The following is a 56534-nucleotide window of genomic DNA, read 5'->3' as shown; positions in this document are numbered from 1 at the left end:
GGACTTTTCCACGCGCTGATGTACGTGGTCGCCGCGGCGGGGCTTTGGCTGCTGTGGCGGTCGAGACACTCTTTTGCTGCCCGCGGAGCAGACAGACTCCTCTTCGCAAGCGCGTTGATCGGCTTCGGCGTCTGGCACATTCTCGACAGCGTTCTTTCCCACTGGATACTCGGAATCCACCGGATCCGTATGGACGTGGAAAACCGCATGTTCTGGGATCTCCTTTGGTTCGTCGTTTTCGGCCTAGTGCCTCTCGCCCTGGGCGCCTACTTGCGCCGGAACGGCATGAGAGGCGACGGGCGCCGGATTTCGAAAGGGCCGGTCGGACTGGCCTTGGCAGTTCTGATCGCCGGGCCTCTCGCCGCGCTACCCGCGCCAAATGAGGGACCTATCATGATCGTATTCGGCCCTGGCTCCACCGCCGCACGGGCGATGCAAGGGCTCGAAGCAAGCGGCGGGCGCCTCCTGTGGTCCGATGCGTCCGACATGGTCTGGGCCGTCGACATGTCTGCTGGAGGCGATGTGAAGCTGTTCTACAAACATGGTGCGATCCTGATCAGCAACTCCATCTTCCCAGCCGGGTGCTTCAACTGGACGCGCGTCTGAGGCGGTCAGATTGGGAAGGAGGCTCTCGCGACGAACCATGTACCGCCTCTCTCAAACGTCAGGTTGCCGCCGAGACGATCGAGCGCCATCTGGACGATCGACAATCCGAGGCCGCTTCCATGACCAGAGGCCTTCGACCCTCTGAAAAAGCGTTCCGTCACCCGCGCCTCGTCGGCAACAGGAATCCCCGGCCCCTGGTCCAGGATCTCGACAACGACCTCGCTTTGACTTTCGCTGACCCGGCACCTGACCACTGCACCCTTCGGCGAGTGCTGAATTGCGTTCTCGAGCAGGTTTCGGATCGCCAGACGCAGGAGGATTCTGTCGGCCTCAAGAACTGCCGGCTGCGGGGTTCGATCTGCGTGCTCCATCGCGACGTGAACCTCGTTGGCCGCTAGCTGCGTCTCCAGTTCCGAAGCGATCTCGCCAACAAGTACTGCAACGTCGACTGGCTCATCCTTGGCGGCGCCCTGCGACGCATCGACGGCGGCAAGATCGATAAGCTGACGGACCATCCGGCTGGTTCGGTCGACACTTGTGGAGATGCGGGAGAGGGCCTCGCGCTGGATCGTGGAATCGTCGGTCCTGAGAGCGATCTGCGCCTGGGTCTTGAGACCAGCAAGCGGCGTCTTCAGTTCATGCGCAGCATAGGCGGTAAAGCTCTGCTCCCGGTCACGCGCTTCGGCCACCCGGCCGAACAGGCTGTTCAGCGCTCGAATGACCGGCCGCACTTCCCGCGGCACGGTTCCGTCATCGATCGGATGGAGTTCAGTTGCGGAACGCCCGGCAAGTCCCTCGGCAATGCGCGTCAGTGGGGCAAGACCGCGGCCGACGCTGACCCAGATCAACACCGCCAAGACGGGGAGGATGACGATGCCGGGAACAAGAAGCCCCTTGATGACGTCGCCGATGAGTCGGTCCCGTATCTCAAGGCTGTCGCCGACCAGAACACGAACGCCGAGCGTCGGGTTGACGACCGCGTAGACACGCCACCGTTCTCCGTCGATCTCAGTTTCTTCGAAGCCATCCGTGTGGCTGGCAAGCGAAGTTTCGGGCGCACTCTCGGAGCGGCTGACGAGGCTGCCCTGAAGCGACCAGATCTGGCAGGAGAGCTGGCGGCTGTAGCTGCCGTCAGCTTGCTTGAACGGTGGAGGCGGAGCATTCGCGATTGCAGCGTCTACCGCCGCAGACGGCTCGATCCGGTGATCCGTGATGAGCGAGCTCACCATGCGTGCCGCTTCCATCAAACGGGCGTCCAGCACCCGCTCGACTTCGGCTTGTGTGCTTGCGTAGATCCAGGCCGCGGCGAGAAGCCAGACGGCGCCGGTCGTGGCCAGCAGGATCACAAACAGTCTGATCCGTATCGAATTCATTGCGATGTCCTCAACCGGTAGCCCGCGCCCCGCACGGTCTCGATGAACGACGCACCGAGCTTGGATCGCAGCTTGTGGATGTGAACCTCGACGGTATTGCTCTCGATTTCCTCCTGCCACCCATAAAGCTTCTCCTCGAGGTTCGACCGCGACAGGATGACGCCCGGCGTCTCCATCAACGCCTGGAGGATCACGAACTCCCGTCGGGAAAGGGAGATCGTGATCTCGTCACGCGATGCGGACATGCGTGCTGGGTCGAGGCTGACGTCCTTCCACTCGAGAAGCCCGGCCGCACGGCCGTGTCCACGGCGGACGATGGCGCGCAGACGGGCCGCAACCTCGTCGAGATCGAATGGCTTGCCGAGATAGTCGTCTGCCCCCGAATCCAGTCCAGTGATGCGATCCGCGACCTCGTCCTTTGCCGTCAGGAGGAGAACCGGCGTGCGATCGCCGGAGCGGCGCATCCGCGACAGCACATCGAGGCCTGATCCGTCAGGGAGCATGAGGTCGAGTATGATCGCGTCGAAGCGGTCGGCCTCGATGGCCGCGTCGGCGTCGGCAACCGATGTCACGGCGTCCACCGTAAAGCCGCACATCTGCAGCCCGACCTTCAAGCCGTCCAGCAGGATCTCGTCATCTTCCAGCACAAGTAGCCGCATCACATCCTCGTCTAGCTTCGCATCCTCCCTGCGCCCGCCACCTTAAGGCTGCCTTAAGGTTGGGAGGAGAGACCGCCGCTCCAACCCAACCAACGGAGCAGCCCTTTGCGTTTCTTCCTGTCGGCGTCATGTTTCCTCGCGACCATAGCTGTGTCGGCCGTGGCGTTAGCCATCGAACCGCCGCTCCCCATGGATCAGGCTTTCCGCATGGAGGCCGGCCGCGATGGTTCCGACATCGCAATAAGATGGCAGCTCGAGGACGGCTACTACCTCTACCGGGAATACCTGAGTGTGACCGGCGTCGGCGGCAAGCCACTCGAAATGGCAACTCCACCGGGTGTCATCAAGGAGGATCCAGGATACGGAAGCACCGAAGTCTACTACGGCACTGCCACGGCCACGGTCGCCGGGCCGGTCACGGGCTCTTTGAACGTGACCTACCAAGGCTGCCAGGATGGCGGACTCTGCTACCCGCCGACGACCGTCGAGATCGACGCCGCGACGCTTGAACCCAAGTCGGACACAGGAAAATCTGGTCTCCAGACTGCGCTTCGATCGCAGGCAGCCTTTCCTCTCGTGTCCAAAGGGCCGAAAGCCGCCGACAGCTCCAGCATCCGGATCTCGGATCCGTCAACCAACGGTGTGGTCAGTTCTCTCCTCGACCGCGGCGGCGTCCTCTTCCTGATTGTCGGCTTCCTTGGTCTTGGCGTCCTGCTGGCCTTTACGCCATGCGTGTTTCCCATGTACCCGATCCTGGCAGCGACACTGACGAGGGAAGGCGAGAGCCTGTCGACCGGACGTGGATTCGCCCTGTCATCGACTTACGTCCTCGCTCTTGCAGCGGCCTTCAGTCTCTTCGGCGTGGTCGCTGCATGGTGGGGTCAGAGCTTCCAGATCGCGTTGCAGTCTCCCGCTGCCACACTCATCGTTGCCGCCATCTTCGTAGCGCTGGCACTCTCCAGTTTCGGGCTGTTCGAACTGCAGCTTCCGTCCTTTCTCAGGAACCGGCTTACCGCGCGCCGCGGTTCAGGAGGTTCACTGGCGTCGTCGGCAGCACTCGGGTTTTCATCCGCTCTGGTCATTGGACCCTGCGTCACGGCTCCGTTGGCGGGCGCGCTTCTCTACATTGCGCAGACAGGAGACGTCGTCCTCGGCGCGACGGCCCTGTTTGCGCTCGGCGTCGGCAAGGGCATCCCGCTGATCCTGATGGGAACCTTCGGGTCGGGCCTCCTTCCCCGTGCAGGACAATGGATGGAACGCGTCCGGCAGGTCTTCGGCTTCCTCTTCTTCGCCACCGCCGTCTGGCTCGTGGACCGTCTGCTGCCTGCCGGAACTGGTCTTCTGTTGTGGTCCGTTCTGGCGATCACCTTCGCAGTCTTCATAGGAGCTTTCGATCAGATGCGACCCGAGGTCGGTGGCGCTGCACGGCTTGCCAAATCCGCGGGCATACTGGTCGGTCTCTACGGCGTCATCCTGGGGATTGGCGGCCTCTCCGGCGCGACGGACCCTTTGAAGCCTCTCGCGACGATTGCTGCCGCAAGCTCCGGAGACGCGACACCCGCGAGAGTGATCGGCAAGGACTCGTTCCAGTCCATCGCCTCGGCAGCCGATCTGTCCTCGTTGCTGAGAGCCGATGGGCCCGCCGCCCCCACGCTTGTCTACTTCACGGCCGACTGGTGCGTCACTTGCCGGGTGATCGAGCGGTCCGTTCTTCCGGACGCGACCGTGGCAGACGCGCTCGACGGCATCCGTCTGGTCTCGGTCGATCTCAGCGAGATCACCGAGGCAAACCAGTCGTTGATGAAGGAGCTGCAGGTCGTCGGGCCGCCGACGATGCTGTTTCTGGACCGGGACAACCAAGAAGTCCAAGACACTCGACTTGTGGGCGAGATCACTGCGGACACCGTTACGGTCTCGGCGTCGAGCGCGAAGGGGCAGCTCCGATGAACGCGGTGTCGCTTGGTCCATTTGCGTTCGATGCCGAGCGTTTCGCAGCAATCATCGGCATGGTCGCGTTCGTTGCCGTGGCCTCCGTTCTCGCACATCGAGTCGACGACAGGCTCGGCCGCTGGTCGTCGTGGACGGCGGTCGTCGCGCTTGCGGCGGCGCGCCTAGGGCATGTTCTGCAGCATGCATGGAGTTTTGCTCCAGAGCCTTGGCGGATCCTTTCTGTTTGGCAAGGCGGCTTCTCCTGGAGCGGAGGTGCCGCAGGCGTCGCCGTGATGCTGGTCGTCCTGTTCCTGAGGAGCCGAAAGCTTGTCGGATGGGCTGCGGCAAGCGTCGCGGCGGGAGCCGTCGCGACAACGGCGACGCTGGCATTCACCTATTCCGATACGCAGCTTCCGGCTGTTACCTCAACCTTCCGGACCCTTGACGGTGCAGAAAGCAGGATCGGTGACAACGGTCGCCCGACGGTTCTGAACCTATGGGCGACGTGGTGCCCACCTTGTCGCCGCGAGCTGCCGATGATGGCGGAACTTGCTGCAAGCACTGCCGATGTCGACTTTGTCTTCGCGAACCAGGGAGAGCCCTCGGCAAAGATCGCTGACTACCTCCGGAGCGAGAACCTCAACCTGGCGCAGGCGCTGCTCGATCCGCAACTTCTGCTCAGCCGCCATTACTCGGCAGTCGGCCTTCCCGCGACGCTCTTTCTCGCAGCCGACGGCACGCTTGCCGGCTCCCATCTTGGCGAGATCTCCCGCGAGGTACTCGCGCAGAAGATTCAGGAACTCAAATCTGAAGAAGGAATATCCGAATGACACCTTCCCGAGCGGCCGCTCTGTGGCGACCGTTGACCGCCTCGATTTTCGTCATGGGCCTGTCCGCCTGCGCGCAGACGGCCCCAGAGCCACCAAAGATCGAAGATCCGAAGGTGGATACGTCACTGGCCAGCATGTACGCCCCGATCAAGGATGGAGATGAGACCATCCCCGGCGTCGATGTCTCCAAGATGGACCCGAAGAACGTCCGCCAGGTCGTCGACTACAAGACCGGCTATTCGGCGGGCACGATCGTGGTCGATCCCCATTCCCGTTTTCTTTACCTCGTCATGGAGGGTGGCAAGGCGATGCGCTACGGCGTCGGCGTGGCCAAGGCGGGTATGGAGTTCGAGGGCGAAGCCGACATCTCGCGCAAGGCGCAATGGCCGGGCTGGGTGCCGACCCAGAACATGATCCAGCGCGATCCGGAGCGCTACGGCCCTTTAGCATCGGGCCTGGAGGGTGGCATCAAAAACCCTCTGGGAGCACGTGCCCTGTACCTCTACCAGGGGGGCAAGGACACGCTCTATCGCATCCACGGGACCAATGAACCCTGGAGCATCGGCAAGTCGGTCTCGTCCGGCTGCATCAGGCTGTTGAACCACGACATCATCGACCTCCACCGACGCGTGCCGAAGGGGTCGAAGGTCGTCGTGCTCGGACCCACAGAATCCGGAAAAGGAGAAGTATGACATGATCACTCGTAGAAACCTGCTCGCCGCCGCCGCCGGCACTGCCGCATTCGCCGCTACCTTGCCTCGGATGGCGTTCAGCCAGGAGATCACCGAAAAGTCAGTCTTCTACGACCCAGACGCGCCCGTTCTCGGAAACCCGAAGGGAGACGTCACGGTCGTCGAGTTCTTCGACTACCAATGCCCTTACTGCAAAAAAATCCATCCGATGGTCGAAAGGGTGGTTCGCGAGGACGGCAATGTCCGGCTGGTGCTGAAGGACTGGCCTGTCTTCGGCGGCGCATCGATCTTTGCCGCCCAGGCCGTCCTTGGAGCCGCACAGATGGGAAAGTACGAACCAGCCATGGAAGCGCTGATGAAGACGACGGGAAAGCTGACGGAGGAAGAGGTGGAAAAGGCGCTCACGAGCACCGGCCTCACCATGCAGGAGATTGCTGCCGCTGTGAACAAGCATAGTGCCAAGATCTCGGGGCTGCTCGACCGCAATTACAGTCAGGCACTGGCCTTCAACTTCGCAGGCACGCCCTCCTTTGTCATTGGGCGGACGACTTTCGCCGGCGTCCTCGACGAGAAAGGGCTGAAGGGCGCGATAGCAGAGGCCCGCGCGGCATGAGTGGACGGATTTTTGGAGCCGGTCTTGTTCTGCAAGAAGCACCGGCAGAGCCTTCAGGGTGCCTTAAGGCTGCCGGGCTTGGAAGAGGTCGAAGAAATCAACGAAGAGTCGCCGCATGACCAATGAGATCCAGACCAAAAGAAGAACTAGCTGCTCAACCGCGAGCCGCATTGGCGCAAGCTTGCCGAGGCGTTCATTTATCCTTGGGATTGGAGCAATCGCCGTTTCAGGCTGCGTCTCGACCGAGCCCCCGCCCGTTTTGGCGACGCTCCCGGAACCCCTGCCGGCGCCCACACCAGTGGTGCCGCCGATGTACTATGCCATGCCGAATGAGCGTTTTCCGGTCCCGGAAATCGATATCACTCAACTCGACCCGCAATTCTGGCGGACGGAGGTCGATTATCCTACGAGCGAGAGACCGGGAACCCTCGTAGTCGATACGCCAGGCAAGTATCTTTACCACGTCAAGGCCGATGGCCGTGCCATGCGGTACGGGATCGGGGTCGGACGTGAAGGATTTGCCTGGGCGGGACAGGCTATCATGGCCTACAGGCGGGAATGGCCGCGCTGGACGCCGCCCGATTCCATGGTCGCGCGGCAACCGGAACTGGAACCCTACAGCATTGCAAATGGCGGCATGCCTCCCGGACTGAAGAATCCGCTCGGCGCGCGGGCGCTCTACATCCATGAGGACGGGAGGGACACCTTATATCGAATCCACGGCACACCTGAGGCCTTCAGCATTGGGAAGGCCGTTTCCTCAGGTTGCATCCGGCTCATCAATCAGGACGTGATTCACCTTCACGACGAGGTAAGAGATGGCAGCCGCATCGTGGTCATTCCCGACCCGGCAATGAGCCATCTGCTCGTAGGTTGAACTTCAGGTTGATCCGCAGGTGACATCACCAGCGGGTTCACCCGTGATCCTGGGGCAGGAATGGCCGCGTTCGGCTCGCGAAACGGAGAGTGTCGCTTTAGAGATTGCCGCAACGCAGCCGTATGCGTTGGACTGCAATGTCCGCTGTTGGCGCGAAGCCGCCTTCTTGCCCTACGATGATGCGGCTTCTCTGAGGGCGCGATACACGCTTGCACGACCTATGTTCAGCGTCTTGGCAATTTCTGTTGGTCCCATCCCGTCGGATTTCAGTCGGCGGATCCCAGCAACATCAACATGAGGCTTCCTGCCTTTGTAGACCCCTCTGCTTTTTGCAGCGGCGATGCCTTCCATCTGTCTTTCTCTACGAAGGTTCGTCTCGAACTCAGCGAATACGCCGAGCATATCGAGGAAAGCCTTGCCGGCCGCCGAGCTCGTGTCGATCGGCTGTTCCGTCGCCTTCAGGGTCACCCCTTTCTGCTTAAGCAGTCGTATGATGTCCTGCAGATCTCCAACTGACCGCGCCAGCCGATCGACCCGCGTCACGACCAGGCTGTCGCCGTCGCGCATGAATTCTAGAAGCGTGTTAAGCTCCCTCCGATCCTGCTTAGTTGATCCGGATTTCTTTTCCGCCCGGATGACCGTGCACCCGGCCGCCTTCAAAGCCGCCTCTTGAATTGCCAGATCCTGATCGATGGTGCTGACACGCGCGTACCCGTAAATTGCCATGAAACGTCTCAATAGGTTCTAGACCTTTAATGGGTAGCGTCTCATAACTTCAAAATCAACCCAAATGATACACTGATATGTGTCTCACGCAGATTGTCTCAGAAGGTATACCCTAAAGCACCTGTGGTCGGTCGCCGATTGAGGCATCTGCGAACTAATCCCTTATGGGAGGTGAAGAACCAAACATCTGATTTATCGAAAAGATGCGGGAAAGACGTGTAGCTCGGTAGAGAATGTGTTGCGAAGCTTATGGACGTGATGTCATGTCACTATGTGATCAGGCATAGCTTGGGGAGAGTACCGCTGATGGGAGGAACCTATTTTGATGACCAGCAGGAGATAGGCCCACAGGGGTTGGCATTGCTACGCAAGGTGCTCGCGGACCTGTTTCGAGATCAATCTGGCGCCTCAAATGCGGATGAAGAGCTTGGCCTGGCAAAGGAGCTGGTCGCCCTGTTCAAGTCGGGCTTTCGAAGCGAGGAAGAGTTGAAAGCAATGGCTAGGGGCATAACAATTGAGAGCCATCAGCATGATTGAAAACAAAGGACTTGATGGGAGCGCAGGAGCTACTATTTCCCGCTAATGATCCACGACGTTGCCAAAAAACTCAATTCAGTTCTTGCACCTGAAGATCTGGCACTGCTGGAGACGGCCTTTGCGCGTGTGTGCGAACTGCGCGGCGTCTCTCAAACATCGCCGCCGGCGCAGGAAAGCGCTAAAGTTCTGATAAACCTATATCTGAGCGGAATTCGAAACCGGTTCCAACTGGTGGCGATGCTAACGGGGCAGAGGTTTCCGTAGAAAGCGTTGACCCAGTGTTGAGCTGCGTGCGCTTCCGATTGAGCAAGACCGGAAATCCAGACGGCACTGCCATGGCATGAATGGCAATATTGTTTGTCTTGCTGACAAATAAACCATGCGCGACGACTGATGTATCACCGAATCGCCGCGCTGGATGTTGTAAGCGACGGCTCAGATCACTGAAACGTTCTCGGCCTTGGATTTACCCGTCTTGCGGTCCTGACCTACTTCATAACGAACCTTCTGACCGTCTTTAAGTGCCTCGCCGAAGCCGACCGCGGAGATATGCACAAAGACGTCCTGACCGCCATCGTCCGGGGTGATGAAGCCGAAGCCCTTGTCCTGAGCAAAGAATTTTACTGTTCCGGTCGCCATGTGTACCTCTGTTGGTGATTGAGACGCAGACCTTAATCGCCATGCGTCCGAGCAACAAGCGGCATCCTGTCCGGCTTCATCGGAATACGCATCCTGTCAGGCCATTGGCGACAGGCTGCTGTATCCTCTGATCGGACGGACTGAGACTTTAGGCGAAGATCGCTGTTCATAAACCGCTGCTTTAGGTTTTTGGCAGATAGTGAGTATCAACTGTGTTGGCGGTTTGGGCTTGTCATTTCGTCCCCTGGGGCGATCGAAAGCGTAGCGTCGTCTCTTCCGGTTGAGTGTTCCAGGCGTGGCGTGACGGTGATTGAGAATGGATGACGTCTGGAAAGTTCTTGCTGGCAATCTCGCTGCAGTGGCATTGATCGTCTCGATCTGGACACATCTTTCCTATCGCTTCTACCAATTGCCTCCCAAGCTGCGCTGTGCCGGCCTCGGGGTCACGATGGGCCTCGCGGCGATAGCCTCAATGCTACTCTCGGTGCGCTTCGGAGTGGGGGTCATCTTCGACCTTCGGCTTGCCATTATCGAATCGGCTGCGGTATTTGGTGGACCTGGAGCTGCACTGATCACAGCCATAATGGCTGCGGGTTTCCGCTTCTACCTTGGTGGGGCAGGGGTAGTGCCTGGCTTGACGGCGATTGCCATTGTTTTCGTTCTCGGAAGCTCGCTCTGGTTCTTCGGCGGCCGCAAGCCGCTGAGCCATGCGCCGTCGATCCTGAGTGCCGCTGTGCTTGCAGGCTGTCTTTCGATTGCGGTCCTTGCGTTGCTTCGTCAGGCGGACTTCCAGAGGGCGGTAGCACAAGTCGGTCTGCCAATCGTCGTCCTGAATTTTACGACGACCGCTGCTATTGGCTTTTTTCTGGCGTATTTCCGTCGGTTCACGCTCGAGCGCGACATCCTGTATGCGGCGCTTACGCAGGCTCCTGACTACCATTACGTCAAAGACCTCAACCACCGTTTCGTCGTCGCGAACCTTAATGTTGCTCGCCACAATGGGCGATCGCGGTCTTCCGAGATGGTCGGGCTGACGGACTATGACCTCGCGCCGAGAACGAGAGCCGAGCAGTTGATCGCAGCAGAGGCAGGTATCCTGCAAACCGGCCAGCCGCTGGACCATTTCGAGGAGTTCCTCGTCGAAGAAGGTAAGCCGCCCCGATGGTACTCGACCTCGAAAGTCCCCTTGAGAAACCGACAAGGCGACATGGTCGGTCTGGCCGGCGTCACGGTCGACATCACTGAGAAAAAGTTGCTCGAGCAGGAACTGCGATCCAGCAGATACATCATGGCTCAAGCCATGGCCGAAATGTCCGATGGGCTCGCGATGTTCGGACCGGATGGGAGAGTGGTGTTCTGCAACGATCACTACCGCGCACTGTTCCCGAGATCAGCTTACGCCCGCAAAGAAGGTGCACACATCACCGAAATCGTCAGAGCAAGCGTGCGCAATGGTGAGCGCCAGGATATGCCCATCGATCTCGACGAAGATAGCATCCAAGCTGCTGGCCAAACGCTCTTCATCAATAAGGACGAAGTCATCCCACTCGCAGATGGTCGCTGGTTGTCCTTGAGAACGCGGGTGACTGAGGACCAACACGTGCTGGCACTTGTGTCCGATATCACTGCGATGAAGGAGTCTGAGCTTTCGCTCAAGAACTTTGCGGAGCGGATGAAAGGCCTGGCCGAAACAGACGCGTTGACAAGCCTTGCAAATCGGCGGTCCTTCGATGAAGGCCTGCTACGTGAATTCGAGGCAGCCAGGCAGACCGACCGACCTTTGTCTGTGCTTCTGGTCGATGTCGACAAGTTCAAGGCGTATAACGACCGTTACGGTCATCTTGAAGGTGACAGCTGCCTCAAATCAGTCGCGGGGGCCATCGCGGCTGCAGTCCGGCGCTCTGGCGACATCGCAGCTCGGTTCGGTGGCGAGGAGTTTGCAATCGTGTTACCCGATACCGACGGCGACACGGCGATCACGATTGCTGAGAAGGTCAGATCGTCCATCCGGGACCTCGGTTTGGTGCACGAAGGCAGCGAGTATGGCATCGTGACCGCCAGCCTAGGTGCTACCGTCTTTACGTCGGATTCGAGGGCTAGTAACCCAGCCGAACTCGTAGCACGGGCTGATCTTGCACTCTATCAGGCGAAGGATGCCGGGCGAGACCGCGTCGGGTTTCAGAGGCTAGCTGAAGGCGCGTGAAGAAGCCGGCTTAAAACCTTGTCGACCACGAATAGGGCCTGCCACACACCCATCTTTTGAAGTTCCTCTTCAAAGCAGTGTCACGGTCGCCGAGAACTGCGTACCGGCCTGAGACTGAAATTTATAGGTCCCATCTAGTTGGCGAACTGATCCGTCTATCAGACGCGTGCCCGTTCCAGACGAAACCGCGCTGGCATCGAAGCCCACACCCTCGTCACTTATGGTCAGGAGACTTTTTCCAGGTTCCTCTGATGGGGTTAGAGCGACCAACAAATGACCCTCATCACTCTCAGGGTAGGCGTACTTGATCGCATTCGTCACAACTTCGTTCACCAGCAAGGCCAGTGCTGTCGCCTTGTCTGCTGAAACTGGCGCAGACTGCAGTTCAAAATCGACATGAAACTTTGCATCATGGGCCGAAATCGCGCTGCAGACCACAGCGCGGATGAGTTCTGCGGCATCGATCTCAGCATATGCGTCGTGCTTGTAGATCTGCTCGTGAACCGCGATCATCGACTTGATCCGGCTGCTGAGCGCTTCAAACCCTTCTGATCCCCGCATTTGGAGTCGGACCAGTGACATCACGGATTGCAGGTTGTTCTTCACTCGGTGATGGATTTCGCGCAGAAGCATCTCGTTGGTTTCGAGCGCTTTGGCGAGTTGCGCCGATTGCAGTTCTTGATCCCTCAGGAGGTGCAGGATCCACCACCCAGCGATGGCAGCACCGCCGATGATTATGAACGCGACTACACCGAGCATCAGCAGCGTCTGCCGAAACGGTTGAATGAGGAACTCGTAGTCTGCTGCGGCTATGGCTATGAAGGGTGTCCCTTCCACCCGACGATATGCAACTACGCGCCTCACTCCGTCCATTGGTGACGTCTCTGCAAGATACGTCCCTGCCGGCGCCTCCTTCAGATACTTTGTGAAGAGGATGTAGCCGGACATGTCCAAAGTCGTTGCGGGCAGAGGGTAGCGCGCCACCAGCATGCCGTCATCGCGAACAAAACTGATGGCATAGTCGCCGCCGAGATCCACTGTTTCCCATATTGGCCGCGTAATGCTCGTAGGAACGGACACCATGATGGCGCCCATGAATCTACCTTCTCGCACGATCCGTCGACTGAATACAAAAATTTGGTCGCCGTTGAGACGGCTGATGAGGAGGGAGGAAACATACTCTGTCTGTCCATCCCTGACGGCTGTGAAGTAGTCCCGATCCGTGATGTCGACGGGCTTGATCTCGGGGTCGGTCGAATAAAGCGTTCGGCCTTCAGCATCGACAACATAGGCCTGAACGCCGCTCGGCAATCCTTTGGTCGCCACGTCCATATCACGGATATTGCCGTCGAACCTCAGATCCGTTAGGCGAAGTGCATCGTCAATCCGGCGAGCCGTCTGCGTACCCATCTGATAGATCCAAGACACATGGCTTGCGACGATTTTTACAGATGCAACGGCGCGCTCTTCGGCCCGGTTGATCGTTGCAAAATAGGATTGTGCGGCCCATGTACCGAGTATGGACAATAGCGCGACCAGAGCCGCCGCGGTGGCAACCGCTGCGACCTTCGACACAGATCGGGTAGATTCGCCTGTTGTCACCTCCCATCCTCCCGATGTGGTCCGGCTGATGGATTCTGAACACAGCTAACGAGGCGGAACATAAAGATCAACGGAAATCCAGACAGCTCAGTCGGAGAGCGAGACCGGTGTGTTGTCAATCCAGTTATAGGCCGCCTGGACCAGGGCGAGGTTGGATGCGTAACTGACCGCTGCAGTTGCGACGACCATTTGGGCCACGGCATCTGCCACGTCACGGCGGTTGCGATCATCGGCCTTGAGAACAATTTCCTTTAGATCGTCTGCATCTCCTCCTGCGGCGTAGAACAGGCCGATTGCTGCCGTCATAAGCCTCTCCCGCTTGTCCGGGGTGAGGGCCACCTGCCGCAAAGGGTCCAGCGCTCCCAAGCGTTCTACGATGCGGTTTTGCAATTCACTCATCTATGCTCCCTCATCCACATGGCTAATCCATCAACCGAGCAGCGCGGCCGCTGCGCCGTTGGGCACTGTTGTAGTATTGCGATGCCTGCTGAACGGATCGATGCCTTGACTGCTCCATCGCTTCGGGCAAAGGAATCCCACGATTGGCGGCTTCTGTCAGGTAGCCGGATCGCAGCCCGTGAGCCGAAAACTCCGCCGGATCGAGCCCGGCTAGTTCCGCCCGGTGCTTTAGAATGTCGTTGATCGCCTTCGGGTCCAGAGGCCGGCGCGAAACATTGCCCCAGCGATCAATCGCCCTGAAGACACTGCCCTTGTCAATTTTTGAAGCCGCAAGCCACGCGTTCAGGGCATCGATCGGTCGACCGCTGAGGTAGACGACTTCATCATTGTCGGCGCCGCTGGTCTTCGTGCGCCCAAGATGAATGGACAGGGAAGGTAAGGGAGGGGCTTCGTCAATCTGGATTGGCTCTTCGGGCTGCAGCTGTTCGATCCTGAGGCCCGCGATTTCGCTGCGGCGACGGCCGCCCGAGGCAAAGGCAACCATCAGGATCGCTTGGTCTCTGACATCACGCAGGCTTCCCGTCGTGCAGGTTGCGAGCAGTCTGGACAGAATATCCCCTGTAACGGCCTTGGCGCTTTTCCGCTTCTTTGGCCGCGGTGTCGCACGTACGGCCAGCCGGATTGCGGATTTAAAGGCAGGGGAGCTGAAAAAGCCGTCCAGCCCGCGCCATTTCGTCAGCGTCGACCAGGTGGCAAGGCGCCGGCGCACGGTGTCAGGCGCATGCGGGCCGGGCGACCGAAGCAGTCCTTGAATGCGGAGCTTCTGCTCGACGTCAGCTGGCATGCCGTGATCCGGATCCGTCAGGCGCTTTTCCGCATCCCACAGGTGATGCGCGACAAACTTCAGCAGCAGCGCCTCCGGCGCCGGCCAGGGCAGGGCGTCGCCGGTCGATGCCAGAGACCAGGCTTGCAGATAAGCAAGATCGGAGGTCAGCGCTCTCAGCGTATTGGCGCCCATGCCTTCATTGACGAGATGACGAAGCGTCTCGACATCCTGATCGCTCAGCAGTTCCGCCAGCTCATCGCGGCGCTCCATCGGCAGCACCGCAGCGATGGTGTCGAGCGTGGCCGCGCGGAGATCGACAGGATCTTTCATGAACAATGAACCTCAGAATTGGAGCATGTGGGTTGAAATGTGCGACAGGGGTGATTTGCAAAGGTTCCGTAATTCCCGTATAGTCCGGAACAAAGGAGATCTGCCATGACATCGATTGTGACAGCCGCCGCGGTTTCGAAGAATTTTGGGGCCTATCAGGACGCTGCAGTCCGAGAGCCGGTGATCATCACCAAAAATGGTCGCCCGCGTACTGTGCTGATGGCCTATGAGGACTATCTCCGTTTGGCCAAGCGTGATCGGCGCGTCGAACTCACCGCTGCTCTTGATGACGATGAGTTGGCCGCGGTCGAGACGTCGACGATGGAGCCTGGCTTGGATCATCTCAATGCCGAACTGCTGATGGACAAGAATGCTGCCGACTGACCCGAAAGTCGGCTGGATCTTTCGCTATTCCTATCTCTGGCGCTGGCAGCATCTGGACGGACGGGAAGAGGGTGACAAGGATCGCCCCGCTCTCGTGCTTGCCATTGTTGCGACGCTCGAGGACGGGACGCCGGCAGTACGTGTCCTGCCAATCACGCATTCCCCACCGTCCGATCCCAGCGAAGCAATCGAAATCCCAGCGGCCACCAAACGCCGCTTGGGCCTGGATGACGAGCGGTCGTGGATCGTGCTCACCGAGAGCAATCGTTTCGTCTGGCCGGGGCCCGATGTTCGCCCTGTTGACAGCGAGAGCGGATATCATGGGCCACTGCCTCCGGCACTCTTCGAAGAGGTAAAGCGGCGGTTTGTCGATCTTGCGAGAAGCCAGCGTCACAAGGCGACCATCCGCAGCGACTGAGCTGCTCTTCATCCTGTTGTTCGCCCTCGAATTCTGCGCGTCCAGCAGTGATCTTCGCCGTGATTTGCCACGACTTTAGGCCTTCAGAGCCGTCAGATCAATCACCATCGATAAGGGATACTTATCGATGGTTTAAAACCCAGCCGTTAATCATACCATGTGACGAACTTGATTATTCAACTAGAGTTCGTTTAGCAAATCGTTTACCATAAAATCAATGGCTTACGATGTTTCAAAAATCAGCATGAATGCCTTGATGCGGCCGGCTTTCGACGCCGGTATCGCGCTTACGCGTCTCGACGAGCGCATCGCCCGTTCGCCGGTTGGCGCCGGCTTCCTCGAGCGGTCGCAATATGGCGACGCGTGTGCCTCGCTGTGGATCGACGGCGAATTGGTGCATCTCGAGGACCTCGTCCTCCATGACGCCACCCGTGACATCCGTACACCGACCCACGAACTGACCATCGCCCGCGACGTGCTGCGCACTCGCCGGCGCATCGCCGCCCAACTCCCCGGCTGGGCACTGTCCGCAGAGGGTATCCGCACGTTGCGACAAGCATCGGACATTACGTCGGCTGGCGCCGACGCTGCGGAGCAGGCCGGCATCATGCGGTCCGCGGCTGAGGGAAGAAATCCGGAAGGGGAGGGGAAAGAAATCGATGAAGCCGAAGGGCTTCCCGGCGTCGACCTCGCAGCCATCGATGCGCTGCTAGCACGATCGGATGCTGCGATCGAACACGCAAAACGCCGCGACCGTCCTGCGGTCGACAGCCGCGAGCGAGACACGCTCGTCTATGATCTCGACTGGGACGAGGATGCAAGGATCGACGAGTGGCGCGAGGTATTGCGCCAGGCCGAAAATCTGCCGGAGGCGCTGCAGGCCATCATCGCCCTCGATGCCTGGAACGCGCTCGAGGTTCTACAGCACGCACCCTGGCTCGGGAGGCTGTTTGCTGCCGCCATGCTGCGGCAGGCCGGCATTACCACGGGTGCCCATCTGGCTGCGATCAACCACGGCCTCAAAACCATCCCTGTCGATCGGCGAAGGCATCGCGATCGGGAAACACGGCTGCTGGCCATCGCCCACGGTTTGTTGGCGACGGCGGAGATCGGTTTGAAAGAGCACGACCGGCTGGTACTGGCTCGCCAGATGATGGAGCGCAAATTGGCGGGAAGACGCACGTCTTCGAAATTGCCGGAGCTGGTCGAGCTCGTCATGGCAAAACCGCTCGTGTCGGCCGCGATGGTGGCGAAAACGCTGGACGTTACGCCGCAGGCGGCGCGGCGGATCGTGGTGGAACTCGGCCTCCGGGAGATGACGGGGAGGGGCAGGTTCCGGGCTTGGGGAGTTCTCTGATCGCAGTCCTTCAAGCAGGCTAGCTAGGCGCAATCTATTTCAGGGGATTCTAGACAGTCTTTTGCGCTCAAAAGTGGAATCTTCTCCATCAATCGTGATTGAGAATTCAGCCTAAGTCAGCGATAAGTTTTCGGTGTGCGAAGATGGAAGGTCACATGGGAATGCACCGCGCTCAACTTCTGCAAGGTATTATTTACAGGATGACGCATCTGCGGGTCATCGTGGAGCAGTCGAACCAATTAAACTTGCAAGATATAAACGTCCATGCAGAAAATTTCTTCCGTGACCTTCTCAATCTTGCCTTCGACTACGACCTGCAGAACATCAACATCGTCGAGCCAAACGCCACCGCGATTGATCTCGGCTGCGATAGCAGTCGGATCGCGATCCAAGTTACATCGACGCCCGACCTCTCTAAGATCAAGCACACCTTTGATCGCTTTACCGGCAAGGGGCTGCAGACGAAGTACGATCGCCTCGTCATGCTCATTGTAGGCCAAAAGAAAAAATATCGCGAGACGGGACTGGGCGACGATCGGTTTAAATTGTCGTTTGGCGACGATGTCTGGGACATCGCTGATCTTCTTAAAAAAATCGGAGACCTCTCAACCGCGAAGATGGAGGCATGCCACGATTTCCTGTCTCGCGAGTTGCTTGTACGCGAACCGAAGCTTTCTAACGAAGTCGGCACTCTCGTGCGTCTCATCGAGGTCTTGAGCTCCGCGGAAGAGGGGTTGTCGTCAGGAGACAATCGCGAGGATCCTGATCCCGACGGCAAGATTCACGATCGCTTCGCAGATCATGCCCCATTCTTGACGCAGCAGTATGTCGATCTCCATGAACTTTATGGTCGCGTCCTGTCCGAAGTGAACGCGCACACGGATCTCGGCCACATCCGGGTTCGGAAGCTGCAGATCTACCTCATGAACTGGAGCGACCGCGTTCTGACTGAATGCGGAGGCGATCCTCAAGCGGCACTTGAGCTCTTGACTCAGCGAGTTCTCGGTATGATGGGAAGCAGCGACGCTGGGTTCGATGATGGTGCGGTCAGGTACTACCTCATCGATCAGCTAATCATGTGCAACGTCTTTCCGAACAAGAGGTCGCAAAGTGCCTAGCATCTTTCTGAAAGACGAGGCCCTGAACAAATCACCTGCGATCGTCGGCTTCGAGATCGCTCGTTACCTGAAAGATTCAGGTAAGCATCGGGTCAGCATCTTCGACGTGGTGGACCGGTTCAAGCGCGAGTCCTGGTTCTCATCCAACTCCTTTCTATACGGACTGACGTTTCTCTATGCCGTCGGTTTGCTTGATTTCGATGAACCTTACCTGATCGCGCGCGATGCGGATTAAGCGATTATACACAGATCCACCCGCGATTGACCCCATCGTGTTTGGGGAGGGGGTCAATATCATCCTGGGTGAGAGCGATGCGACAAGCTCGAAGAACAACGGGGTGGGCAAATCGCTCTGCATCGAGTTCGTGAACTTCGCGCTCCTGAAGCGCAAGTCCGACAGCCGCGTGACAAGAATTCCGAAGGCAGCCTTCGATCCCGCCACATTTATCTGCATCGATTTCGTAATGCACGGGATCCCTTACACTATCAGAAGGTCTGTCGCCGAGGCGGAGCGCCCGCGTATCACTGTGGCGGATCGCGAGACGACGTTTGCCAAGGTGGAAGACGCAACTGACTTTCTCGCGGCTCGACTGTTCGGGGATGACAGGTCAGAGATTGGTTTCCGCGAGATCCTTGGACCGCTGGTCCGGGACGAGCGGTCGGAGTTCAAATCCATCGTGAGCTGCTTCGACACGAAGTCGCGGATCCCAGACAATTACGCTCCGCATCTCATGCTCCTAGGTATCGATGTCGACATATACCGCTCAATCAAAGGCATTCAAAAGGAACTCGACGACATCGGCACGGAGGAGCGGCGTATCAAGGACAGTGTGCAGCTCGTCAGGCAGAAGGATCTCGACGAGGCTAGGTCCGATCTCAACGCTCTCGAAGAGGAAGTCGACAAGATACGTGAAGGAATCGACGCGCTCGAGAATGCCGCCACCTACGACTTAATTAAGGATGAGGTCCTTGAAATCGAGCACTTGATGGGAGAGCTGAGGGGTCGAAAGGAAGTCCTTTCCCGGCGGTCTGCCCGTCTGGCTCCTATCGCTACGGAGCAATCGGTCAACGGCATTTATATGCTCAGCTAAACTGGGAGCGGAATTTCTCCATTCCTGTTCAACAGCCGGTCAACCATAAAAATTTGCGACAGGCCTGGTTGTCGTAACTGTTGCCGAGCCGCCATTGCGAACAGGGGAGCAGCACCCTACGTTCCGAGCTACTGAACACAACGGATGGAACAACCATGAGCGTAGCCAACGAACACCGGCACGAGCCGGGTGACGATCATGAGCATGACCACGCACAGGTCGTGACAAATGACAACGAACGGCGTATCCGCTTTGTCTTCATCTTCACTATCTGTTACGCAGCCATTCAGGCAGCGGGAGGCTGGCTGTCTGGTTCACTCGCGCTGATCGCCGATTCCGGGCACATGCTGTCTGACGCTGCAGCCCTGCTGCTGGCCTTGATCGCATACCGCATGGCGCGACGGCCAGCCGATGCCACGCGCACTTATGGCTATCACCGCGTGCGCGTGCTGGCCGCGCTAGCGAACGGTGCGACCCTTCTGCTTCTGGTCCTTTGGATAGCCTGGGAGGCCATAAACCGCATCAACCAGCCGGTCGACGTCATGGCAGGACCGATGCTGATCGTTGCCGTCATTGGGCTGCTCGTCAATCTTGCAGGCGCTTGGGTGCTATGGTCCGGCAACAAGGGCGACGCAAATCTGCGCGGCGCATTCCTCCACGTCATCGGCGACCTGCTTGGATCTGTAGGTGCAATTGCAGCAGCGGTCGGCATCATGCTGACCGGCTGGACCATCCTCGATCCCTTGCTCTCAGTTCTCGTTGCCGTTCTCGTCGTCCGCTCGGCATGGGGTCTGGTGACGGATTCGATCACTGTTCTGATGCAAGCTGTTCCCCGCGGCATCAAGGCCCGAAGTGTCGAAACGGGTCTGGCTGCGCTGACCGAGATATCCGAAGCTGGACATTTTCACGCCTGGACGCTGACGGACGATACCATCGTGGCGACGATCCACGTCACTCCGGCTGAAAATACCGATCCGCTATCGCTTCCCCAGCTGGTGGCAGGCTGGCTGAAAGAGCGCTACGCGATCGATCACGTCACGGTTCAGGTCGATCCACCTGGCTCGCTCGTGAAAGCAGAGGGATCAAATACCTAAAATTCAGGCCATGACTATGGCGATCAGCGGAATGTGATGCCGCTGTCGCTCAAAATCTGCATTGCGCCTCTTGCAGCTCAAGCTACTAGAGGTTTTATCTTGCGCGCGATTTGCAGTCGGGAGAGCACATGCAGCGCAGACAGATAATGATCGGGGCAACGGTTACGGCAATCACAGCGCCTTTGTTTTACAACCGCAAGGCTGAGGCGCAGAGCGCACCGGTTGGACTGATGGATCCCGGCCCGCTTCCCGAACGCATATTCGGAGCAGCGGATGCGCCGGTGACGGTCATCGAATATGCCTCGATGACCTGTGGGCACTGTGCGAATTTTCACATCAACATCTGGCCCACGCTCAAAAAAGAGTTCGTCGATACAGGCAAGGTGCGCTTCATCATCCGCGAGTTTCCGTTTGACCCGCGCTCGACGGCAGCCTTCATGCTGGCCCGATGCGTGGGGGATGACAAATGGTACGCGACGGTCGACCTGATGTTTCGCAGCCAGTCGACATGGGCGCGTGCATCCGACGGCAAGCAGGGTTTCCTGTCCGCACTTTCCATGACCGGCCTGGACGAAAAGCAGCTTGAGGCCTGTCTTGCCGATCAGGCCTTGCTGGACAACGTTAACAAGATCGCAGCGACGGGCCGGGAGCTTGGCGTCACTTCCACACCCACGTTCTTCATCAACGGGAATAAGTATGAAGGCGTCATTCCGGTCGATGAATTCCGCTCGATCGTTGAGCCTCTTCTCAAGGAAGCCGGGAAATGATCCACCATCCGCGTCACGCATTCATCATCACCACCATTGCGCTTCTTTGTGCCACCACCGCTTTTTCACAGGATACGGCAAAAGATGTGGCGGCGCGTGTAAATGGCGCCGAAATCACCCAATCGGACGTCGCCTTCGCCGCACCCCTCTTCGGTGACCCGGCTCCCAACATATCCCCCGAAGCCCGCACCTCTGCCGTGGTCGATGCGCTGGTCGACATCAAGCTGCTTGCTGAGGCCGCGCGTAAAGCAGGGATAGATAAAGACCCGGAATATCAACGGCAGCTGAACTTTCTGTCCGAACAGGCACTGCGTTCGACCTATCTATCGCAGCAGCTCGACAAGGCCGTCTCCGATGCAGCGATACGCAAGATCTACGATCAGCAGGTCGCGGCAATTCCGCCCTCAGAGGAAATCAAACTCAGCCATATCCTGCTGAAAAGCCGCGAGGACGCGACCGCAGTCATCGCGGCGCTGACCGCAGGCGAAAGCTTCAAAACATTGGCCGCCAGCCGCTCAACCGATACGGTCACCGGCAGCAAGGGTGGCGATCTGGGTTTTCGTCCCCGCCAGGCACTGCCAGCGGAAATCAACACAGCACTTGATGGGCTTAAGCCGGGCGATTTCGCAAAAACGCCGGTCGAGACAGCGTTCGGCTTCCATGTTGTGCGGCTGGACGAAATGAGAAACACACCTCCCCCTTCGTTCGAAACCGTTGCGCCGCAAATCCGTCAATCTCTAGAGACGGCAGAAATTCGCCGGATCGTCACGGGCTTGCGGTCCAGCGCCAAGGTGGAAAAGCTGGTACCAGACGTCGCATTGCCGGCGGCAAGTGACGACGGTCATAATCACGACGGCCAGAACGCGGAATAAGCCACACTCATGCCTACATCGAAATTCAGCCGTGTCTGTCTTCGCCGCTACGACGCTGTCTGCCGCCTTCCGCGGCTGGCGGCGCTCGCTCTCGCCGGCATGCTCATGTCGGGTTGTGTTGCGATGGACATGGGCCTCTCCGAGCTTTCCTCAGAGCCGCCGAAATTGTCAGGCGCGGTCATCGCGGACATGTCGAAAAAGGGCATGACGCCCGCAAGCCCTGTGCTGGTTCGCATTTTCAAGAAGGAAAGTGAGCTGGAGGTCTGGAAGATCGACCGCACAGGCAATTATGCGCTCCTGAAGACCTACCCGATGTGCCGCTGGTCCGGCAAACTCGGCCCCAAGAAAAGCGACGGAGACCGGCAGGCGCCGGAAGGTTTCTACCATGTCTCCGCTGGAATGCTGAATCCTAAGTCGCAATATTATGTCTCTTTCAATCTCGGCTATCCGAACCGTCTGGAATCGGCGCTTGGCTATACCGGCGATGCGCTGATGGTGCATGGCGCGTGCTCGTCTTCCGGCTGCTACGCCATGACGGATCAGGGCGTTGGAGAGATCTATGCGATCGTGCAGGAGGCTTTGCGAAGCGGACAGGACCGCTTTCAGGTTCAGGCCTATCCATTTCGAATGACGGCCGAGAACATGGCGCGTCACCGCGACGATCCGAATATGCCCTTCTGGCGGACCTTGAAGGAAGGGTACGACATATTCGCGGTGACGCGCCGTCAGCCGAAAGTTTCCGTCTGCGACCGGCGTTACGTGTTCAACACCGAGTTCACGGGCGGGGAACCCAGAGATCCTCTCGCCGCCTGCCCGGCAGGCGTGTCGCAGAATGCAGCAAGTCTCGTTGCGCAACTCGATACCGAGCGCCAGAAAGCCGAAACGGCCTTGTCGGCCTCTTCCTCCGTCGCGGCCCTCGCCTATGTCGATGGCGGTATGCATCCGAGCTTCCGCTCACTGTTGAAGAAACAGGGAGCGACAAAGATGGCGGAGGCGGTATCGGGCATCAAGTATCCCGTCAGCCGGCCGGATGCGGCGCTTGCCGATCCCCATGAGACCTCGAGGTCTTGGAGACCTGTACAGTCCGCGGGAAATTAAATCTTAACTCTTAAATTCAAGGCAACGCACCTCATCTCGTGACGTTGCGGCAAGGGAGCCAGATTGAGGTTCTTTAAAACTTATCGCCCGTCGCTAGACTACCGTCTGCTCGCACTTTTGGCAGCCTTATGTTTCTGGGCGTTTTCAAACGCGACATTCTGGGAAAAGGCCGGGCGTTATCTGGCGGACGAGATGGGCGCATTCTTGGCGCTCAATCTCGTCATAGTTGCGTTGTTTTTTGTCCTGACGATTCTTTCAGCTGTCAAATATCTCTTCAAGCCAGTGCTTGTGTTGCTTGTCTTGCTGGCTGGAGGCGCGTCCTGGTTCATCGACAATCTCGGCGTGTTGATCGATACGGATATGGTGCGCAACGTTTTTGAAACGACCTCTGCCGAGGCCGGGGACCTGCTGACTGCCGGTTACTTCCGGCACATGCTTCTCGTTGCCGTTATTCCCTCTCTCCTCATCTTGTGGGTTCGGGTCAGATTTCCATCCGCCGAACGCGTCGTGTTGTGGAATGTTGGCATCACGGCTTCCTGCATTGCAATCATCGCCGGTAGCGGAGCGCTTTACTACAAGCCTTATTCAGCCGTTATACGGACCAAGCGTGAACTGGCGAAAACCCTCAATCCGGTTACACCTCTCGTCTCTATCGCCAAAGTGGCTCTGGCGACAGGAAATGAAAGAAACGTTGTCGTCAAGCCGCTGGGTGAGGATGCAACCGTGACCACTCCGGTGGACGGCTTAAGCAAGCTACGCGTTGCTGTCATCGTCGTTGGGGAAACGGCGCGCGGTGCTAATTTCTCTCTCGGTTTCTATGAACGCGAAACCAATCCGCTTCTGAAAAAACAGGACGTCACCTATTACTCCAATTTCGCCAGCTGCGGCACGGCAACCGACGTCTCCCTGCCGTGCATGTTCTCCAATCTGAAACGTTCGGGCTACACCCATGCTGGAGGATTAGAGAATGAAACGGCGGTCGATGTTCTCAGACGGGCAGGCATCGACATGACGTGGATCGAAAACAACACCGGCAGCAAGGGCGTTGCGGACCGGGTTCGCGTCGTCAATATTTACAATTCCAACGATCCACGCTTCTGTGCCGATGGCACCTGCGACGACGAGATCGTTCTCGAAAAGATTGATGAGTGGCTCTCAAACGTGAAGCAGGACAGCGTCCTCGTCTTCCATCAAATGGGCAATCATGGCCCGGCCTATTACAAGCGGTATCCTGAGGCGTTCCGTAAATTCGTGCCCGAGTGCACGACCACCGAGCTGGCGAAATGCAAGGACCAAGAAATCGTTAATGCCTATGACAATGCCATCCTTTACACCGATTTCGTCCTGTCCGGCATCATCGACCGCCTGAAAGCCCGGACCGATACGCTGGCGACAGGTATGCTCTACGTCTCCGACCACGGGGAATCGCTGGGGGAAAATGGCCTCTATTTGCACGGCACGCCCTATTTTATAGCGCCCGACGAACAGACACGCATTCCACTGCTAACCTGGTTCAGCCCGGAGTTCGCAGCCTCGATGGGGCTTGATATCCGCTGCCAGCAACAAAGACGCGAAAACACATTTTCGCACGACAACCTGTTTTCCAGTCTTCTCGGCATGATGAATGTATCCACCAGCGTTTACGAGCGTGATCTGGACATGTTTGCGGCCTGCCGTGGCGGCCAACACCAACCCTCTCTCAATAACTGAAATTGCAAATCACGGGGACTTGAATGCTATTCGATGATAAACAGCTTAAACGCCGGGGCTTCCTGCTGGGAGCCGCTTCCCTGACCACGATGCTGGCGGGATGTGCGACGGTAAATCAGCCTGCTCCGACACCGGCCATTGCCCGCAGGCCGATCGGCCCGCCAGGCGAAGCCGAAATGATCACACGCTACGCGGGCCTCGAAGATGGCGGCCACAAGCTGCCAGCCGTACCGTTTCAGCAGATCGATCCCAAGTTTTACCGTCAGCGCGTCGAAGATCCGACAGGCGAACCTGCGGGAACGGTCGTCGTAGATACGCCATCGAAGTTCCTTTATGTCGTCGAACCAGGTGGCACGGCCATGCGTTATGGTGTTGGTCTCGGCCGCGCCGGTTTCGCCTGGCAAGGCGAAGGCATCATCCAGTGGCGGCAGAAATGGCCGCGCTGGAAACCACCGGCAGAAATGATTGCACGGCAACCCGAACTGGAAAAATACTCGGTCGAGAACGGTGGACAGGAACCGGGACCAAGCAATCCGCTCGGCGCACGCGCGCTTTATATCTTCCAGAACAGTCAGGATACGCTCTATCGTCTACATGGCACGAAGGAATGGTCATCCATCGGCAAATCGGTTTCCTCCGGCTGCGTCCGTCTGATCAATCAGGATGTCATCGACCTCTATGAGAGGGTTCCCTACAAGGCTCGGATCGTCGTCAAACAATAGACAGCTAACAGCAGATTTTATGGCTTCTACCGGGCATATATATGCCCGGCGTGTTGAACCGATGCAAAAACCACAAACCGCCAGCCTGAGTTTAATTAAATGACAGATCCGCAACAACCGGAATGTGATTGGATCCAAAATCGGGGCCGACCCGCCAACTTGCCAGTCTTAAAGCACCCGAAACCGCGATATGGTCAATCATGGAACCGAATCTGAACGGTAGCCGACGGCTGAATCGTGTCATCACAGGAACATTGCTTGCACGTGCGAAGAATAATCCGCTTTTCTCAAAAAATCTCGCAAAGTAGGGTGACCACGGCGGTGTGTTCCAGTCACCGGCAACAATAAGCTTCGCGCCCTCTTTTTCAGACAGGACAGCATCCGCCAATCCGTCGAGATAAGCGTTTCGGCCTTTCCAGCGGGCTGGCGAACGCGGTGTATCGGGATGTAGTGCATAAAGAATCAGCGGATCATTTTCCGTCCCCAGAACGAGGCGCATCGGATATCGCTCATACGCCTGCGCGGACGAAAGCCTGACCTCCGAGAGAATAGGAAGACGCGAAAAGACTTTCATATCGTCGCGCGCTGGCAGGTTAGAACTGCTTTGATAGCCAAACAGGCCGCTAGCCGCGATTGCTTTCTGCCAGCGGTCTTCAGTCTCTTGAAGAAAGAGGACATCTGGCTGTTGCTCCGTCAGAAACCGCAGAAAACCCCCAGGTTCCGCATCATTGTGCATCAGCAGGTTGGCTGAGATAACGCGTAAATTCCTGTCCGCAGCCCCCTGCGGTGCCTGAGGCTGCATAAAGAACGGCATCAGACTTGCCAGAAATGCAAGGGAACACAAAAGCCGCGCCGGTCGCTCCCCAAGAAGGAACGTCGCGAGCAGCAGGCAAAAAGCGGATAGAGTGACGTAGGGCCAGAACAGGAAAACAATATCGAATAGCCAGAGGCTACTTCCGAATATCAATGCAGAAAGAACGCCGCTCAAACTGCAAATCGAAATAAAAAGCAGACTTTTTCCAAGCTTACCGTTGCGGACAGAAGTCATTCATTTCACCACATTGAGCATAAAGAGCCGAGACGGTAAGTTTAACATATTAGCTTTAATAATATATCAAAGCGAGTATGCAATAATCTGTTCGCTTCCGAGAACTCGTCACGGATATCGTGAAATCCAGCAGTTTTCACCGAAATGCAAAAGAGCAAAAATTTCCCATTGCGTCTCTAGTGGCTAGAGGTCGTAAAGCTTGCCGTATCAATATGGGGATACATGATATGGTTGAGCCACTTCAGACGAGATTCCGGATCGAGGGCATGGACTGCGCTTCGTGTGCAACCAAAATCGATACGGCGATCAGGCGCATGCCTGGCGTTCAAGATGTTTCGATTTCCGTCTCCGCCGGGACCATGACAGTCGAGCATGACGACACAATCGATGTCGAGGATATGGGAAAAAAGGTCACCGGCCTTGGATATCCGACGAAGCTTATTCCCGCCAAGTCTAAAGCGGTGCCATCTGCTATAGAACACGTCCATGGGCCAGGCTGTTCCCACGATCATGATCATTCACCTGATGAGCACGCGCAGGCGCACGATCATGGTACGACTCCCCACGAGCATGGCTTTGCTTGCATGAACAAGCATGGCAACGAGACGCACTCCCACGACCATACCCATGAGAACAACGGTGGGCACGATCACTCTGCAACCTCTCAATCAAGCCAGAGGCCGATCCCGGATGGTCAGGCCCGTTTCCACGTTGGTGGAATGGATTGTGCTTCATGTGCAAGCAAGATCGACACTGCCGTCCGTCGCATTCCGGGTGTTGAAGATGTTAGTGTCTCGGTGACCTCGGGGACGATGACGGTCAAGCACGCGTTCGCTGATCTCAAAGCTATTGAGAAGCAGGTTTCTGGCCTTGGATACTCGGTCGCACCGATCATTCCTACCGCGAAGCGGTCCCCCGCTACTTATTCAGGATCGCAAGACGATGCTGGCCATACCAACGGACAGGCGTCAGCGGACGTTGAGTTGGAGGGTCTTCACGGTCATGATCATAGGCCAAGCGAAGGGCCGTGGTGGAGTAGCCGCAAGGGGCGCCTGACGATAATCGCAGGCGGATCTCTGACTGCCGCATATGCTATCGGCAATCTGGTTCCGGCCATAGATACTTACGCCTTCATCATCGCCATGTTGGTTGGCCTGATACCCATCGCCCGTCGTGCTTTTATGGCTGCGAGGGCAGGCACTCCCTTCTCCATTGAGATGCTGATGACGATCGCCGCTGTCGGCGCATTGATTATTAACGCTACCGAAGAGGCGGCGGCCGTTGTCTTTCTATTCCTTGTTGGTGAGCTCCTCGAGGGCGTTGCGGCTGGCAAGGCTCGCGACAGTATCAAGTCTCTGACAAACCTCGTGCCCAAGACGGCTTTGCTGGAAGAGGGTGGGAAGACCCGCGAGGTTCCGGCAGAGGTGCTTGCTGTCGGTTCAATTATACTTGTTCGCCCCGGTGACAGGATTTCGGCCGATGGCGTGATAATGTCAGGTGAAAGTTCTGTCGATGAGGCACCCGTGACGGGTGAAAGCGTACCGGTCCGCAAGGTGATCGGTGATAACGTATTCGCAGGTACCGTCAACGGCGACGCGGCACTGCGCGTTCGTGTCACCGCTGCAGCCGAAGACAACACCATTGCTCGCGTCGTCCGCCTGGTCGAGGAAGCCCAGGAATCGAAGGCTCCGACAGAGCGGTTCATCGATCGCTTTTCGAGATACTATACACCGGGCGTGGTTGTCGTTGCCGCGTTGGTTTCCATCATCCCACCTTTACTTGTTGGCGGCGAATGGAGTGAATGGATTTACAAGGGGCTTGCGATCCTTTTGATCGGCTGCCCTTGCGCCCTCGTCATTTCGACACCTGCTGCCATTGCCGCTTCACTGTCGGCGGGCGCACGGCGCGGCCTTCTCATGAAGGGCGGCGCAGTTCTCGAAGGGGTCGGCAGGGTGACTGCAGTCGCGTTCGACAAGACGGGGACGTTGACCGAAGGAAAGCCCAAGGTGACGGACGTTATTCCTTTCGGCCGCAGTAGTCCCGAGGTACTCCGTTATGCTGCGGCACTTGAAACCGGATCAAGCCATCCGCTGGCGGTCGCGATCCTCGCCAGGGCGGATGAAGATGGGCTCGATGCTCCAGCTTCGACCGATGCCAAGGCACTCGGCGGCAAAGGCGTTACCGCGGTCATCGACGGCGTGGAAGTCTTCCTCGGATCTCCGAAGGCTGCTGCCGAGCGTGTGACGATTCCGATGGCGCATTCGCTGCAGATTACCTCTCTGAACGAGGATGGCAAGACTGTATCCGTTTTGGTAATCGGCGATGTACTTGCAGGTGCCATCGCCATGCGCGACGAACCCCGAGCGGACGCGATCGAGGGCCTTAAGGCACTGACCGATCTCGGGATCAAAGCAATCATGCTTACGGGCGACAACGCTCGCACGGCATCAGCCATTGGCGCTCAGCTTGGCATTGAAGTTCGTGCAGAACTGATGCCTGAGGACAAGCAGCGTATTGTTGGCGAACTCAAACAGGAAGGTTACGTGGTCGGCAAGATCGGGGATGGCATCAACGATGCTCCCGCTCTCGCTGCGGCAGATATAGGCATCGCCATGGGTGGCGGCACGGACGTCGCGCTGGAGACCGCCGATGCCGCGGTACTCCACGGCAGAGTCGGGGATGTCGCTCTCATGGTCGATCTTTCGAAGCGTACGATGCGAAACATTTTTCAGAACATCACCATCGCGCTCGGCCTCAAGGCTGTGTTTCTCGTCACCACCATTATAGGAATCACTGGCCTCTGGCCCGCCATCCTGGCAGATACGGGTGCAACTGTGCTTGTTACGATAAACGCATTGCGCCTCCTGCGCCCCATACGTTGAAGGCAGTAAAATGATCAGGAAAATTGTATTTGGAGGGATCCTGCTGATGGTAGCGACCTCGGTCGTATTCAGTCTGGTCGGGGTCCTCGCTGTCTGGAATCCAAAGGAGCTTTTCCAGTACCAAGACGGTCAGACGGTGTCGCAGTAAGAAGGAGGAAGCAATGAACAAGAGATCGAATTCGACAATCCGCGTCGCCGCGACAATCTTTGCATGTCTGCTGGCTGGAACGGCGTTTGCACATGACTTCAAGGCAGGAAAGCTGGAACTTAGGCATCCTTGGTCGGCACTGGCTCCTCCGGTCGCTCCGGTGCTGGGTGGCTATGTGACGATCGTCAATACCGGACAGGAGTCTGACCGTCTTGTCGGTGGCACGACTAACATCGCCGAGAGACTGGAAATCCACGAGTCCTCCCTGGTGGAAGGGGTAGCGAAAATGCGTCCGGCGAAGCAAGGCCTCGAAATTGCCCCCGGTGCTACCTTGGCGCTTCAACCGGGTGGAACCCACATAATGCTGGTCAAGCCCATAAATCGGCCCGTCGAAGGTGAGAAGTTCAAGGCGACGCTCCTGTTCGAGAAAGCAGGAGCAGTGGAGGTCGAGTTCGTTGTGCAGAGGCCGAAACGAGAGTCGGGCGAGGATCATTCCGGCCATCAAGATCCATGATTAGTGGCCTAGAGCGTTTTCACAGGACCTCTATCAACCTCAGGGTCGACAATCCCTCCGCAGTTGTCTGGTGAAGCCTCAGGCGACTGCTAATATGGTTGAGTGCGATGATACTTGCTGGGTTCCTCTTGTATTTCGATGCTGAACGGCATCAGAGCAGGTGCGACCCGAGCAGATCCCGGTTCATCGCCCGCCTTGGAAAATGCACTTGTCAATTCTCAAACTTCATGCGAATGATTTGCAATAGCAACTAAGCAAAAACCAAGAATCGTAGGTGAATCTATGGACAGTCCGGTAAAGGGCTGGCGGCGGGCCGGAGGGGAAGCGTCGCTGTCTGACGTGCATCGATCCATCGCGGTGGCGACCGGGCAGGGCACATTTCGCCGGGCCATGGCTTTCTTTGGTCCAGGCTACCTGGTGGCGGTCGGGTATATGGATCCTGGAAACTGGGCGACCTCTCTCGCCGGCGGATCCCGCTTCGGCTATGCGCTTTTGACGGTAGCACTTGTGTCGAACATCATGGCGATCGTGCTCCAGTCGCTCTGCGCCCGTCTGGCGATCGGCTCCGGGCGAGACCTTGCGCAGGCTTGCCGCGATGCCTTCCCTCGACCGGTCGGCATCGTCCTCTGGATCCTGGCAGAAATAGCGATCATCGCTACCGACATAGCGGAGGTGATCGGCACTGCGATCGGGCTCAACCTGATCTTCGGCATCCCACTGGAACTGGGAGTCGTCATCACGGCACTGGACGTCTTCCTCATCCTGTATCTCCAGAAGTTAGGCTTCCGTTGGGTCGAAGCGCTCGTAATCACGTTGCTGGGTGTGATTACCGTCTGCTTCACCATCCAGATCGCGCTTGCGGATCCCGACTGGGGACAAGTCATCCTCGGATTTGCCCCGACCACAGAGATCGTCACCAACCCGGATATGCTCTACCTCGCGCTAGGGATTCTTGGTGCAACCGTCATGCCGCACAATCTGTATCTCCACTCAGGGATCGTGCAGACACGCGCTTACGGCACAACAGTCCCCCAGAAGCGGGAGGCACTCAAGTTCGCCACCCTCGACTCGACAATCGCCCTGATGTTTGCGTTGCTCGTGAATGCCTCAATTCTGATCCTCGCAGCGGCCACATTCCACAAGACAGGCCAGACGACGGTGGCCGAACTCGGTGAAGCGCATAGCCTTCTTGCACCGCTGCTCGGTCTTGCAATCGCCCCAACGTTGTTCGGTATCGCGCTCCTATGCTGCGGTATCAATTCGACGGTTACGGCGACACTGGCTGGACAGATTGTCATGGAAGGCTTTTTGAACATCAGGCTCGCGCCCTGGCTACGACGATTGATCACACGCGGTATCGCCATTATTCCGGCTGCCGGGGTTACGATATTGTTTGGAGACGGTGGAACAGCGCAACTCTTAATCTTGACACAGGTGGTGCTCAGTCTTCAACTCTCGTTCGCAGTGTTCCCGCTTGTGATGTTCACATCCGACCGGGCGAAGATGGGGGAACTGACGGCTCCTTACTGGCTGACTGCTTTCGCTTGGCTGATTGCAATCGTGATCGCCCTCCTGAACATCAAGCTTCTTGTGGATTTCGTCGCGTCCTAACGTAACGAAATTCGCCCTCTGACACGGAAGGATGCGAAGATGATTATGATTTATGATGGGCCGCCAAGTATATTCTCATGGGCGAAAAAACCCTGAGCTTCCTGAGACTGGCGAGAAGGCTTCAGACCCTTCTGCTATCTTCATTTCCTATACTGAAAATAGGAGCGCTTTCCGGCGGCAGCGGCCTCATCTCAACGGAAAGCCCTAATGTAGGCGGTGGTTGAAAGGGTCATGAGTTACCCAGATTGCAGACGAGATGAACGAAACGTAGCGCGAAACGAGCAACCTGTCAGTCGTGTTCCGTCGAGCAAAGACAGTGGTTGGCAAGAGCCCGAATTACGTAGCAGTCGCGTACCTGGTTGGAATTGCAGTGCGTTGAGATCCGCTCCAGTTCTGCTTCCAATTTTTTTAGGCGCTGGATCTTCTCACGGACGGTTACGAGTTGCTTGGCGGCAATACCGTCAGCTTCCTCGCAAGGTTTCTCCGGATGCTGACTAAGATCGATGAGTTCGCGGATGGCCTCGATCGTCAGTCCAAGCTCGCGTGCGTGCTTTATGAAGGACAGCCGCTCACCTTCCGTCTTCGAATAGCGTCGCTGATTTCCTTCCGAGCGTTCCGTATGCGAGAGAAGCCCCATCTGCTCGTAATATCTGATCGTCGGAACCTTTACCCCAGTCGTCTTCGATAGATCACCGATTGTCAGCATATGAATACTCCAGTCATGACATGCAGCGTCGAACCACTGCGGTTTGTTCGAGTTTGAAAAGAAACTGACGCCATCGAGACGTGATGGGGGTATCCAGCACAGAATTTTGATATGAGGATTGAGTTGTTGAGATCAAGTTCCACTGCGATCGTGTCGCTACGCCTGACAATCATGTCTTCGCCAACGAAATCGCATGTCGGTCCGGACGCAACGAGATCGCGACAAGAAGGAAGGCCCCACAGACGATGAATACGTCTGCCAGATTGAAGGCTGGCCATGACCAACCGAAGGCGTGGAAATCCAGATAGTCCGTGACGCTCAGGTTCCAGAAGCGATCGATGACATTGCCGCTCGCGCCTCCTGCAATCGCCGTGATCGAAACCCTCTCTGCAGCAGTCTTTGCCATTACCGCCCAGATCACCAGCGCGATCACGATTACGCCCTGAAGCAGCGCGAACAGTCGTGGAGCCGATCCCATCGTGTCGGAGAAAAGGCCGAAGCTGACACCCGGGTTATAGGCAAGCACCAGGTTGAAGAATGGGGTTACCGGGATTACTCTCGGTGGATCCATCAATTCGGTTACAACCAGATACTTCGTGGTAAGATCGATCAAGCATAGCGCGGCAACCCAGAGAAGGACGAGAGCGGCTCTGGCTGTGATCTTGTTTAATGATGCCTTCATCGGATTCCCTGTTGCATGACGACAATCCGGGCCTTTGACGGGACGGTTTCATAAAGCTCCATCACATCCTGATTGATGAGGCGAACGCAGCCTGACGAAACGGCGTGGCCGATTGAACGCCAGTCCGTGGTGCCGTGAAGCCGGTAAAGCGTGTCCTTGCCATGCTGGAAGATGTAAAGAGCACAAGCACCAAGCGGATTATTGGGGCCGGGTGCCTGGCCGCCGTTCGCATATGAATATTTCTGTAGCTCTGGTTGTCTCGCTATCATCTCCGGAGGCGGTGTCCACCGGGGCCATTTCTGCCGCCACTGGATTATTCCTTCACCCGACCAGGTGAAGCCCACGCGCCCGATACCGATACCGTATCTCATTGCCGTGCCAGCATCTTCAGTGAGATAGAGGAACCTGCTGCGAACATCGACGAAAACAACGCCCGCAGGCTCGCCGGTGAGGTTTTCAACGCGCTGCCGATAGTATCTCGGGTCGATCTTTCGAAAGGGAACTCTAGGTAACCGGTAGCCGCCGTCGCTCCTTGCAGCGTAGCGGGCCTCAAGCTCACGTTCGCTCGGTTCCATTTGACTGGCGGGCCTGACGACAGCCGCCGCTGTAGAAACCGGGCTTCCAAAGACGGCTGATGCCAATGCACCACCAGATAGAGCGACGAGTGACCGACGTTTCATCAGACGCGGTTTGAGCATGCATATCCCCATTTGAAGGACACGTTTGAATCCTCCACATTACTGATTCCGTACAATTCTACGATCTCTAGTAGCTTGAGGTTCAAGCGCTTGCTGACAGCTAAGGTCGGGTCTCAACTAATTGTGTAAGGCTCGTGATGGAGTGCGCCTTATCATCAGGGACAAATTGGCGCAGTCCCAGATTCGCAGCTTTTGTTTCAGTTCGACCTTTGCTAGTCATCTGTTGATTTATGTCATTTTGCTTGTCTGGAACGAATGATCCGCAGCGTTTTAACCAGTTGGAAGACCGTGGCTGTCCTGACGATGATCTTCATTCAGATCATCTCCGGAAGCCTCTGCTCGACTCCGTTGGAAAATCGCACATTTGTTCCGCCCGGTGTCGCTACCTTCGTGCAGGAACGAGGTTCACCGGTGGATAACAGGAAACTCCTCTTGTCTGAGGCCGACCATCACGTCCGCTGCGAGCAGCGGTCTCTACAAGCAGAGCTGTATGATTTTAGATTCTCGGAAGGACTGCGATATTCCGTATCCGCGGACCTCCTTCGTGAAAGCCAGATCTATCTGATCTCGCGCCCGCCAAAATACCTGAGCTAAGGCAATCTGTTCGGCACTGCGCACGTACGTCTTACTGAATCAGTTCGACCATGGATCTCTTACGCCCAAGCCATTCTTCGCCGATATCTGGCGGAGCGTGTGAGCTACGTATCGGGACTTCTCAAGAGCAGCCGGATTCCATCCTGAACTCATAATCCCTTACATCGGGAGTCGAAGGTGTCTTTGTCAAAAAAGCTCTTTCTCCTCGCTGTTGGCACCTTTTTGCTCCCGCTCGGTGGATGCAAGATGGTCGTAATGTCGCCATCCGGCGATATTGCACGTCAGCAGGCGGATCTCATCGTCATCGCAACCGTGCTGATGCTCCTCATCATCGTACCGGTCCTGTTTCTCACCTTCTATTTTGCCTGGCATTACCGCCATTCCAACAAGAAGGCGAAATATGACCCGGAGTGGCATCACTCCGTAAAACTCGAGATGGTGATCTGGTCAGCGCCGCTTGCCATCATCATTGCGCTGGGAACTATCACGTGGATCAGCACTCACAGACTTGACCCATATCGCCCACTCGACAGGATCGATGCAAATCGTCCTGTTACACCCGACATCAGGCCGATCACCGTAGAAGTGGTCGCACTCGATTGGAAATGGCTGTTCTTCTATCCGGAGTACGGAATTGCTACGGTTAATGAGCTTGCTGCGCCCGTAGATGTACCGATCAACTTCAAGCTAACTGCATCATCGGTCATGAATGCATTCTATGTGCCGGCGCTCGCCGGGATGATCTATGCCATGCCCGGAATGCAGACGAAACTCCATGCCGTCATCAACGAGACCGGCACCTACGATGGTCTTTCTGCCAACTATAGTGGAGACGGCTTCTCTCAGATGCGGTTCAAGTTCCTTGGATTGAACCAGGGTGATTTCGATCAATGGGTCGCGCGTGTCAAACGGACCGGCACGGCACTCAACCGGGACAGTTACTTGAAGCTTGAGAAACCGAGCACGGCCGAACCTGTACGTTATTACTCCACGGTGCAGGAAGGTCTCTACCGCTCGGTGCTCAACATGTGCGCCCGTGAAGGCCAGATGTGCATGGATGAGATGATGCACATCGACAAGATGGGCGGGGCAGGTGTGGAGAGCCGGGAAAACCGGGCGCGCCTGGAATACGACAACCGCCGGACGACCGGCGCAGCCGAAGACAACGATGTCGCACCCGCCCCTGTCACAGGCACCCCGACCCGCGGCGAGAGCCCCGCGAACGTCATCGATAGCAAGGTGAGCCAGCCGTCGATGCCGATGAACCATAGCATGAAGAACATGCAGCATCCCACCACACCCGAAAGCGATGAGAGCGGGCAGGCACCCGACCGGCTCGACGCTGAAGTGCCCGCAAAACCCTGAAGGATTCGACAGATAAGATGTTCGAAAATCTAACACTCGCTCAACTCGTCTTCGGGCGGCTCACCTGGGAAGCGATCCCTTACGATCCAATCATCCGCAGCACGTTTGTTGCCGTGGTTATCGGTGGCCTGGCCATCGTGGGATTGATTACGAAATACAAACTGTGGGGTTATCTCTGGAGGGAATGGTTCACATCTGTCGATCACAAAAAGATCGGCATCATGTACATCGTTCTGGCGCTCGTCATGCTTCTGCGCGGCTTCGCCGACGCGATCATGATGCGTATTCAGCAGGCCATCGCCTTCAACGGCAACGAGGGATACCTGAACGCCGACCACTATGATCAGATATTCACCGCCCACGGCGTGATCATGATCTTTTTTGTCGCCATGCCGTTCATAACAGGGTTCATGAACTACATTGTGCCGCTCCAGATCGGTGCTCGCGATGTGTCATTTCCGTTCCTGAACAATTTCTCATTCTGGATGACGACGGCGGGTGCGATCATCATCATGATCTCGCTATTCGTAGGAGAATTCGCAAAGACCGGCTGGTTGGCCTATCCGCCGTTGTCGGGTGCCGATTACAGCCCTGGCGTCGGTGTGGACTACTACATCTGGGGTTTGCAGGTAGCCGGCATCGGAACAACGCTGTCGGGCATCAACCTCGTTGCGACCATCGTCAAGATGCGCGCACCGGGGATGTCTCTGATGAAAATGCCTGTTTTCACCTGGACCTCGCTTTGCACCAACATCCTGATCGTGGCGACATTCCCGATATTGACGGCAACGCTTGCGCTGCTGACCGCAGACCGCTATCTGGACACCAACTTCTTCACGAACGATCTCGGCGGTAACCCGATGATGTACGTGAACCTGATCTGGATGTGGGGTCATCCGGAAGTTTACATCCTGATCCTCCCGGCTTTTGGCATCTTTTCGGAAGTTGCATCTACGTTCTCGGGCAAGCGGCTGTTCGGCTACGCGTCGATGGTCTACGCGACATGTACGATCATGCTTCTTTCTTATGTGGTCTGGCTGCATCATTTCTTCACGATGGGAGCAGGTGCGTCCGTCAACGCCTTCTTTGGAATAGCAACGATGATCATTTCGATCCCGACGGGTGCGAAGATGTTCAACTGGCTGTTCACGATGTACAAGGGAAGGATCCGTTACGAACTGCCGATGTACTGGTTGATCGGCTTTATGGTGACATTCGTCATCGGCGGTATGACAGGCGTCATGCTGGCTATACCTCCTGCTGACTTTGTGCTGCACAATTCGCTCTTCCTGATTGCCCACTTCCACAACGTCATCATCGGCGGCGTGCTGTTCGGCCTGATGGCAGGAGTAACCTATTGGTGGCCGAAGGCCTTCGGTTTCAAGCTCGATCCGTTCTGGGGCAAGATGAGCTTCTGGTTCTGGCAGATCGGTTTCTTCGTCGCCTTCATGCCGCTCTATGTGCTCGGACTAATGGGCGTGACGCGCAGAGTTTCGCAGTTTGATGATCCCTCGTTACAGATCTGGTTCATCATCGCCGCATTCGGGGCGGGCCTGATTGCACTCGGTATCCTGTTCTTCATTATCCAGATGGTCGTCAGCGTGAGGAGACGCGACCAGCTCCGCTGCACGACGGGCGATCCATGGGGTGGCCGAACCCTGGAATGGGCTACTTCCTCGCCGCCGCCAGAATACAACTTCGCTTTCACTCCAGTGGTCCATGAGATGGACGCATGGCACGACATGAAGGAATGTGGATACGCGAGACCACTGGCCGGATACAAGGCGATTCACATGCCCAGAAATACTGGTGCCGGTGTCATCCTTTCCGGTATCAGCATCGCGCTCGCCTTTGCGCTCATCTGGTACATCTGGTGGCTCGCCATCGTATCATTCGCAGCGATCATTATCATCTCGATCGCCCACACCTTCAACTACAACCGCGACTTTTATATCCCGGCAGCAACAGTTGCCGAGGTCGAAGACGCACGTTCGAAGCTGCTCGCCCAGGGGAACTGACATGGCAAACCCGATTCACGCCCCCCGGGCTGACAAGAAATTCCATCTCGATGAGGAACATCATCCTGAAGGAAGCACGAACCTGGGCTTCTGGCTCTATCTGATGAGTGACCTGCTTATTTTCGCGGCTCTCTTCGCCACCTATGCGGTGCTCGGTCGTAATTACGCGGCCGGTCCTGCACCTGGCGATCTTTTCGATCTCAGGTTGATCGGGGTTGCGACGGTAATCCTGCTGGTGTCATCGATTACCTATGGTGTTGCGATGATCCGTGCCGAGAGCAATGCAAAGGGTGCGACGATCTTCTGGCTTGGTGTCACAGGCCTGCTCGGCCTCGCATTCCTGGGGCTGGAGGCATACGAATTCTATCATCTGATCGCGGAGGGTGCTGGTCCCCAGCGGTCCGCCTTCCTGTCGTCATTCTTCGCCCTCGTCGGCACGCATGGCCTCCATGTCATGTTTGGGGTCATCTGGCTTGTGGTGCTTATGATACAGGTGTCGAAGTTTGGCCTCACTCCGGAGAACCATCGACGACTGATGTGCCTGTCAATGTTCTGGCACTTCCTCGACCTCATCTGGATCGGTGTCTTCTCAGTGGTCTATCTTATGGGAGTTGTCGCATGACGTCGAATTCTTCTCATAATGGAGCACACGGAGGGCATTCCGGTCACCGCTCGGGGCGTAGTTCTCTCAAGAGCTACATGACGGGATTCATCCTGTCGCTTATTCTGACGGCCATCCCGTTCTGGCTTGTGATGGGCGACGTCATCGAGTGCAAGATGATAACGATCGCGGCGATCATGATCCTTGGCGGCATCCAGATGCTTGTCCACATGACCTACTTCCTGCACATGAACAGCCGCTCTGAAGGAGGGTGGACCATGATGGCACTGATTTTTACGATCGTGATCCTTGTCATCGTGCTCGTCGGATCAATCTGGGTTATGTATCACCTCAACACCAACATGATGCCCATGTCACCGGAGATGATGAAAAATATGCCGTAAGAGCGCTGACTTCATCCAGTTTATCAAGCTAATTGCTCATTCGTGTGTTCGGTAAACCGTTGGTCCATACCGAACACACGGACCAAATCACAAGTCTGGATGCAGTCATGGGGAAGCCTCCGGGCGCGATCTGACTGTCTCCGGCTCTCTTTCACCTCGAGAGTTGTTGGCGAGCGAATGCCATTTTTTCTTGTCACCCATCGATCACTCGTTGAAGCTGATAGCGAGCAGGCCGCTGCTGTCAAAGCTCTCGATAAAATTGAAAGCAGTCGGAAACTCGAGTTCGAAGTGAAATTCGATGAAACGACGATCACCTGCGTAATGCTGGACAGAGCACTGGAGGAGATGGATTCATCATCTCCAGAAGGCCAGGCACTGCATCAGGAGCCGTTAGCCGGGACTACCAACGCTGGTCAGTCACCCGACGAGAACTCATCGCGGACAACGATACCGGAACGCCCGAACGCGCGGACGACCACGATGGTTGCGGCCTTTCTTGGGGGGCTGGTGCTGGCGACGTTCATGCTTGCAGTATTGTGATCGTCAACAACGACGGTCAGAGTACAACATGCCGCTGATCACCGAATGCCGCCCACGGCAATCGTATCACGACCGTCATTGATTTTCACCCACTTGCCGGGATCACGCGAGTCCTGACGCTTCAGATAGGTGTACTCGGTTTCCGACCATTTCCTGATCTCCGCACGCAGATTGTCGAGCACGAAGTCACCCAGTCCTGACCGGACCGCCAACACAGCGTGACCCGATCCGTCCGGTTGAAGCACTACTGTGATCAGCAGGTTGGAGGGCGAGAACCCACGTTCCATCAGGAGCTTCCGCTTCTGAAGAACGAAGTCTTCGCAGTCGGCTGCGTCGACCGGATAGGTCCAGTATTCTTCGACACCATACCTCTCCATATCTGTCATCGCCGGGATCAGGTTCACCTTACGGTTCACATCGACAAGGCGACTCCAGGTCTCTGGCGTCAGCTTCATCGGCCCGCGATCTGCAACGCGGGGGCGGCATTCTCCGGGCAGGCGTTCACAGAATTCAAAATGACCAATTGGCTGGGTAGTCGGTCCGGCGATCGGCATGGCATCCAGAGCCGCCGCATCGGGATTCCACGCCACCCCCATCGAGGTCGTCATTATTGCGATTATTGCGAACATAAACCTGACAGTCATAAGTCGTCCCCGTTTGTTGCAATGACTTATGAGGATCGGCTGCCACTATCGGGCAAACAATTTAGGTGCAATTTTATCGATTGTTATGTTTTGTTCGCGCAGCTCGTTCGCTATCGTTTCAGTTAAAACGTCGAGTTATGATCTGCAGCATCATAGCCAGGTATTCTTTGAATCCACTCGATAATCGGGGCTGACCTTTACTGACGCCCCTCGCTAACCGTTCTGTGATCGGCCTTCTACGAAACAAAGAGTAGGAGGTTTGGCGCCCCACTATGAGCCAAATTGTCGCAACGGACCGAATTCTGATTGAACCTCCATCTGCTTGAGGTTGCATTATCAATCTCCTGAACGACAGGAGATACTGAATTGAACGTTGTGAATTTCCGGGCCTTCATTACTGACTCTGGCCTTGGCGGCTGCGTGATCACACCCCACGTGCTTATTGCGAAGGTTTTTGCGTTGGCGAGTTCGATGCTCCCTTCTGTTGTGACGGCCCGAATGTCTGCTACCAGGGCAACGAAATGACACTTACTGCCTTTTCTGACACAAAGTTTCTGCGCCTCTACAGTATCTTCATCCTGTGGGCTGGGCAGTTATGAAACGACTGTCGCAAACCATCCTGTTCGCTCGCCAATGGTTGTCTGAACCATGGTCGATCGGAGCTGTTGCACCCTCCAGCCCTCATCTCGCTCGCCTGATGACACAATCTATCGACGCTTCAACAGGACCTGTTCTGGAACTTGGACCCGGAACAGGTGTGTTTACGGATGCACTTCTTGAACGGGGTGTGCAACAGCAATGCCTCACGCTTGTAGAGCTGGGTGAAGATTTCGTCCGGCTGCTTCGACTACTGAGAGCGGCGGTGGAAAAGTCGGCCACGGTAGCGGCGGAATAGTCCGTCCGCGGGCGGAGTAAAATCCGGCCACCTATTTCCTTTCTGCAATGATCGCAGGAGGGACAGGGGATCTACACCGTGGAACTTTATTTGAGGGTTCGCCTGGCTGTTTCCGAAGGGATGACGCAGCGTCAGGCAGCAAAGCATTTCAACGTATCGCGCGACAGCGTGGCCAAGATGCTGTCGTATTCGACACCGCCCGGCTATCAGCGACGTTCGCCGATCCGGCGTCCGAAGCTGGATGCATTCGTTTCGACGATCGAGCAGTGGCTGGAAGCTGACATGGTGATGCCGCGCAAGCAGCGGCATACTGCCAAACGGGTGTTCGACCGGCTTCGTGACGAGTGCGGCTTCACCGGCGGCTACACGATCATCAAGGATTATATGCGCGAGCGGGATCAACGCCGCCAGGAGGTGTTTGTGCCGCTGTCGCAGCCACCGGGCTATGCGCAGGCCGATTTCGGCGAGGCGACGGTGGTGATCGGCGGCGTCGAGCAGAAAGCTCGCTTCTTTGTGCTGGATCTTCCTCATAGCGACGGATGTTATGTGCGTGCCTATCCGGCGGCAGTGGCCGAAGCCTGGGTGGATGGTCATGTCCACGCCTTTGCGTTCTTCGGGGCCGTGCCGCAGTCGATCGTCTATGACAACGACCGTTGCCTTGTCGCAAAGATCCTGCCCGACGGCACACGCAAGCGGGCAGCGCTGTTCAGCGGCTTCCTGTCCCACTACCTGATCCGGGATCGCTATGGGCGGCCGGGAAAGGGCAACGACAAGGGGAATGTCGAGGGTCTTGTCGGATATGCCCGACGCAACTTCATGGTGCCGATCCCGCGGTTTGCGACATGGGATGCGTTCAATGCTTTTCTGGAAGAGCAGTGCCGCAAACGCCAGCGCGACAAGCTGCGGGGCGAGAGCGAGACGATTGGCGAACGGCTGCAGCGCGATCTTGCGGCCATGCGTCCCTTGCCGGCGTCGCCGTTTGATGCCTGCGACCAGGCCAGCGCTGTTGTGACAGCCCAGTCGCTGGTGCGCTACAAGACGAACGACTATTCCGTACCGGTCGCCTACGGCCATCAGGACGTCTGGGTCCGGGGCTATGTCGATCAGGTGGTGATCGGCTGCCGCGGCGAGATCATCGCGCGTCATCCGCGATGCTGGGAACGGGAAGACGTCGTCTTCGATCCCGTCCATTACCTGCCGCTGATCGAGCGGAAGATCAATTCTCTGGATCAGGCGGCTCCATTGCAGGGCTGGGATCTGCCAGACGAGTTCGCGACGCTGCGCCGGCTGATGGAAGGCCGCATGGCCAAACATGGGCGGCGAGAATACGTGCAGGTTCTGCGCCTGCTGGAAAGCTTCGACCTTGCCGATCTACATGCAGCGGTGAAGCAGGCGATACAGCTCGGCGCGATCGGCTTCGATGCGGTCAAGCATCTGATCCTGTGCCGGGTCGAGCGCCGGCCGCCGCGGTTGGATCTGGCGATCTATCCCTACCTGCCGACGGCGACTGTCGAGAAGACGTCAGCAAAGGCGTATATGCGCCTCCTGTCATCTGATGCGGGAGAAGCGGCATGAGCAGCGACGCGCCAGAGATCCTGCTTGGCCACTATCTCAAAACCCTCAAGCTGCCGACCTTCCAGCGCGAGCACCAGAAGCTGGCCCGGCTATGCGCCACCGAAGGCGTCGATCATGTCGGCTACCTGTTCCGGCTTGCTGAACGGGAGATGATCGAGCGGGACCGCCGCAAGGTCGAACGTCGGATCAAGGCGGCCAAGTTCCCGGTCGTCAAAAGCCTCGACAGCTTCGACTTCACAGCCATCCCCAAGCTGAACAAGATGCAGGTGCTAGAGCTTTCCCGTTGCGAATGGATCGAGCGCCGCGAGAACGTCATTGCGCTGGGCCCGAGCGGCACGGGAAAGACGCATGTCGCACTCGGTCTCGGCCTGGCCGCCTGCCAGAAGGGCCTGTCCGTCGGCTTCACCACGGCGGCGGCCCTGGTCAGCGAGATGATGGAGGCGCGTGACGAGCGGCGTCTGCTCCGGTTCCAGAAGCAGATGGCCGCCTACAAGCTGCTGATCATCGATGAGCTGGGATTTGTGCCACTATCAAAGACCGGGGCGGAATTGCTGTTCGAGCTGATCTCGCAACGCTACGAGCGTGGTGCCACCCTGATCACCAGCAATCTGCCTTTCGACGAATGGACGGAAACACTGGGGTCCGAACGTCTCACCGGCGCACTGCTCGATCGCATCACCCACCACGTCAACATCCTCGAGATGAACGGCGAAAGCTATCGTCTCGCTCAAAGTCGCGCCCGAAAGGCCTGCTAAAACTCCCCTCAAAAAATCGCCGCGCCGGCCTAAGACCCCCGCTCGGGCTACGCCCTCCCGGCCGTCTCAGGCCGGCGCCATAGTGGCCGACTTTTGCTCCGCCCCATGGCCGGTTTTTACTCCGCCGTTGACACGGCGACAGTCGAACTGGCTATCGCAGCACCGTCGTCGGACATGGTCGCCGCTTGAATTGCCGCCAATAGCGCGGCGCGGCGATCTTGCAGCGTCGCGCTTCTCGTATCCAGATACACCATTAGCCGCGCCATATGATCCCGACGGGTTTCTTCGCGGCGTGCATAGAGGGCAAATTCGTCTGGAGCGGCGCCGATCTGATCAGCAACATACTTCAGCATGGCGCGAGGCGGAGTTTCTTCTGCTCCAAGCACTCGACCCGGGTATCGCATTAGACATAGCTGGATGGCGAAGCCGAGCCGATTGTGATTACGTCTCCGCAGTTCAATCTCCAGGCGATCCGCCAATGACAACGAATAGTGTCGGATTAGGTTATCCTCGTCGACTGGTATGTCGACAAGCTTCCGGCGATCTTGATCTTTAAGAAGCTTGCGCTTTGCCATCGCCCGACTCCATTGATGAGCAATCTGCTCGAAGCGTTGTCGAGTCGGACCGGACAGAGAAATCAAAATTGGCGCATGTCGGTGGCAATCCACAGAGATCGGATGTTGCACATCGGATCTACGGCATCGTTCCGGTTTCGTTCGACCTTAGCGTACGATTTCGGACTGCTCTTGTTCCGACCCCTCTTCGCAAGGTCGAGGCGGGTCATCTCATCCAGATTTCCGTTCTGGACAGCAAAGGGCCAACCACGGTCTCCGGAATGCGGGGTCGGGCAATCGGCGCCCAGGTGACCCTCATTCCCAGTCCAGTTAGTGACGTAGAAAAGCAGAAAGGCGAATTTTCTGGCTTTTCCATTGAAGGTGGGGCTGGCTCAGACGGCGAGTTTCACGGTCTACGCTTCAATGCCAAACCGGAAGATCTGGCAGCAATAGCCGCCGGCTTTGATGACGCGACAGGCTGTTCAAACGATTTGGAAATGCCGGCCCCTGCTAAAAGCTGACGCACCGCCGAAGATTCGAGTATCGACGCGCGAGACGTTTGTTGCAGCCTGGCACAATGGCTCCGATCCTTGATTTAGGGGGCGATCTGGGTAGTCCTGATCGCAAACAGTCGTGCAGACATGAGGGGCGCTGTCAATCCTGTTGAGGTGTCCGGACCCGAAAGCGCCCATGTCATGAGCGTTTCCTGACCATCAGCCTCTTCGTCAGCATCTCTGTCTGCTGCGGTGATCCGAAATAGCGCGATCAAGGCAACCGGCTCCGGCAGATCAAGAATGGCGGAAGGGCGGAAACTCTCAATCTGTGTGCGATCGGTAGACGGACCGAGTGAGGCAACCTCGACCCTAGGTATTTCCATTTCGGAAGTAGGGCGTGCAACCGGTACAGGAATTGCCAAAGCGCTTAAATCGGTGAACTCCGACCTAGCCTCGCCGACCATGGTCTGTCGGTTTGTCTGAAGATCGAGCGCGTCCTCTGCTCGGCTCCGTTCAGTCGGGAGCATTGCGGTGAGCAGGCTGCTCCTGTTTGACGAAGCGGGAGCGAAACTACTGTCCTTATCTCCAGCACTGGAAGCAATCTCGATCGATTTTGCGCCGACGCGACGACGATAGTCGGCGACTGCCAAATCGTAGCCGGGGAGCGGGCGGCCATCGGAGGGGAGGTGCATGGTCTTTCCATCGGGAAAGATCCGAGCCAGTTCCTTGCGCGTCATGCGGGGCCATGCACGGACATTTCCAACATCAAGATGGACGAAAGGAGATCCCGATGCGGGATAGTATCCCACTCCGCCGACTTGCATCTGCATCGCAAGTGATCGCAACTTGGCCAGTTTGACGCCCGGAATGTAAAAATCCATTGCCTTGCCGAGGGTGTGTTGGCTGTTTTTCGCGACACCACTATCCCTCGATCGCCCTCTGAGCATCTTGTTTGTCGCCGGTGAGCGATAGGCAGAGACTATATGAATATAGTTGTTTGATCCGCTGCGCTGGTACACTTCCCATACGAGATCGAGTAGACGGGGATCGATGTTCGCGGGTTCGTTCTTGCGCCAATCGCGCAAAAAGCGGTTGATCTGAACTAGTCCACGGGCATCGAACTTCCCGTCCCGTTTGAATGTTATCGTCGCACGTTCCCCAGTGTGTGTGAAAAACAGCTTCAGCGATCTGTCCGTCGCGGCTGTCGCAGGTGAGGACGAACCCGCCGCCATTGCCACTGCGAGCAGCACGGCAATTGCAACCGTCGCCATGCCGCGGAGGCATTCGGATAGGAAGGCTGCGGTTGAATAGGGCCTAACGCAAGTTGGCAACTCGCTCACTGGGTACTCCACACTTGACGGCTCTCCGAGCTCGGGCCTGGCGAACATTGCGGCCACGCTCGGATCACCATCAGTAAAGCCGACTATGGTCAATAAAGCCCTAATGGTTCCCAATTGGTGGGATCTGATCGATCCGGCTTGCGTCCGCAGCCTCTTTGTGAGAATGATTTGCAATTGCAATAGTGGTGGGCTTTGAAAGCGCGGTGGACGATGGACAGACCGGTGAGGGGATGGCAACAAACGGTGGGAGAGGCGTCCCTTTCGGATGTGCACCGGTCGATCAAGGTCGCGGCAGGAGCGGGCACTTTCCGAAGGGCAATGGCTTTCTTCGGGCCCGGCTATCTCGTCGCGGTCGGGTACATGGACCCAGGCAATTGGGCGACATCTCTGGCCGGGGGATCACGCTTCGGCTACGCGCTGCTCACGGTGGCCCTGATTTCAAACATCATGGCGATCGTCCTTCAGTCGCTGTGCGCGCGCCTCGCCATCGCCTCGGGGCGAGACCTGGCGCAGGCCTGTCGTGATGCCTACCCCAAACCGGTTGCCATGGTGCTGTGGCTGCTGGCCGAAATAGCGATCATTGCGACTGACATCGCCGAGGTAATCGGCACTGCAATCGGCTTGAACCTCCTTTTCGGTATTCCGCTCGAGCTGGGAGTGGTCATCACTGCTCTGGATGTATTCTTGATCCTTTACCTGCAAAAGCTTGGCTTCCGTTGGGTCGAAGCGCTTGTCATAACTTTGCTCGGCGTTATCGCCGTCTGCTTTGCGGTTCAGATCGCTCTTGCCGATCCGGATTGGGGTCAGGTGATCCTCGGCTTTGCTCCAACGACAGAGATTATCACGAATCCCGACATGCTGTATCTGGCGCTTGGCATACTCGGTGCGACCGTTATGCCGCACAATCTCTACCTCCACTCCGGTATCGTGCAGACGAGGGACTTTGGCGATACGTTACCTGAAAAGCGCGAGGCTCTGAAATTCGCGACGATCGACTCCACAGTCGCATTGATGTTCGCTCTGCTCGTCAATGCTTCGATCCTCATTCTGGCGGCCGCTACGTTCCACGAAACCGGGCGGACTTCGGTCGCAGAACTGGGTGAGGCTCATAGTCTGCTAGCCCCGTTGCTCGGTTTGGCCTTCGCACCGACATTGTTCGGAATCGCCCTTTTGTGCTGCGGTATCAATTCAACGGTTACCGCGACGCTTGCGGGTCAGATCGTGATGGAAGGGTTCCTGAAGATCCAGCTTGCACCTTGGCTTCGCCGTCTGATTACCCGGGGGATCGCCATCATACCCGCAGCAGGGGTCACTATAGCTTTCGGAGACAGCGGCACTGCCCAGCTTCTGATCTTGACCCAGGTCGTGCTTAGCCTCCAACTATCCTTTGCGGTTTTCCCGCTGGTGATGTTCACAGCCGATGCTGATAAGATGGGAGAGATGAAGGCACCTCTTTGGCTCTCGGCTTTTGCCTGGATCATCGCCATCGTAATCGCTTTGCTGAACCTGAAGCTGTTGGTCGATTTCGTTTCCTGATGCGCTCGCACCGAGCTGCCCATTACTTCCGGAGGACTTTCAAGCACTCAGTGAGCTGGCGGGCAGCCTGATGTGACCCTCACGAACTAGGCGATTGCGACCCCTGATGCAGTCTCTTGGTCTGGACGATCTGTGCGACTTGGAGCTCGCCACCAACCGCCCCGATCATTCAGATCGGTACCAACTGGGATCGCCGTGTACTCAGAGGTATTTGGGCAGTGAAATGCTGTAGTCAGTCGTGCTCGGTGGTGCACATATCGTGGTTTGCCAAGGCCCTGATCACATAGCAATCGCGCACTTGATTCGAATGGCAGTGTGTTGAGATCCGTTCCAGCTCGGCTTCCAGCTTCTTCAATCTCTCGATCTTCTGTCGGATTGTCACAAGCTGTTCGGCAGCTATCTTGTCGGCCTCTGCACACGGCTTTTCCGGATGCTGGCTCAGCTCTATAAGCTCGCGAATAGCTTCGATCGTCAATCCAAGGTCGCGGGCATGTCGAATGAATGAGAGGCGTTCCTGCTCGGTCTTCGAGTAACGTCGCTGATTGCCCTCAGAACGTTCCGGCGGTGAGAGCAGCCCCATCTGTTCATAATATCTGATCGTTGGTACCTTGACACCCGTGGTCCTGGACAGATCTCCAATGGTGAGCATGCTACCTCCCTCTCCAAATGCGGCAGGTGCAGGCCGCGACAAATTAGCCCATCACGCGAACCTGAACCCTCGAACAACCGAGAGGTATGTAAGCAATGGCTCGGAACATGTGAGGATTTATAAATGGCAAATCAAGCAAAACGTTGGTGTGTGGCAGCCACTGCATTTCTTTTCGCCGGTCAGAGCGGCGCCTGGGCTAACGTGACAAATGAACCTCATCAAATCGACTACGACGCCTTGACTATCGAACATGCCGAACTGGTCTTAGCGCCGGACGGGGTCACGGATAAAGCATATGTCACTGTCTACAATGGTACGCCCGATGACATGGCGATTGTCTCTGTCAACGTCACAGGGTACTCGACTGCAACACTCGTGAGCCCGATGGCCAAATCCAAGGGCTTCGAACAAGTGCCGCTGTCGGACACCTACGTCGTGATCCCCCGAAAAGCGGAACTGGACATGGGACAGGATACGGTTTTCATTTCACTGATGCGAAATTCGGGTCCTCCGAAAGCCGCAACGATGACGCTAAAATTCGATGACGGTACCTTGCGTGCTGTCCCGCTTGATATTCTTGCTCCAGATGCCGCGGAAACTAATCATCACCATGGAGAACCAAATCGCGAATAAAGGCTACTACAAAACCGAGAGTTGACGCCTTTTCCTTGCGCCGCACCCCGTCAGGAGTTCGTGGACGCATGCTCGTTTTTCGTCTGAACTACCGACGCCGCCACAAGGACAATGGCACCGCAAACGATGAACACATCTGCAATATTGAAGGCAGGCCATGACCACCCGGAGGCGTGGAAATCCAAATAGTCGGTAACCCTCAAGTTCATCAAACGATCAACCACATTTCCGCTCGCACCCCCAGCCATTGCCGTTATGGCCATTCCCTCCAGGACACTGTTGGCGAATACTGCCCAAATGACGAGTCCGACTACGATGCCCCCTTGAAGTGTGGCGAACAAACGGGGCGCTGACACGATGGTGTCCGAAAATAACCCGAAGCTAACGCCCGTGTTATAGGTGAGTTTCAGGTTGAAAAAAGAGGTCAACTCGATTGTTCCAGTCGGGGTTGCCAGAAGCTCCGCCATGACGAATTTGACGGACAGATCGATACCGCAGATTGCGGTAACCCCGAGGACGATGACGGTAAGCCTGAACATGGCTTTTTTCGAGAACAGCATTTTCGGTTCCAGACTGAGCACACTCTTACATTCGCTACGATTTGGCAGATTGGCCGCGAGCGGGATTTCACGCTCACTTGGTTTGCCATGCGGCCTCTAGGAACTAGAGCTTCAAGTGCAAAATTTTGTGCCAGTTGCTGCATCAAGGAAAAGTGTAGTGGCGGCCGGGGCTCATCATCTGAGCTGGGGCGCCAATCATTGCGAGGTTTCACCTCGTCAGGCACCCGGCTGACTGCTGCAGGATCGGCCGGTCTAATTTGTCACCTCGATTAGCGAATGCCGCTGACCGCTGTTGTGTCTCGACCGTCCCTGATCTTCACCCATTTGCCAGGATTGCGGGAATCCTGACGCTTGAGATATGTATATTCTGTTTCCGACCAATTTCTGATTTCACCACGCAAGTTGTCGAGAATGAAATCGCCTATTTCCGACCGCACCGTCAAAACAGCATGCCCGGATCCGTCCGGTTGAAGTACAACTGTGATCAGCAGATTGGAGACCGCGATCCCGCGCCTCATCAAAAGCTTGCGCTTCAGCAGAGCAAAGTCCTCGCAGTCGGCTGCGGTGGTAGGATAATTCCAAAATTCCTCGACGCCATAGATCTCGATATCCTCGATAGCCGGAATTGTATTGACGACCTGGTTGACCTCAACGAGGCTATTCCAGATTTCCTCTGTGAGCTTCAGGCGTGCGCGATCTGCAGCGTTAGGCTGGCATTCTTCGGGATATCTTTTACAAAATTCGAAGTGGCCGATCGGTTGCGACGTCGCCCCGGCGACAGGCATGGAATCCCATGTTGCCGCTTCCGGTTTCCAAGCGGCGCCTGTCGAAATGAACGTTATGGCGAAAATTGCGAGCAGGAATCTGAAGGTCATAACTCGTCCCTATGTGTTGGGACGAGTTATGCGGATCGAACACGATCATCACGCAAAGAAATTCAGTGCAATTTTATCGGCCTGTGTCGAATTCAGGCACTTTTTTATGAGATCGCCAGCTTGTGAACGACAGATAGGCCTCTATGCCGATCCAGCCCCCAAGGCCGATGGATGAGACGATGCCCGCGATGGCCTCGAAGGAGTCATGTCCTATGCCCCAGCAAACGACGGCAAAAACAGCCTTGACGAACACAAATCCCACCAGCGAAAACGCAGCGATCATGCCAAGTTTTTTCGAGATATGTGCGACTGAACCGATCATATCTCGACTCTAGAGGCTATGGTCACATATGGGGAAATCAATTCTTATTGTCTGCGTCCTCCATTGTGCGGCGGTGCCTGTGCACCAGCTTCAGGCAATCTCAGACAGGTTAATTGTGACGTGTGATGATGTCGCGGCTTGGAAAATCGATTCGGATTTTGTGTATGGCACTGCTGTTGGCAGTCGCTATTGTGAGTCCGCATGGATCAGTCGCACGGGATCTCATCTCCGGGGCGACGATATCCAGAACCGTCCATCAAGGGACTGCGTCTGCTGGTACCCACGCGAAATGCCAGCATCTGGTCGAGCATTCTCACGAGCTTCTGGCTTGCCTGCAGGAAAGCGCTGCAATTTCGGAACGAATGCTCTCTGCCTACAGAGTTTCACCAAATCGGTTCCGTGTCTTTGCAGGCATTGATCCCCTTGATCCTCCTCCCCGAGCCTGATCTTACCGTTAATACCGCCCGGAGATCGTAACCAGGTGTCTGCTGCGTTGGACTATGTCCAACACGCGGCTTGAGAGCGGCTCTCATCGACTAAGGGATCGAGCACTGTCCAATCACGCCTGAATGCGATGGCAGCACAGCGATCGGTGGAGGATCCCGGCGTAGCTCCGGTTGATCCTCATGGAGATTAGTAAATGTGGAAGATTGCATGCTCCGGAGCGTGGTGTGTCTTGGTGTGCTTGGTTGCTGTCTACGCTGGTTTCCAGTGGGCCCCAGCGCCCAAACAGGTTGAGACGCAGTCTCCCGGGCTAACCGAACATGAGGTGGTCAAATCGGCGATGGTGACCGTCCCGATTATTCGGGAGAGAAAGGTCGACGGTTACGTCGTTGCAGAAGTGACGTTGACCGCAAATGACGAGGCACTGCGTGCTAGTCCCAGCCCGGAGGCAGAACTGACGGACGAATTGATCGCGACACTGTTGTCTGGACCGGTGCTCACAGACCCCGAATTCGCCGCCGATGCCTTAAGGTTAGATCTGGTGGCGCGGATGAACAAGCGGATTGGTCTGCAAGCCTACTATAAAACTCTGATCACCAAGCTCGATTACCTCACTGCAGCAGATCTGGAGCGGATGCGCACCTCCGGAGCAAACCCAATGAAGGTAACCCCCCTGGTTGATAAATCTCTGCTCGATGTTGTGCCTGGTCCCGTGCCCAAAGATGAGTAGATGGTTGGGTGGGAGGAGCGTTTAGCCTTTCCTGGGGCTGCCCCTTGTAGCTCTAGTTACTTGAGGTCCTATATTTGTACCGGTGGCTAAGGGTTTGTTCGATGCGGCGTCGTGCGGTCGTGCCCCCCTTCCTGTATTGCCGGCTGCCGTGGTGCGCTCGGCACCTTATTGGTGATGTCGGCACGGTTTCATTGAAAGCGCGAAGAGTGACGAAATGAATTGGTTTCAGAATTTGAATCAGCGAGCACTTCTGATCGCGCGGAATGCCTGCCTTGGAGCCCTTATAGCTATCCCCCTATCCGGATGTGTTTCAGACATGGGGCTAGACGACCTGTCCAGCATGGCCCCCGAACTGTCGAGCAAGATGCTGGCAGAGATGTCAAAGAAGGGGATGGCAGCAGAAAGCCCCGTCCTGATCAGGATCTTCAAGCAGGAAAGCGAGCTCGAGGTCTGGAAGATCGACCGAAGTGGGCGCTACGCGTTGCTCAAGACATATCCGATGTGCAGGTGGTCCGGGAAGCTAGGTCCCAAGGTCAAGGAAGGTGACCGCCAAGCGCCAGAGGGATTTTACCACGTTTCAAAAGGCATGCTGAATCCTAAATCGCAGTACTATGTATCTTTCAACCTGGGCTATCCAAACAGGCTTGAGACGGCACTCGGCTATACCGGCGAGGCGCTGATGGTCCACGGTGCTTGCTCCTCTTCCGGTTGCTTTGCGCTGACAGACCAGGGCGTTGGTGAGATATATGCAATCGTCGCCAAGGCACTTTCATCGGGACAGGAGCGGTTCCAGGTTCAGGCCTATCCTTTCCGGATGACGACGGAAAACATGGCGCTGCACAAAGACAATCAAAACCTGTCGTTCTGGCGGACTCTGAAGGAGGGATACGACTATTTCGAACTGACCCGTCAGCAACCAAAAGTCTCGGTGTGTGGTCGCCGCTACATGTTCAACAAAGAGTTCGTGGGCGGAGAGCCCCTTGACCCACTGGAGGCTTGCCCCGCAAGCGCCGCTTCTCCTGATCCTGCTCTGATAGCCCGCATGGCCGAAGAAACCCAAAGGCTTGAGGCTGCGCTTCAACAGGCCGGCGGCTCCACGGTGTCGTCCTATGTGGATGGCGGGATGCATCCAAGTTTCCGCGCACTCCTTAAGAAAGAGGGTCCGGCCCGACTTGCGGCTCGCATCTCGGGCACAAAATATCCGGTTAGCAGACCAGATGCGGCGCTGGCTGACCCCTTCGAGAAAAAGAAGGCCAGGTCCGGCGACGGGGTGACTACCCCAAGTGCGGGAGATTGAATTATGGCCCAGCCCGATGAGCGGATTAAGAAGATACGACGCAATAACTGGATTGTGTTGGCAGTGCTCACGATTTTTGTTGTGGCGGTGTTTTTCTTGAGCTTCTCGCATATTGGTCGAGAGGCAAGGCCTGAACCCAACGGAACCGTAACCTCCCCAGCCGTTGATGGGTAACGACGATCTTGCTTGAGGAGAATACAATGCGGACCAACATCCTGATTATAGGGGCGGGGCAAGCCGGGCTCGCTGCGGCATACGCCTTGAAGAGGCAGGGCCTGAGCTTCTTGATTGTTGATGCTGGCACAAAAATCGGCGACAGCTGGCGCAACAGATATGACAGCCTCACACTTTTTACACCTCGCTGCATCAGCGCGCTCTCGGGTATGCCCCTGGTTGGTGATGCAAATGGCTATGCTGGAAAGGATGAGTTTGCTGACTATCTGCGGCGGTATGCTTCCTTCCATAAAATTCCGGTCAGCAGTTCGAAGAAGGTCGTCCGACTTGAGAAGGCAGGCAGTCTCTTTGTGGCGTCAACGCAAGACGGCAATCGTCTCACAAGTCATATTGTCATCGTTGCCACGGGGGCATTTTCAACACCGCGAATTCCTGGATTGTCGAAATTGCTACCTGCTGACATTCAGCAGATGCACGTAACCGAGTTCCGCAATCCGGGCTCGGTGGCGGAAGGCCCTGTTCTTGTAGTCGGAGATGGCGCGAGTGGCAGGGACGTGGCAATCGCGATGGCTGGGTTTCAAAAGGTGCTGCTTGCACGCGGGCGAAAGCGCAGACTTTTACCGGAGAAGGTCCTCGGACGCAGTTTGTGGGTATGGCTGGGGCAGCTCGGCCTTCTCCAGGCATCCGCGCAGGGGATCATCGGACGAAGGATGAGGCGTGAGGATCCATTCCCTGTTCGCGGCAATGACGATGCTTCACTCAGGCGGTCGGGGGTAATCCTGAAGCCGAGACTGGCTGCGATCCATGATCGCAGGGTAAGTTTCGCCGACGGATCGAGCGAGAACATCAGATCCATAGTTTGGGCGACAGGCTATGCCGATGAGCTCCCTTGGATTGAAGTCGAAGGTGCGGTGGATGCTCGGGCTGCCCCAATTCACTCCAACGGGATTTCGCCTGTTGACGGTCTCTACTATGTAGGACGTCCATGGCAGCGGAACCGTGCCTCTGGCCTGATCGCGGGTGTGGCTGACGATGCGGCCTTCATCGTTGAGCATATCCGTCAACGGTGCCTGCGAAGCCTCTAGTCTCAGGTTTCTACAACATTATGACCGATGACCTGCAGGCCGTCTTCGCAACCGTCCTCTGGCGTTTCGATCTCCAGAGTGCTGTGGTCGATACCGTGCCTGTCCCGCAGGATTTTTCGCACTGCGGCTTTCACTTCAGCAGCACTGCGCAGAGATAAATCCGTCACAACGAGATGCGCTTGCAATGCCTTGTGATCTTCATCGATCCGCCACACATGGACATGGTGCACCTCCTGGACGCCTTCGACGGAACGCATGTCTGAAACAAGTTCGTTCACATTTACGTCCTCAGGCGCCGCCATCATCAGGATCCGGATCGATCCTCCGATCTCAGCGAAGGCCTGCCAGAGTATGTAGCCTGCGATCATGAGGGTGACCGCTGGGTCAATCCATGTCCAGCCGTATATCAGCACAAGCGTGCCGGCGATGATAACACCCACCGATCCAAGGGCGTCCGACACATTGTGCAAGAAAGCGGCCCGGATATTCATGCTGGTTTTTGAAAGGGTGTAGGTGAGCATGGCTGTGGTCAAATCGATGACGAGCGCGATGCCTGCGACGATCACGACCGTCCACCCTTCGATCGGCGCAGGTGTGATGAACCGCATGACCGCTTCATACACGAGATAGAGACCAATGACGATCAAAGTCGTGTAGTTGATCAGCGATGCGACGATTTCGGCGCGAACATAGCCGAACGTCATCTTTTCGTCAGAAGGACGGCGCGCGATCCGACGTGCACCATACGCAATCACAAGTGATGCAGCGTCACTGAAGTTGTGGAGCGCATCCGCGATCAGGGAAAGACTGCCGGAGAAGATGCCGCCGACAATCTGCGCAAAAGTAAGGAGCACGTTGACGAGAATTGCTCCCCCTATACGCTTGTCTCCTGCATCTGCTTCATGATCGTGGTGATGTCCGCTCATGAATTCCGGTCCGGTCTCCGAAGTCAGGATCCTGCCTTGCTGGCATCGATTTCAGCTTTCAGCATAGTGAAAAGACCTTGCGGGCTGAACTCTGTGAGAGGCTTTTCGTTCACGAAAAATGTCGGGGTCTGTTTCACATTGTTGGCCTGAACATCGGCCATATCCTGGGCGAGAATATTGTCGATCGCTGGGGAGGCCGCATCCTTCTTTCCCTGCTCGACATCAAGTCCGGCCATCGCCGCGATCTGCCATGCCTTTTCTAGATCTGGTTTGCCATGATCGGCCCAGACAGGCTGCTGTTCCAGTATCGCTTCTAGGACCGGTTCAAACAGGTTTTGTTTGCGCGCGGCCTCCAATATGCGCACTGCATCATCGGAACCTTCGTGGAATACGGTGTATCGCAGGACAAGTCGCACGTCATTTCCGGTCTGCGTCATCATCTGCTTCACGAGCGGATAAAAGGCCCGGCATGCCTCACAAGACGGATCAAAAAATTCGACAATTGTCACAGGCGCCGAAACCGGCCCCATGACCGGCGAGTGCATTCTGACGAGGGTATTGTTCCCCGGCATTGTAGAGGGCGCTGGCTCCGCGTCTGGCGTAAGCCCATCATAGAGGGCCGCGCCTCCTGCGAAAACGGCAATCGCGGCCGAAGCCGAAGCGATAACGAAAGTGCGTCTGTTCATGCTGGTGTTCTCCGGCGCACGATTAGAAGTAGGACGATGATGACAGTAAATGCACCAAGCGACAGGAGCGGAATGGGCAGGGTTCCAAAGAGGAGCATACCCGCGCCCGAGCAGGATGGCCCCTGGCCGCAAGGCTTGATGGCCGTGGGGATGATGTTGAAATAAAGAAGGTTGTGAAATGCCGCGATCGACCATCCCGCCGCTGCCAGCGGAACGGCATAGATCCAGGCACGGGCATCAGAGCGGAAAGCGGCGACTGCGAGCAGCACTGCCAGTGGAAACATGAAGGCTCGTTGGTGCCAACAGAGATCGCATGGCGCTTGCCCCATGACCTCACCGATAAACAGTGCGCCCAACGTCGAACCCATGGCAATTATCCACGCGCTGAAGATCGCAAGCCATGCGCCGTCGTTAGTTTTCACCACTTATCTGCCATTCCTGTCGCTCATTGATGCTCGTCAGTATGAAACCTCTAGTAGCTTGAGGGTCAAGGGCGCTTTCTGTGCGACCGAAATTTCCGCTTCTGTCTGATGTGGATGACAGCGAAACGACTGAGGAGAATTTCGATTTTCTCCGCCATTAGCCTTGAACCTCAAGCTACTAGAGGGATTAGGAGTACTCCAAAGGGCTCTTCAGGGTGAATGTCGGCAGGGAATTAGATGAAAGCTCTCAGAGCGTTTCGAGTTGTGGCGTGGTGTGTGGTTGCGATCTTCACATTGCTACTGATTATAGGTTATTTGCTGCAGTCGGGTGGCGGCAAACGTGTTGGTGAGCCGGACGCGTCCTCTACCCCTTCGATCGGTCGCCCATTTGAGTTGGTTTCGCACCGGGGCCAAGTGATCGATAACGCTGTCCTCAAGGGAAAGCCGTATTTGGCGTTCTTTGGCTTTACCCACTGCCCTGACATCTGCCCCACAACGCTGTTCGAGCTGAGTGACCTGATGAATGAACTCGGGCCCGCTGCGAGCGGTTTCAACGTTGTTTTCATCAGCGTTGACCCAGAGAGAGATACTCAGCAGTTGCTCAACGAGTACATGACATCCTTCGACCGTCGAATCCTTGCCCTTCGGGGAACGC

Annotated in this window: 60 protein-coding genes and 1 pseudogene (2 of these 61 cut by a window edge); 40 read left to right on the top strand and 21 right to left on the bottom strand. The window is 56.8% G+C overall.

Features of this window, described 5'->3' with window-relative positions:
- Positions 1–606 carry the 3' portion of a DUF2243 domain-containing protein gene (locus tag AGR1_RS28285; RefSeq protein WP_107341306.1) on the top strand. It extends 111 nt beyond the left edge of the window, so the window shows 606 of its 717 coding nt (coding positions 112–717); its start codon lies beyond the left edge, outside the window; its stop codon occupies positions 604–606.
- Positions 607–611: 5 nt separating this feature from the next.
- On the opposite strand, the gene AGR1_RS28280 is transcribed toward AGR1_RS28285, so the two are convergent.
- Complete coding sequence (locus AGR1_RS28280; protein ID WP_149149112.1) at positions 612–1979, bottom strand: ATP-binding protein; 1368 nt, start codon at positions 1977–1979, stop codon at positions 612–614.
- Positions 1976–2638 carry a response regulator transcription factor gene (locus AGR1_RS28275; protein WP_052820525.1) on the bottom strand — a complete coding sequence of 221 codons (663 nt, stop codon included), beginning with the start codon at positions 2636–2638 and terminating at the stop codon, positions 1976–1978. Before AGR1_RS28275 ends, AGR1_RS28280 begins: the two co-directional genes overlap by 4 nt.
- Positions 2639–2743: 105 nt before the next feature.
- On the opposite strand from AGR1_RS28275, the gene dsbD reads away from it, so the two are divergent.
- The 5 genes from dsbD (at position 2744) to AGR1_RS28250 (ending at position 7579) form a co-directional block, all read left to right on the top strand.
- Positions 2744–4585, top strand: a complete 1842-nt coding sequence (gene dsbD / locus AGR1_RS28270) for a protein-disulfide reductase DsbD (RefSeq protein WP_246669770.1) — start codon at positions 2744–2746, stop codon at positions 4583–4585.
- A complete protein-coding gene (locus tag AGR1_RS28265; protein ID WP_062653996.1) occupies positions 4582–5397 on the top strand; it encodes a TlpA disulfide reductase family protein in 816 nt (271 codons plus the stop codon). The genes dsbD and AGR1_RS28265 overlap by 4 nt, the downstream gene beginning before the upstream one ends.
- Positions 5394–6089, top strand: a complete 696-nt coding sequence (locus AGR1_RS28260) for a L,D-transpeptidase (RefSeq protein WP_062653995.1) — start codon at positions 5394–5396, stop codon at positions 6087–6089. The genes AGR1_RS28265 and AGR1_RS28260 overlap by 4 nt, the downstream gene beginning before the upstream one ends.
- Before the next feature lies 1 nt (position 6090).
- Positions 6091–6702 (top strand): DsbA family protein, encoded by a 612-nt coding sequence (locus tag AGR1_RS28255; protein WP_107341305.1) that lies wholly within the window; start codon positions 6091–6093, stop codon positions 6700–6702.
- 115 nt (positions 6703–6817) lie between these two features.
- Positions 6818–7579, top strand: a complete 762-nt coding sequence (locus AGR1_RS28250; protein WP_062653989.1) for a L,D-transpeptidase — start codon at positions 6818–6820, stop codon at positions 7577–7579.
- 171 nt (positions 7580–7750) lie between these two features.
- On the opposite strand, the gene AGR1_RS28245 is transcribed toward AGR1_RS28250, so the two are convergent.
- On the bottom strand, positions 7751–8305 hold the full coding sequence (locus AGR1_RS28245; protein ID WP_062654064.1) for a recombinase family protein: 555 nt from the start codon (positions 8303–8305) through the stop codon (positions 7751–7753).
- Positions 8306–8611: 306 nt separating this feature from the next.
- Between AGR1_RS28245 and AGR1_RS28240 the strand changes: the two genes are divergently transcribed.
- A complete protein-coding gene (locus tag AGR1_RS28240; RefSeq protein ID WP_149149111.1) occupies positions 8612–8842 on the top strand; it encodes a hypothetical protein in 231 nt (76 codons plus the stop codon).
- 435 nt (positions 8843–9277) lie between these two features.
- Here AGR1_RS28240 and AGR1_RS28235 read toward each other — a convergent pair whose 3' ends face one another.
- Complete coding sequence (locus AGR1_RS28235; RefSeq protein WP_035227053.1) at positions 9278–9481, bottom strand: cold-shock protein; 204 nt, start codon at positions 9479–9481, stop codon at positions 9278–9280.
- 316 nt (positions 9482–9797) lie between these two features.
- Here AGR1_RS28235 and AGR1_RS28230 point away from each other — a divergent pair, with 316 nt between their 5' ends.
- A complete protein-coding gene (locus tag AGR1_RS28230; RefSeq protein WP_107341302.1) occupies positions 9798–11684 on the top strand; it encodes a diguanylate cyclase in 1887 nt (628 codons plus the stop codon).
- Between the two features lie 69 nt (positions 11685–11753).
- Here the strand turns inward: AGR1_RS28230 and AGR1_RS28225 are convergent, their stop codons facing one another.
- The 3 genes from AGR1_RS28225 to AGR1_RS28215 form a co-directional block, all read right to left on the bottom strand.
- The gene (locus tag AGR1_RS28225) at positions 11754–13286 is read right to left on the bottom strand and encodes a histidine kinase dimerization/phosphoacceptor domain -containing protein (protein ID WP_149149110.1); all 1533 of its coding nucleotides are present in this window, start codon (positions 13284–13286) and stop codon (positions 11754–11756) included.
- An 87-nt stretch (positions 13287–13373) separates the two neighbouring features.
- Positions 13374–13685 carry a hypothetical protein gene (locus tag AGR1_RS28220; RefSeq protein WP_149149109.1) on the bottom strand — a complete coding sequence of 104 codons (312 nt, stop codon included), beginning with the start codon at positions 13683–13685 and terminating at the stop codon, positions 13374–13376.
- 22 nt (positions 13686–13707) lie between these two features.
- Positions 13708–14841 carry a site-specific integrase gene (locus tag AGR1_RS28215; protein ID WP_149149108.1) on the bottom strand — a complete coding sequence of 378 codons (1134 nt, stop codon included), beginning with the start codon at positions 14839–14841 and terminating at the stop codon, positions 13708–13710.
- 105 nt (positions 14842–14946) lie between these two features.
- Between AGR1_RS28215 and AGR1_RS28210 the strand changes: the two genes are divergently transcribed.
- From AGR1_RS28210 to AGR1_RS28155, 12 genes are all read left to right on the top strand, one after another.
- Positions 14947–15225, top strand: coding sequence for a type II toxin-antitoxin system Phd/YefM family antitoxin (locus tag AGR1_RS28210; protein ID WP_107341299.1), 279 nt, complete (start codon positions 14947–14949; stop codon positions 15223–15225).
- Positions 15212–15643, top strand: coding sequence for a plasmid maintenance toxin (PemK-like) (locus tag AGR1_RS28205; RefSeq protein ID WP_107341298.1), 432 nt, complete (start codon positions 15212–15214; stop codon positions 15641–15643). The genes AGR1_RS28210 and AGR1_RS28205 overlap by 14 nt, the downstream gene beginning before the upstream one ends.
- Before the next feature lie 208 nt (positions 15644–15851).
- A complete protein-coding gene (locus AGR1_RS28200) occupies positions 15852–17000 on the top strand; it encodes an RHE_PE00001 family protein (protein WP_035226360.1) in 1149 nt (382 codons plus the stop codon).
- A gap of 155 nt (positions 17001–17155) precedes the next feature.
- Positions 17156–18118: an SMEK domain-containing protein gene (locus AGR1_RS28195; protein WP_225337950.1), complete on the top strand. Its 963-nt coding sequence runs from the start codon at positions 17156–17158 to the stop codon at positions 18116–18118.
- On the top strand, positions 18111–18353 hold the full coding sequence (locus AGR1_RS28190) for a hypothetical protein (protein ID WP_035226358.1): 243 nt from the start codon (positions 18111–18113) through the stop codon (positions 18351–18353). The genes AGR1_RS28195 and AGR1_RS28190 overlap by 8 nt, the downstream gene beginning before the upstream one ends.
- Before the next feature lie 37 nt (positions 18354–18390).
- Positions 18391–19209 carry a hypothetical protein gene (locus AGR1_RS28185; protein WP_234797435.1) on the top strand — a complete coding sequence of 273 codons (819 nt, stop codon included), beginning with the start codon at positions 18391–18393 and terminating at the stop codon, positions 19207–19209.
- A gap of 155 nt (positions 19210–19364) precedes the next feature.
- Complete coding sequence (locus AGR1_RS28180) at positions 19365–20303, top strand: cation diffusion facilitator family transporter (protein WP_003501216.1); 939 nt, start codon at positions 19365–19367, stop codon at positions 20301–20303.
- 128 nt (positions 20304–20431) lie between these two features.
- Positions 20432–21070: a DsbA family protein gene (locus tag AGR1_RS28175; RefSeq protein ID WP_035226356.1), complete on the top strand. Its 639-nt coding sequence runs from the start codon at positions 20432–20434 to the stop codon at positions 21068–21070.
- Positions 21067–21942, top strand: a complete 876-nt coding sequence (locus AGR1_RS28170; protein ID WP_003501213.1) for a peptidylprolyl isomerase — start codon at positions 21067–21069, stop codon at positions 21940–21942. The genes AGR1_RS28175 and AGR1_RS28170 overlap by 4 nt, the downstream gene beginning before the upstream one ends.
- 99 nt (positions 21943–22041) lie before the next feature.
- Positions 22042–23040, top strand: a complete 999-nt coding sequence (locus AGR1_RS28165; RefSeq protein WP_107341923.1) for a murein L,D-transpeptidase family protein — start codon at positions 22042–22044, stop codon at positions 23038–23040.
- A gap of 63 nt (positions 23041–23103) precedes the next feature.
- Complete coding sequence (locus AGR1_RS28160) at positions 23104–24750, top strand: phosphoethanolamine--lipid A transferase (protein ID WP_035226354.1); 1647 nt, start codon at positions 23104–23106, stop codon at positions 24748–24750.
- Positions 24751–24773: 23 nt separating this feature from the next.
- Entirely contained in the window at positions 24774–25472 is a 699-nt protein-coding gene (locus tag AGR1_RS28155; protein WP_003501207.1) for a L,D-transpeptidase, read from the top strand.
- A 91-nt stretch (positions 25473–25563) separates the two neighbouring features.
- Here the strand turns inward: AGR1_RS28155 and AGR1_RS28150 are convergent, their stop codons facing one another.
- Positions 25564–26520, bottom strand: coding sequence for an endonuclease/exonuclease/phosphatase family protein (locus AGR1_RS28150; RefSeq protein WP_003501205.1), 957 nt, complete (start codon positions 26518–26520; stop codon positions 25564–25566).
- Between the two features lie 227 nt (positions 26521–26747).
- Between AGR1_RS28150 and AGR1_RS28145 the strand changes: the two genes are divergently transcribed.
- The 3 genes from AGR1_RS28145 (at position 26748) to AGR1_RS28135 (ending at position 31675) form a co-directional block, all read left to right on the top strand.
- A complete protein-coding gene (locus tag AGR1_RS28145; RefSeq protein ID WP_080723265.1) occupies positions 26748–29402 on the top strand; it encodes a heavy metal translocating P-type ATPase in 2655 nt (884 codons plus the stop codon).
- A gap of 161 nt (positions 29403–29563) precedes the next feature.
- Positions 29564–30064, top strand: a complete 501-nt coding sequence (locus AGR1_RS28140; RefSeq protein WP_003501194.1) for a copper chaperone PCu(A)C — start codon at positions 29564–29566, stop codon at positions 30062–30064.
- 282 nt (positions 30065–30346) lie between these two features.
- The gene (locus tag AGR1_RS28135) at positions 30347–31675 is read left to right on the top strand and encodes an Nramp family divalent metal transporter (protein ID WP_003501192.1); all 1329 of its coding nucleotides are present in this window, start codon (positions 30347–30349) and stop codon (positions 31673–31675) included.
- Positions 31676–31964: 289 nt separating this feature from the next.
- Here the strand turns inward: AGR1_RS28135 and AGR1_RS28130 are convergent, their stop codons facing one another.
- The 3 genes from AGR1_RS28130 to AGR1_RS28120 form a co-directional block, all read right to left on the bottom strand.
- Positions 31965–32381 (bottom strand): helix-turn-helix domain-containing protein, encoded by a 417-nt coding sequence (locus AGR1_RS28130; RefSeq protein WP_003501190.1) that lies wholly within the window; start codon positions 32379–32381, stop codon positions 31965–31967.
- Between the two features lie 169 nt (positions 32382–32550).
- On the bottom strand, positions 32551–33063 hold the full coding sequence (gene lspA, locus AGR1_RS28125; RefSeq protein WP_003501188.1) for a signal peptidase II: 513 nt from the start codon (positions 33061–33063) through the stop codon (positions 32551–32553).
- A complete protein-coding gene (locus AGR1_RS28120) occupies positions 33060–33761 on the bottom strand; it encodes a L,D-transpeptidase (protein ID WP_003501186.1) in 702 nt (233 codons plus the stop codon). The genes lspA (AGR1_RS28125) and AGR1_RS28120 overlap by 4 nt, the downstream gene beginning before the upstream one ends.
- A gap of 255 nt (positions 33762–34016) precedes the next feature.
- Between AGR1_RS28120 and AGR1_RS28115 the strand changes: the two genes are divergently transcribed.
- From AGR1_RS28115 to AGR1_RS28090, 6 genes are all read left to right on the top strand, one after another.
- Positions 34017–34355 carry a hypothetical protein gene (locus AGR1_RS28115; RefSeq protein WP_003501184.1) on the top strand — a complete coding sequence of 113 codons (339 nt, stop codon included), beginning with the start codon at positions 34017–34019 and terminating at the stop codon, positions 34353–34355.
- 177 nt (positions 34356–34532) lie between these two features.
- Complete coding sequence (gene cyoA, locus AGR1_RS28110; RefSeq protein WP_003501182.1) at positions 34533–35720, top strand: ubiquinol oxidase subunit II; 1188 nt, start codon at positions 34533–34535, stop codon at positions 35718–35720.
- Positions 35721–35737: 17 nt separating this feature from the next.
- Positions 35738–37738 (top strand): cytochrome o ubiquinol oxidase subunit I, encoded by a 2001-nt coding sequence (gene cyoB, locus AGR1_RS28105; protein WP_003501180.1) that lies wholly within the window; start codon positions 35738–35740, stop codon positions 37736–37738.
- Between the two features lies 1 nt (position 37739).
- Positions 37740–38360: a cytochrome o ubiquinol oxidase subunit III gene (gene cyoC, locus AGR1_RS28100; RefSeq protein WP_003501178.1), complete on the top strand. Its 621-nt coding sequence runs from the start codon at positions 37740–37742 to the stop codon at positions 38358–38360.
- Complete coding sequence (cyoD, locus tag AGR1_RS28095) at positions 38357–38743, top strand: cytochrome o ubiquinol oxidase subunit IV (protein WP_035228678.1); 387 nt, start codon at positions 38357–38359, stop codon at positions 38741–38743. The genes cyoC and cyoD overlap by 4 nt, the downstream gene beginning before the upstream one ends.
- A gap of 177 nt (positions 38744–38920) precedes the next feature.
- Positions 38921–39283, top strand: coding sequence for a hypothetical protein (locus AGR1_RS28090; RefSeq protein WP_003501174.1), 363 nt, complete (start codon positions 38921–38923; stop codon positions 39281–39283).
- Positions 39284–39321: 38 nt separating this feature from the next.
- On the opposite strand, the gene AGR1_RS28085 is transcribed toward AGR1_RS28090, so the two are convergent.
- Positions 39322–39927 carry a transglutaminase-like cysteine peptidase gene (locus AGR1_RS28085; protein ID WP_037093094.1) on the bottom strand — a complete coding sequence of 202 codons (606 nt, stop codon included), beginning with the start codon at positions 39925–39927 and terminating at the stop codon, positions 39322–39324.
- Between the two features lie 595 nt (positions 39928–40522).
- Here AGR1_RS28085 and AGR1_RS28080 point away from each other — a divergent pair.
- The 3 genes from AGR1_RS28080 to istB all read left to right on the top strand — a co-directional run bounded on the left by AGR1_RS28080 (position 40523) and on the right by istB (position 43152).
- A complete protein-coding gene (locus AGR1_RS28080; RefSeq protein WP_253204186.1) occupies positions 40523–40822 on the top strand; it encodes a hypothetical protein in 300 nt (99 codons plus the stop codon).
- A 78-nt stretch (positions 40823–40900) separates the two neighbouring features.
- A complete protein-coding gene (gene istA, locus AGR1_RS28075) occupies positions 40901–42397 on the top strand; it encodes an IS21 family transposase (protein WP_149149107.1) in 1497 nt (498 codons plus the stop codon).
- Entirely contained in the window at positions 42394–43152 is a 759-nt protein-coding gene (gene istB, locus AGR1_RS28070; protein WP_035226016.1) for an IS21-like element helper ATPase IstB, read from the top strand. The genes istA and istB overlap by 4 nt, the downstream gene beginning before the upstream one ends.
- Before the next feature lie 134 nt (positions 43153–43286).
- On the opposite strand, the pseudogene AGR1_RS28065 reads toward istB, so the two are convergent.
- Positions 43287–43727, bottom strand: a pseudogene (locus AGR1_RS28065) (DUF4158 domain-containing protein); the annotation flags it as partial.
- Here AGR1_RS28065 and AGR1_RS28060 point away from each other — a divergent pair.
- A complete protein-coding gene (locus AGR1_RS28060; RefSeq protein ID WP_149149106.1) occupies positions 43721–44227 on the top strand; it encodes a hypothetical protein in 507 nt (168 codons plus the stop codon). The pseudogene AGR1_RS28065 and the gene AGR1_RS28060 overlap by 7 nt on opposite strands.
- Positions 44228–44301: 74 nt before the next feature.
- Here AGR1_RS28060 and AGR1_RS28055 read toward each other — a convergent pair whose 3' ends face one another.
- Positions 44302–45471 (bottom strand): DUF882 domain-containing protein, encoded by a 1170-nt coding sequence (locus tag AGR1_RS28055; RefSeq protein WP_083532142.1) that lies wholly within the window; start codon positions 45469–45471, stop codon positions 44302–44304.
- A gap of 279 nt (positions 45472–45750) precedes the next feature.
- On the opposite strand from AGR1_RS28055, the gene AGR1_RS28050 reads away from it, so the two are divergent.
- Complete coding sequence (locus AGR1_RS28050) at positions 45751–47076, top strand: Nramp family divalent metal transporter (RefSeq protein ID WP_035228715.1); 1326 nt, start codon at positions 45751–45753, stop codon at positions 47074–47076.
- A gap of 232 nt (positions 47077–47308) precedes the next feature.
- On the opposite strand, the gene AGR1_RS28045 is transcribed toward AGR1_RS28050, so the two are convergent.
- Positions 47309–47725 (bottom strand): helix-turn-helix domain-containing protein, encoded by a 417-nt coding sequence (locus tag AGR1_RS28045; RefSeq protein ID WP_035228718.1) that lies wholly within the window; start codon positions 47723–47725, stop codon positions 47309–47311.
- Positions 47726–47848: 123 nt separating this feature from the next.
- On the opposite strand from AGR1_RS28045, the gene AGR1_RS28040 reads away from it, so the two are divergent.
- Positions 47849–48358 carry a hypothetical protein gene (locus tag AGR1_RS28040; protein WP_035228721.1) on the top strand — a complete coding sequence of 170 codons (510 nt, stop codon included), beginning with the start codon at positions 47849–47851 and terminating at the stop codon, positions 48356–48358.
- Between the two features lie 50 nt (positions 48359–48408).
- Here AGR1_RS28040 and lspA (AGR1_RS28035) read toward each other — a convergent pair whose 3' ends face one another.
- From lspA (AGR1_RS28035) to AGR1_RS28025, 3 genes are all read right to left on the bottom strand, one after another.
- Positions 48409–48918 (bottom strand): signal peptidase II, encoded by a 510-nt coding sequence (gene lspA, locus AGR1_RS28035; RefSeq protein ID WP_051796774.1) that lies wholly within the window; start codon positions 48916–48918, stop codon positions 48409–48411.
- Between the two features lie 269 nt (positions 48919–49187).
- Positions 49188–49703 (bottom strand): transglutaminase-like cysteine peptidase, encoded by a 516-nt coding sequence (locus AGR1_RS28030; protein ID WP_107341867.1) that lies wholly within the window; start codon positions 49701–49703, stop codon positions 49188–49190.
- A 163-nt stretch (positions 49704–49866) separates the two neighbouring features.
- A complete protein-coding gene (locus tag AGR1_RS28025; RefSeq protein ID WP_037094252.1) occupies positions 49867–50115 on the bottom strand; it encodes a hypothetical protein in 249 nt (82 codons plus the stop codon).
- A gap of 640 nt (positions 50116–50755) precedes the next feature.
- Between AGR1_RS28025 and AGR1_RS28020 the strand changes: the two genes are divergently transcribed.
- From AGR1_RS28020 to AGR1_RS28010, 4 genes are all read left to right on the top strand, one after another.
- Complete coding sequence (locus AGR1_RS28020; RefSeq protein ID WP_037094253.1) at positions 50756–51289, top strand: hypothetical protein; 534 nt, start codon at positions 50756–50758, stop codon at positions 51287–51289.
- 214 nt (positions 51290–51503) lie between these two features.
- Positions 51504–52586 (top strand): murein L,D-transpeptidase family protein, encoded by a 1083-nt coding sequence (locus AGR1_RS28015; protein WP_107341865.1) that lies wholly within the window; start codon positions 51504–51506, stop codon positions 52584–52586.
- A 3-nt stretch (positions 52587–52589) separates the two neighbouring features.
- On the top strand, positions 52590–52760 hold the full coding sequence (locus AGR1_RS29735; RefSeq protein WP_157951666.1) for a hypothetical protein: 171 nt from the start codon (positions 52590–52592) through the stop codon (positions 52758–52760).
- Between the two features lie 26 nt (positions 52761–52786).
- The gene (locus tag AGR1_RS28010; protein WP_107341866.1) at positions 52787–53845 is read left to right on the top strand and encodes an NAD(P)/FAD-dependent oxidoreductase; all 1059 of its coding nucleotides are present in this window, start codon (positions 52787–52789) and stop codon (positions 53843–53845) included.
- Between the two features lie 2 nt (positions 53846–53847).
- Here AGR1_RS28010 and AGR1_RS28005 read toward each other — a convergent pair whose 3' ends face one another.
- From AGR1_RS28005 to AGR1_RS27995, 3 genes are all read right to left on the bottom strand, one after another.
- The gene (locus tag AGR1_RS28005; protein ID WP_080823604.1) at positions 53848–54771 is read right to left on the bottom strand and encodes a cation diffusion facilitator family transporter; all 924 of its coding nucleotides are present in this window, start codon (positions 54769–54771) and stop codon (positions 53848–53850) included.
- 23 nt (positions 54772–54794) lie between these two features.
- Entirely contained in the window at positions 54795–55301 is a 507-nt protein-coding gene (locus AGR1_RS28000) for a thioredoxin domain-containing protein (RefSeq protein ID WP_246669771.1), read from the bottom strand.
- 152 nt (positions 55302–55453) lie between these two features.
- Entirely contained in the window at positions 55454–55882 is a 429-nt protein-coding gene (locus AGR1_RS27995; protein ID WP_072495073.1) for a disulfide bond formation protein B, read from the bottom strand.
- Between the two features lie 234 nt (positions 55883–56116).
- Between AGR1_RS27995 and AGR1_RS27990 the strand changes: the two genes are divergently transcribed.
- On the top strand, positions 56117–56534 hold the 5' portion of the coding sequence (locus AGR1_RS27990) for an SCO family protein (protein ID WP_072495074.1). 200 nt of this gene lie beyond the right edge of the window; 418 of the gene's 618 nt are visible here — the first part of the coding sequence; its start codon is at positions 56117–56119; the stop codon falls past the right edge of the window.

Source organism: Agrobacterium sp. B1(2019), from assembly GCF_008274755.1.
Taxonomy (GTDB): domain Bacteria; phylum Pseudomonadota; class Alphaproteobacteria; order Rhizobiales; family Rhizobiaceae; genus Agrobacterium; species Agrobacterium salinitolerans.
The sequence above is the reverse complement of the archived record's forward strand: the minus strand, read 5'-3'. Positions and strand labels throughout refer to the sequence as shown.

Coding starts and splice junctions, on each gene's coding strand:
- AGR1_RS28280 (WP_149149112.1), bottom strand. CDS start 1,979: ATGAATTCGATACGGATCAGACTGTTTGTGATCCTGCTGGCCACGACC.
- AGR1_RS28275 (WP_052820525.1), bottom strand. CDS start 2,638: ATGCGGCTACTTGTGCTGGAAGATGACGAGATCCTGCTGGACGGCTTG.
- AGR1_RS28265 (WP_062653996.1), top strand. CDS start 4,582: ATGAACGCGGTGTCGCTTGGTCCATTTGCGTTCGATGCCGAGCGTTTC.
- AGR1_RS28260 (WP_062653995.1), top strand. CDS start 5,394: ATGACACCTTCCCGAGCGGCCGCTCTGTGGCGACCGTTGACCGCCTCG.
- AGR1_RS28255 (WP_107341305.1), top strand. CDS start 6,091: ATGATCACTCGTAGAAACCTGCTCGCCGCCGCCGCCGGCACTGCCGCA.
- AGR1_RS28250 (WP_062653989.1), top strand. CDS start 6,818: ATGACCAATGAGATCCAGACCAAAAGAAGAACTAGCTGCTCAACCGCG.
- AGR1_RS28245 (WP_062654064.1), bottom strand. CDS start 8,305: ATGGCAATTTACGGGTACGCGCGTGTCAGCACCATCGATCAGGATCTG.
- AGR1_RS28240 (WP_149149111.1), top strand. CDS start 8,612: ATGGGAGGAACCTATTTTGATGACCAGCAGGAGATAGGCCCACAGGGG.
- AGR1_RS28235 (WP_035227053.1), bottom strand. CDS start 9,481: ATGGCGACCGGAACAGTAAAATTCTTTGCTCAGGACAAGGGCTTCGGC.
- AGR1_RS28230 (WP_107341302.1), top strand. CDS start 9,798: ATGGATGACGTCTGGAAAGTTCTTGCTGGCAATCTCGCTGCAGTGGCA.
- AGR1_RS28220 (WP_149149109.1), bottom strand. CDS start 13,685: ATGAGTGAATTGCAAAACCGCATCGTAGAACGCTTGGGAGCGCTGGAC.
- AGR1_RS28215 (WP_149149108.1), bottom strand. CDS start 14,841: ATGAAAGATCCTGTCGATCTCCGCGCGGCCACGCTCGACACCATCGCT.
- AGR1_RS28210 (WP_107341299.1), top strand. CDS start 14,947: ATGACATCGATTGTGACAGCCGCCGCGGTTTCGAAGAATTTTGGGGCC.
- AGR1_RS28205 (WP_107341298.1), top strand. CDS start 15,212: ATGCTGCCGACTGACCCGAAAGTCGGCTGGATCTTTCGCTATTCCTAT.
- AGR1_RS28195 (WP_225337950.1), top strand. CDS start 17,156: ATGGGAATGCACCGCGCTCAACTTCTGCAAGGTATTATTTACAGGATG.
- AGR1_RS28180 (WP_003501216.1), top strand. CDS start 19,365: ATGAGCGTAGCCAACGAACACCGGCACGAGCCGGGTGACGATCATGAG.
- AGR1_RS28175 (WP_035226356.1), top strand. CDS start 20,432: ATGCAGCGCAGACAGATAATGATCGGGGCAACGGTTACGGCAATCACA.
- AGR1_RS28170 (WP_003501213.1), top strand. CDS start 21,067: ATGATCCACCATCCGCGTCACGCATTCATCATCACCACCATTGCGCTT.
- AGR1_RS28165 (WP_107341923.1), top strand. CDS start 22,042: ATGCTCATGTCGGGTTGTGTTGCGATGGACATGGGCCTCTCCGAGCTT.
- AGR1_RS28155 (WP_003501207.1), top strand. CDS start 24,774: ATGCTATTCGATGATAAACAGCTTAAACGCCGGGGCTTCCTGCTGGGA.
- AGR1_RS28150 (WP_003501205.1), bottom strand. CDS start 26,520: ATGACTTCTGTCCGCAACGGTAAGCTTGGAAAAAGTCTGCTTTTTATT.
- AGR1_RS28145 (WP_080723265.1), top strand. CDS start 26,748: ATGGTTGAGCCACTTCAGACGAGATTCCGGATCGAGGGCATGGACTGC.
- AGR1_RS28140 (WP_003501194.1), top strand. CDS start 29,564: ATGAACAAGAGATCGAATTCGACAATCCGCGTCGCCGCGACAATCTTT.
- AGR1_RS28135 (WP_003501192.1), top strand. CDS start 30,347: ATGGACAGTCCGGTAAAGGGCTGGCGGCGGGCCGGAGGGGAAGCGTCG.
- AGR1_RS28130 (WP_003501190.1), bottom strand. CDS start 32,381: ATGCTGACAATCGGTGATCTATCGAAGACGACTGGGGTAAAGGTTCCG.
- lspA (WP_003501188.1), bottom strand. CDS start 33,063: ATGAAGGCATCATTAAACAAGATCACAGCCAGAGCCGCTCTCGTCCTT.
- AGR1_RS28120 (WP_003501186.1), bottom strand. CDS start 33,761: ATGCTCAAACCGCGTCTGATGAAACGTCGGTCACTCGTCGCTCTATCT.
- AGR1_RS28115 (WP_003501184.1), top strand. CDS start 34,017: ATGATCCGCAGCGTTTTAACCAGTTGGAAGACCGTGGCTGTCCTGACG.
- cyoB (WP_003501180.1), top strand. CDS start 35,738: ATGTTCGAAAATCTAACACTCGCTCAACTCGTCTTCGGGCGGCTCACC.
- cyoC (WP_003501178.1), top strand. CDS start 37,740: ATGGCAAACCCGATTCACGCCCCCCGGGCTGACAAGAAATTCCATCTC.
- cyoD (WP_035228678.1), top strand. CDS start 38,357: ATGACGTCGAATTCTTCTCATAATGGAGCACACGGAGGGCATTCCGGT.
- AGR1_RS28090 (WP_003501174.1), top strand. CDS start 38,921: ATGCCATTTTTTCTTGTCACCCATCGATCACTCGTTGAAGCTGATAGC.
- AGR1_RS28085 (WP_037093094.1), bottom strand. CDS start 39,927: ATGACTGTCAGGTTTATGTTCGCAATAATCGCAATAATGACGACCTCG.
- AGR1_RS28080 (WP_253204186.1), top strand. CDS start 40,523: ATGAAACGACTGTCGCAAACCATCCTGTTCGCTCGCCAATGGTTGTCT.
- istB (WP_035226016.1), top strand. CDS start 42,394: ATGAGCAGCGACGCGCCAGAGATCCTGCTTGGCCACTATCTCAAAACC.
- AGR1_RS28055 (WP_083532142.1), bottom strand. CDS start 45,471: ATGGCGACGGTTGCAATTGCCGTGCTGCTCGCAGTGGCAATGGCGGCG.
- AGR1_RS28050 (WP_035228715.1), top strand. CDS start 45,751: ATGGACAGACCGGTGAGGGGATGGCAACAAACGGTGGGAGAGGCGTCC.
- AGR1_RS28045 (WP_035228718.1), bottom strand. CDS start 47,725: ATGCTCACCATTGGAGATCTGTCCAGGACCACGGGTGTCAAGGTACCA.
- AGR1_RS28040 (WP_035228721.1), top strand. CDS start 47,849: ATGGCAAATCAAGCAAAACGTTGGTGTGTGGCAGCCACTGCATTTCTT.
- lspA (WP_051796774.1), bottom strand. CDS start 48,918: ATGCTGTTCTCGAAAAAAGCCATGTTCAGGCTTACCGTCATCGTCCTC.
- AGR1_RS28030 (WP_107341867.1), bottom strand. CDS start 49,703: ATGCCTGTCGCCGGGGCGACGTCGCAACCGATCGGCCACTTCGAATTT.
- AGR1_RS28025 (WP_037094252.1), bottom strand. CDS start 50,115: ATGATCGGTTCAGTCGCACATATCTCGAAAAAACTTGGCATGATCGCT.
- AGR1_RS28020 (WP_037094253.1), top strand. CDS start 50,756: ATGTGGAAGATTGCATGCTCCGGAGCGTGGTGTGTCTTGGTGTGCTTG.
- AGR1_RS28015 (WP_107341865.1), top strand. CDS start 51,504: ATGAATTGGTTTCAGAATTTGAATCAGCGAGCACTTCTGATCGCGCGG.
- AGR1_RS29735 (WP_157951666.1), top strand. CDS start 52,590: ATGGCCCAGCCCGATGAGCGGATTAAGAAGATACGACGCAATAACTGG.
- AGR1_RS28010 (WP_107341866.1), top strand. CDS start 52,787: ATGCGGACCAACATCCTGATTATAGGGGCGGGGCAAGCCGGGCTCGCT.
- AGR1_RS28005 (WP_080823604.1), bottom strand. CDS start 54,771: ATGAGCGGACATCACCACGATCATGAAGCAGATGCAGGAGACAAGCGT.
- AGR1_RS28000 (WP_246669771.1), bottom strand. CDS start 55,301: ATGGGGCCGGTTTCGGCGCCTGTGACAATTGTCGAATTTTTTGATCCG.